This is a genomic window from Streptomyces sp. NPDC086519, assembly GCF_040686075.1.
GTDB classification, from domain to species: Bacteria; Actinomycetota; Actinomycetes; order Streptomycetales; family Streptomycetaceae; genus Streptomyces; species Streptomyces shenzhenensis.
The window spans coordinates 1-56,596 of the sequence record NZ_JBFBJL010000045.1 but is presented as its reverse complement, the minus strand read 5'-3'; the positions used below and the strand labels follow the sequence as shown (position 1 = coordinate 56,596).

General features: G+C 70.4%; 51 protein-coding genes and 2 pseudogenes (1 of these 53 cut by a window edge). 28 read left to right on the top strand and 25 right to left on the bottom strand.

Annotated features, from left to right (window positions below):
- The 6 genes from AB0P24_RS33295 to AB0P24_RS33270 all read left to right on the top strand — a co-directional run.
- Positions 1–397, top strand: partial view of a 5'-methylthioadenosine/S-adenosylhomocysteine nucleosidase gene (locus AB0P24_RS33295; RefSeq protein ID WP_365800578.1) — the 3' end only. 452 nt of this gene lie to the left of the window's left edge; 397 of the gene's 849 nt are visible here — the last part of the coding sequence; its start codon lies beyond the left edge, outside the window; the stop codon is at positions 395–397.
- Between the two features lie 169 nt (positions 398–566).
- The gene (locus AB0P24_RS33290; RefSeq protein ID WP_365800576.1) at positions 567–2,477 is read left to right on the top strand and encodes a tetratricopeptide repeat protein; all 1,911 of its coding nucleotides are present in this window, start codon (positions 567–569) and stop codon (positions 2,475–2,477) included.
- 490 nt (positions 2,478–2,967) lie between these two features.
- Positions 2,968–4,335: an extracellular solute-binding protein gene (locus tag AB0P24_RS33285; RefSeq protein ID WP_365800574.1), complete on the top strand. Its 1,368-nt coding sequence runs from the start codon at positions 2,968–2,970 to the stop codon at positions 4,333–4,335.
- 8 nt (positions 4,336–4,343) lie between these two features.
- Positions 4,344–5,240, top strand: a complete 897-nt coding sequence (locus tag AB0P24_RS33280; RefSeq protein ID WP_365800572.1) for a sugar ABC transporter permease — start codon at positions 4,344–4,346, stop codon at positions 5,238–5,240.
- An 8-nt stretch (positions 5,241–5,248) separates the two neighbouring features.
- Complete coding sequence (locus tag AB0P24_RS33275; protein ID WP_365800570.1) at positions 5,249–6,079, top strand: carbohydrate ABC transporter permease; 831 nt, start codon at positions 5,249–5,251, stop codon at positions 6,077–6,079.
- Between the two features lie 100 nt (positions 6,080–6,179).
- Positions 6,180–6,893: an XRE family transcriptional regulator gene (locus AB0P24_RS33270; RefSeq protein WP_365800568.1), complete on the top strand. Its 714-nt coding sequence runs from the start codon at positions 6,180–6,182 to the stop codon at positions 6,891–6,893.
- Positions 6,894–6,936: 43 nt separating this feature from the next.
- On the opposite strand, the gene AB0P24_RS33265 is transcribed toward AB0P24_RS33270, so the two are convergent.
- Positions 6,937–7,962: an ATP-dependent 6-phosphofructokinase gene (locus AB0P24_RS33265; RefSeq protein WP_181802717.1), complete on the bottom strand. Its 1,026-nt coding sequence runs from the start codon at positions 7,960–7,962 to the stop codon at positions 6,937–6,939.
- A 227-nt stretch (positions 7,963–8,189) separates the two neighbouring features.
- On the opposite strand from AB0P24_RS33265, the gene pta reads away from it, so the two are divergent.
- From pta to pyk, 3 genes are all read left to right on the top strand, one after another.
- Complete coding sequence (pta, locus tag AB0P24_RS33260; RefSeq protein WP_365800566.1) at positions 8,190–10,304, top strand: phosphate acetyltransferase; 2,115 nt, start codon at positions 8,190–8,192, stop codon at positions 10,302–10,304.
- The gene (locus AB0P24_RS33255; protein ID WP_365800564.1) at positions 10,301–11,542 is read left to right on the top strand and encodes an acetate kinase; all 1,242 of its coding nucleotides are present in this window, start codon (positions 10,301–10,303) and stop codon (positions 11,540–11,542) included. Before pta ends, AB0P24_RS33255 begins: the two co-directional genes overlap by 4 nt.
- Before the next feature lie 73 nt (positions 11,543–11,615).
- Positions 11,616–13,046 (top strand): pyruvate kinase, encoded by a 1,431-nt coding sequence (gene pyk / locus AB0P24_RS33250; protein ID WP_365800561.1) that lies wholly within the window; start codon positions 11,616–11,618, stop codon positions 13,044–13,046.
- Between the two features lie 77 nt (positions 13,047–13,123).
- On the opposite strand, the gene AB0P24_RS33245 is transcribed toward pyk, so the two are convergent.
- The 8 genes from AB0P24_RS33245 to AB0P24_RS33210 form a co-directional block, all read right to left on the bottom strand.
- On the bottom strand, positions 13,124–13,672 hold the full coding sequence (locus AB0P24_RS33245) for a hypothetical protein (protein ID WP_365800559.1): 549 nt from the start codon (positions 13,670–13,672) through the stop codon (positions 13,124–13,126).
- Entirely contained in the window at positions 13,669–14,286 is a 618-nt protein-coding gene (locus AB0P24_RS33240) for a hypothetical protein (RefSeq protein ID WP_365800557.1), read from the bottom strand. The genes AB0P24_RS33245 and AB0P24_RS33240 overlap by 4 nt, the downstream gene beginning before the upstream one ends.
- On the bottom strand, positions 14,243–15,409 hold the full coding sequence (locus AB0P24_RS33235; RefSeq protein ID WP_365800555.1) for a hypothetical protein: 1,167 nt from the start codon (positions 15,407–15,409) through the stop codon (positions 14,243–14,245). The genes AB0P24_RS33240 and AB0P24_RS33235 overlap by 44 nt, the downstream gene beginning before the upstream one ends.
- A 79-nt stretch (positions 15,410–15,488) precedes the next feature.
- Positions 15,489–15,662 (bottom strand): hypothetical protein, encoded by a 174-nt coding sequence (locus AB0P24_RS33230; protein ID WP_365800553.1) that lies wholly within the window; start codon positions 15,660–15,662, stop codon positions 15,489–15,491.
- Between the two features lie 373 nt (positions 15,663–16,035).
- Entirely contained in the window at positions 16,036–17,397 is a 1,362-nt protein-coding gene (locus tag AB0P24_RS33225) for a hypothetical protein (protein ID WP_365800551.1), read from the bottom strand.
- Complete coding sequence (locus AB0P24_RS33220; protein WP_181802722.1) at positions 17,387–17,941, bottom strand: DUF6114 domain-containing protein; 555 nt, start codon at positions 17,939–17,941, stop codon at positions 17,387–17,389. The genes AB0P24_RS33225 and AB0P24_RS33220 overlap by 11 nt, the downstream gene beginning before the upstream one ends.
- A gap of 149 nt (positions 17,942–18,090) precedes the next feature.
- Entirely contained in the window at positions 18,091–18,738 is a 648-nt protein-coding gene (locus AB0P24_RS33215; RefSeq protein WP_365800549.1) for a DUF6230 family protein, read from the bottom strand.
- Between the two features lie 679 nt (positions 18,739–19,417).
- The gene (locus AB0P24_RS33210) at positions 19,418–20,392 is read right to left on the bottom strand and encodes a tetratricopeptide repeat protein (RefSeq protein ID WP_365800547.1); all 975 of its coding nucleotides are present in this window, start codon (positions 20,390–20,392) and stop codon (positions 19,418–19,420) included.
- Positions 20,393–20,623: 231 nt separating this feature from the next.
- Between AB0P24_RS33210 and AB0P24_RS33205 the strand changes: the two genes are divergently transcribed.
- The gene (locus tag AB0P24_RS33205) at positions 20,624–21,334 is read left to right on the top strand and encodes a TetR/AcrR family transcriptional regulator (protein ID WP_365800545.1); all 711 of its coding nucleotides are present in this window, start codon (positions 20,624–20,626) and stop codon (positions 21,332–21,334) included.
- 40 nt (positions 21,335–21,374) lie between these two features.
- Here AB0P24_RS33205 and AB0P24_RS33200 read toward each other — a convergent pair whose 3' ends face one another.
- The 8 genes from AB0P24_RS33200 to AB0P24_RS33165 all read right to left on the bottom strand — a co-directional run bounded on the left by AB0P24_RS33200 (position 21,375) and on the right by AB0P24_RS33165 (position 27,880).
- Positions 21,375–23,075: a methylmalonyl-CoA mutase family protein gene (locus tag AB0P24_RS33200; protein ID WP_365800543.1), complete on the bottom strand. Its 1,701-nt coding sequence runs from the start codon at positions 23,073–23,075 to the stop codon at positions 21,375–21,377.
- Between the two features lie 89 nt (positions 23,076–23,164).
- Positions 23,165–23,509, bottom strand: a complete 345-nt coding sequence (locus AB0P24_RS33195; RefSeq protein WP_365800541.1) for a DUF3817 domain-containing protein — start codon at positions 23,507–23,509, stop codon at positions 23,165–23,167.
- A gap of 65 nt (positions 23,510–23,574) precedes the next feature.
- The gene (locus AB0P24_RS33190; RefSeq protein ID WP_365800539.1) at positions 23,575–24,084 is read right to left on the bottom strand and encodes a MarR family transcriptional regulator; all 510 of its coding nucleotides are present in this window, start codon (positions 24,082–24,084) and stop codon (positions 23,575–23,577) included.
- 935 nt (positions 24,085–25,019) lie between these two features.
- Positions 25,020–25,670, bottom strand: coding sequence for a TetR/AcrR family transcriptional regulator (locus AB0P24_RS33185; protein ID WP_365800537.1), 651 nt, complete (start codon positions 25,668–25,670; stop codon positions 25,020–25,022).
- A complete protein-coding gene (locus AB0P24_RS33180) occupies positions 25,667–26,347 on the bottom strand; it encodes a DUF4166 domain-containing protein (RefSeq protein ID WP_365800535.1) in 681 nt (226 codons plus the stop codon). The genes AB0P24_RS33185 and AB0P24_RS33180 overlap by 4 nt, the downstream gene beginning before the upstream one ends.
- On the bottom strand, positions 26,344–27,087 hold the full coding sequence (locus tag AB0P24_RS33175; protein ID WP_365800533.1) for a hypothetical protein: 744 nt from the start codon (positions 27,085–27,087) through the stop codon (positions 26,344–26,346). The genes AB0P24_RS33180 and AB0P24_RS33175 overlap by 4 nt, the downstream gene beginning before the upstream one ends.
- 158 nt (positions 27,088–27,245) lie before the next feature.
- Positions 27,246–27,539 carry an MTH1187 family thiamine-binding protein gene (locus AB0P24_RS33170; RefSeq protein WP_181806956.1) on the bottom strand — a complete coding sequence of 98 codons (294 nt, stop codon included), beginning with the start codon at positions 27,537–27,539 and terminating at the stop codon, positions 27,246–27,248.
- Positions 27,536–27,880 carry a DUF3817 domain-containing protein gene (locus tag AB0P24_RS33165; protein ID WP_365800531.1) on the bottom strand — a complete coding sequence of 115 codons (345 nt, stop codon included), beginning with the start codon at positions 27,878–27,880 and terminating at the stop codon, positions 27,536–27,538. The genes AB0P24_RS33170 and AB0P24_RS33165 overlap by 4 nt, the downstream gene beginning before the upstream one ends.
- A 106-nt stretch (positions 27,881–27,986) precedes the next feature.
- On the opposite strand from AB0P24_RS33165, the pseudogene AB0P24_RS33160 reads away from it, so the two are divergent.
- From AB0P24_RS33160 to AB0P24_RS33140, 5 genes and pseudogenes are all read left to right on the top strand, one after another.
- Positions 27,987–28,091: pseudogene (locus AB0P24_RS33160) on the top strand (DUF6191 domain-containing protein); the annotation flags it as partial.
- A gap of 76 nt (positions 28,092–28,167) precedes the next feature.
- Positions 28,168–28,800 (top strand): AIM24 family protein, encoded by a 633-nt coding sequence (locus AB0P24_RS33155; RefSeq protein WP_365800606.1) that lies wholly within the window; start codon positions 28,168–28,170, stop codon positions 28,798–28,800.
- A 1-nt stretch (position 28,801) separates the two neighbouring features.
- Entirely contained in the window at positions 28,802–29,452 is a 651-nt protein-coding gene (locus AB0P24_RS33150) for an AIM24 family protein (RefSeq protein ID WP_362747124.1), read from the top strand.
- A gap of 47 nt (positions 29,453–29,499) precedes the next feature.
- Complete coding sequence (locus tag AB0P24_RS33145) at positions 29,500–30,255, top strand: AIM24 family protein (RefSeq protein ID WP_365800604.1); 756 nt, start codon at positions 29,500–29,502, stop codon at positions 30,253–30,255.
- Between the two features lie 92 nt (positions 30,256–30,347).
- A complete protein-coding gene (locus tag AB0P24_RS33140; RefSeq protein WP_365800529.1) occupies positions 30,348–30,824 on the top strand; it encodes a MarR family transcriptional regulator in 477 nt (158 codons plus the stop codon).
- A 98-nt stretch (positions 30,825–30,922) separates the two neighbouring features.
- Here AB0P24_RS33140 and AB0P24_RS33135 read toward each other — a convergent pair.
- The 3 genes and pseudogenes from AB0P24_RS33135 to AB0P24_RS33125 form a co-directional block, all read right to left on the bottom strand.
- Positions 30,923–31,267 (bottom strand): annotated as a pseudogene (locus AB0P24_RS33135) (MFS transporter); the annotation flags it as partial.
- 150 nt (positions 31,268–31,417) lie between these two features.
- Positions 31,418–32,374 (bottom strand): methylmalonyl Co-A mutase-associated GTPase MeaB, encoded by a 957-nt coding sequence (gene meaB, locus AB0P24_RS33130; RefSeq protein WP_234542223.1) that lies wholly within the window; start codon positions 32,372–32,374, stop codon positions 31,418–31,420.
- Positions 32,375–32,422: 48 nt separating this feature from the next.
- Positions 32,423–33,628: an acetyl-CoA C-acetyltransferase gene (locus AB0P24_RS33125; RefSeq protein ID WP_365800527.1), complete on the bottom strand. Its 1,206-nt coding sequence runs from the start codon at positions 33,626–33,628 to the stop codon at positions 32,423–32,425.
- Between the two features lie 180 nt (positions 33,629–33,808).
- Here AB0P24_RS33125 and mce point away from each other — a divergent pair, with 180 nt between their 5' ends.
- The 8 genes from mce to AB0P24_RS33085 all read left to right on the top strand — a co-directional run bounded on the left by mce (position 33,809) and on the right by AB0P24_RS33085 (position 43,808).
- Entirely contained in the window at positions 33,809–34,249 is a 441-nt protein-coding gene (gene mce / locus AB0P24_RS33120) for a methylmalonyl-CoA epimerase (protein ID WP_089098737.1), read from the top strand.
- Between the two features lie 222 nt (positions 34,250–34,471).
- On the top strand, positions 34,472–38,317 hold the full coding sequence (scy, locus tag AB0P24_RS33115; protein ID WP_365800524.1) for a polarized growth protein Scy: 3,846 nt from the start codon (positions 34,472–34,474) through the stop codon (positions 38,315–38,317).
- A 195-nt stretch (positions 38,318–38,512) separates the two neighbouring features.
- Positions 38,513–39,448: a cellulose-binding protein gene (locus tag AB0P24_RS33110; protein WP_365712633.1), complete on the top strand. Its 936-nt coding sequence runs from the start codon at positions 38,513–38,515 to the stop codon at positions 39,446–39,448.
- Positions 39,449–39,485: 37 nt separating this feature from the next.
- Positions 39,486–39,725, top strand: a complete 240-nt coding sequence (locus AB0P24_RS33105) for a hypothetical protein (RefSeq protein WP_365800522.1) — start codon at positions 39,486–39,488, stop codon at positions 39,723–39,725.
- A gap of 97 nt (positions 39,726–39,822) precedes the next feature.
- Positions 39,823–40,779 carry an ABC transporter ATP-binding protein gene (locus tag AB0P24_RS33100; RefSeq protein WP_365800520.1) on the top strand — a complete coding sequence of 319 codons (957 nt, stop codon included), beginning with the start codon at positions 39,823–39,825 and terminating at the stop codon, positions 40,777–40,779.
- A 1-nt stretch (position 40,780) separates the two neighbouring features.
- Positions 40,781–41,557, top strand: coding sequence for an ABC transporter permease (locus AB0P24_RS33095; protein ID WP_365800518.1), 777 nt, complete (start codon positions 40,781–40,783; stop codon positions 41,555–41,557).
- Between the two features lie 122 nt (positions 41,558–41,679).
- On the top strand, positions 41,680–42,957 hold the full coding sequence (locus AB0P24_RS33090; protein ID WP_365800516.1) for an ABC transporter ATP-binding protein: 1,278 nt from the start codon (positions 41,680–41,682) through the stop codon (positions 42,955–42,957).
- A complete protein-coding gene (locus AB0P24_RS33085) occupies positions 42,954–43,808 on the top strand; it encodes an ABC transporter permease (protein WP_365800514.1) in 855 nt (284 codons plus the stop codon). Before AB0P24_RS33090 ends, AB0P24_RS33085 begins: the two co-directional genes overlap by 4 nt.
- 40 nt (positions 43,809–43,848) lie before the next feature.
- Here the strand turns inward: AB0P24_RS33085 and AB0P24_RS33080 are convergent, their stop codons facing one another.
- Complete coding sequence (locus AB0P24_RS33080; RefSeq protein ID WP_365800513.1) at positions 43,849–44,190, bottom strand: ATP/GTP-binding protein; 342 nt, start codon at positions 44,188–44,190, stop codon at positions 43,849–43,851.
- 223 nt (positions 44,191–44,413) lie between these two features.
- Between AB0P24_RS33080 and AB0P24_RS33075 the strand changes: the two genes are divergently transcribed.
- Positions 44,414–45,442 carry an LLM class flavin-dependent oxidoreductase gene (locus tag AB0P24_RS33075; RefSeq protein WP_365800511.1) on the top strand — a complete coding sequence of 343 codons (1,029 nt, stop codon included), beginning with the start codon at positions 44,414–44,416 and terminating at the stop codon, positions 45,440–45,442.
- A gap of 103 nt (positions 45,443–45,545) precedes the next feature.
- Here AB0P24_RS33075 and AB0P24_RS33070 read toward each other — a convergent pair whose 3' ends face one another.
- Positions 45,546–45,938 carry an SCO5389 family protein gene (locus AB0P24_RS33070; RefSeq protein ID WP_181807263.1) on the bottom strand — a complete coding sequence of 131 codons (393 nt, stop codon included), beginning with the start codon at positions 45,936–45,938 and terminating at the stop codon, positions 45,546–45,548.
- A 321-nt stretch (positions 45,939–46,259) separates the two neighbouring features.
- Between AB0P24_RS33070 and AB0P24_RS33065 the strand changes: the two genes are divergently transcribed.
- Positions 46,260–47,882 carry a recombinase family protein gene (locus AB0P24_RS33065; protein WP_365800509.1) on the top strand — a complete coding sequence of 541 codons (1,623 nt, stop codon included), beginning with the start codon at positions 46,260–46,262 and terminating at the stop codon, positions 47,880–47,882.
- A 183-nt stretch (positions 47,883–48,065) separates the two neighbouring features.
- The gene (gene nucS, locus AB0P24_RS33060) at positions 48,066–48,737 is read left to right on the top strand and encodes an endonuclease NucS (protein WP_365800507.1); all 672 of its coding nucleotides are present in this window, start codon (positions 48,066–48,068) and stop codon (positions 48,735–48,737) included.
- 617 nt (positions 48,738–49,354) lie between these two features.
- On the opposite strand, the gene AB0P24_RS33055 is transcribed toward nucS, so the two are convergent.
- The 3 genes from AB0P24_RS33055 to AB0P24_RS33045 all read right to left on the bottom strand — a co-directional run bounded on the left by AB0P24_RS33055 (position 49,355) and on the right by AB0P24_RS33045 (position 53,657).
- A complete protein-coding gene (locus AB0P24_RS33055; RefSeq protein WP_365800505.1) occupies positions 49,355–51,898 on the bottom strand; it encodes an ATP-binding protein in 2,544 nt (847 codons plus the stop codon).
- 402 nt (positions 51,899–52,300) lie between these two features.
- Positions 52,301–52,624 (bottom strand): STAS domain-containing protein, encoded by a 324-nt coding sequence (locus tag AB0P24_RS33050; RefSeq protein ID WP_031040714.1) that lies wholly within the window; start codon positions 52,622–52,624, stop codon positions 52,301–52,303.
- 184 nt (positions 52,625–52,808) lie between these two features.
- Complete coding sequence (locus AB0P24_RS33045) at positions 52,809–53,657, bottom strand: 3-hydroxyacyl-CoA dehydrogenase family protein (RefSeq protein ID WP_365800503.1); 849 nt, start codon at positions 53,655–53,657, stop codon at positions 52,809–52,811.
- 252 nt (positions 53,658–53,909) lie between these two features.
- Between AB0P24_RS33045 and AB0P24_RS33040 the strand changes: the two genes are divergently transcribed.
- Positions 53,910–54,482, top strand: coding sequence for a cob(I)yrinic acid a,c-diamide adenosyltransferase (locus AB0P24_RS33040; protein ID WP_365800501.1), 573 nt, complete (start codon positions 53,910–53,912; stop codon positions 54,480–54,482).
- Positions 54,483–54,637: 155 nt separating this feature from the next.
- Positions 54,638–56,464, top strand: coding sequence for a glycoside hydrolase family 18 chitinase (locus AB0P24_RS33035; RefSeq protein ID WP_365800499.1), 1,827 nt, complete (start codon positions 54,638–54,640; stop codon positions 56,462–56,464).
- The last annotated feature ends 132 nt before the right edge of the window (positions 56,465–56,596 follow it).

Below are 56,596 nucleotides of genomic sequence, written 5' to 3'. Positions count from 1 at the left end.
CCGCAAGCCGATCGCCGTCGGCGATGTCGTCCTGGCCGACGACAGATCGGCCTTCGCCGCCCACATCCGCCACCACTACAACGACGCCTGCGCGATCGAGATGGAGGGCTCCGGCGCCGCCCACGCCGCCCATCTCAACGGCCAACTGGACGCCCTGGTGATCCGCGGCATCAGCGACCTCGCCAACGCCGACAAGCACACGGCCGACGCCTCAGGCTCGCAGACACTCGCCGCCGAACGGGCCGCGTCGGTGGCGGTGGGGGTCCTGCGCAAGCACCAGCCCCGGGAGTCCTCCGACTCCGAGGAGGATCCCCAAGTACGGCACGGGGGCGACCACATCGACTTCAGGGGCGGCACCTTCTACGGTCCCGTCACCGGCAAGCAGACCGGACGCTAGCGGCAAGGGCACGGTCCACGGCCCGGTCCCCCATGCGACGGCCACCCTGCCGCCGCGCCCGCTGGGCTTCACCGGCCGGTCGGCGGAACTGGACCGCCTGCTCCCGCACCTCGCCCCGGACAGGGCCGACGGGGACGCCCTCCCGCTCCTCATCTTCGCCGTCACCGGCATGGGAGGCATCGGTAAGACCGCGCTGGCGGTGGAGACGGCACATCGGGCGCGTGCGCAGGGATGGTTCCCGGGCGGCACGCTCTTCGTCGATCTGCGCGGCTACGACGCCGACCCGGTCACCGCGGACCAGGCAGTCTTGGCTCTCCTCGACGCGCTCGGCGTCAGGGGGCAGGATCTGCCGCCGACCACGGATCGCCAGTACGACGCCTACCGCACGCTCCTCGCCGAACAGCAGGACCGGATGCTGCTGATCCTTGACAACGCCTCGGATCCGTCCCAGTACCTGCCGCTGCTGCCGGGCACGGACCACCACAGAGTGCTGATCACCTCCCGGGACCGCCCCGACGCCCTGCCGGTACGCCTCATCGACCTTGGGACACTTGATCCGGACGACTCCGCCGCCCTGGTCAGCCGCGCCCTCCACGACACCGACGAGCGCGACGACCGTCCCACCCTCGAACCGGACGCCCTACGCCAACTGGGCGACCTCTGCGGCCACTTGCCTTTGGCCCTCCAGATCGCTGCGGCGATGCTGCGCCGACGCCGGCACCGGAGCATCGCCTCGCTGGTCGCCGAGATCAAGGAGACCGGGGACCCGACCAACGTCCTCGACAACGGCAGTCGCGGTACGGATCAGTACGGTCGTTCCCTGGTCCTCCGCCCCGTGCTGGAAACCTCTTATCGTCGACTGCCCTCTGATCAGGCTCGGTTGCTACGGCTACTCGCCCTCGCACCGGGAACGGAGACCGGCACCGAGGCGGTGGGCGCACTGGCCGACCTCGATGAGGAGACCACGCTGGCCTTGCTGGAGGACTTGGCTGCCACATATCTCGTCACGCCGGTCCGGGAAGGTGAGGGGGCGGCCCCGGCGGTGCGGTGGCGGTTGCATGACTTGGTGCGGGCATATGGAGTCGGTGTGGTGGCGGGGGACATGGAATTGCGGGAGGAGGGGGAGGCGGCGCGGGCACGGGTGTTGGAGTTCTACTGCCGGTGGGCGGACGCAGCGGATGACCGGTTGCGCTGGCGGCCGGGGATGGCGAATCCCGAGCGGTTCGGTGATCGGGGGGAGGCGTTGGCTTGGTTCGACGGGGAGCGGGCGGGGCTGGTAGCGGCGGTCGGGTGGGCACGGGAGGAGCGGTTCTCGGATGCGGCGGTACGGCTGGCCGAGTGCTTGTCCGAGTATCTCGACTGGCGGCGTTACTTCGATGACTGGATCACCGTGGCCGGCGCGGCGAGGGAGGCCGCACACGGTGCCGGAGACCGCCGCAGCGAGGCCGGCACGTGGAACAACCTCGGCCTCGCCCTCCTGGAGTCGGGCCGCGCGGAGGAAGCGATCGAGGCCCACACCCGTGCCCGCAACCTGTGCCAAGACGCCGACGACCGCCGCAGCGAGGCCACTGCGTGGAACAACCTCGGCCTCGCCCTGCGACGTGCGGGCCGCGCGGAGGAAGCGATTGACGCCCACACCCGTGCCCGCGACCTGTACCAAGATGCCGACGACCGCCACAGCGAGGCCATCGCTTGGAACAACCTCGGCCTCGCCCTCCTGGAGTCGAACCGCGCGGAGGAAGCGATCGAGGCCCACACCCGTGCCCGCGACCTGTACCAAGACGCCGACGACCGCCACCGCGAAGCCACCGCTTGGAACAACCTCGGCCTCGCCCTCCTGGAGACGGGCCGCGCGGAGGAAGCGATCGAGGCCCACGCTGCGGCATTGGGCGCCTTTGAGGAATTCGAGGACTGGTACCGAGCTGGCACAGCCTTCCAAAACCTGGCCATCGCTCACGAGACCGCCCACCGCCCAGCAGACGCGCGCCTCTGCTGGCTCCAGGCCATCGACGCCTACACTCGCGCCAACGCCCCCGCCGACGCCGCCAAAGCCCGCATCTACGCCGCCCAGCTCGCCTAACCCCCTCACGACCCACCAGCCCCCCACCCCGGCAACACCGCCCACATCCGCGTCCCACCCCCGGGTTCCCGCCCCTCCCCGAACCGCCACTCCCCCTCTCACACGCCCGCAGCGCGGCCCGCCGCCGCACCTCGCAGGCCTCCGCGACCCGTGGGTGACGATGCCGAGGATGCCCGTCGTAGAGGATCAACGTAGGGCGTCCTCTCGGTACCGCAGCGACACGTACACGTCCTCCCCCGGAGTGAACCGGCAAGCGCAGGCGGCCAGTTCACTCACCACCTGCACGGCCGCATCCGTCAGCCCCTCCAGCCCGTGCACCTTCGGCACGACCCGGGTGGCCGCCCGCGCGACCCGACAACTGGCCGCCCCCGCAGGCAATGCAAACCCCCGCACACTCATTGACCTGACTAGACCACTCCACTTACCTTCACACGGCAAGAGAGACGAACCCCCAGGCCACGGTGCAGTGGCCGCCGAGGAGGTCGTGCCCGTGCGCCCCACCGCCGTCAGCATCCTTGCCCTCTCCCTCGTCACCGCCGCCGCTTCCCTCACCGCGTGCGGCAGCGGGTCCGGGAGCAGTCCCGACACCGTGAAGATCTCTTTCAAGCAGTCCACGGACAACTCCGTCAAGGTGATGGACACGTATCTCGCGGACATCAAGAAGCAGTTCGAGAAGGAGTACCCGGGGAAGAAGGTCGAGCTCGTTCCGATCAAGGCCCCGGACTCCGAGTACTACACGAAGCTGCAACAGATGCTCCGGTCGCCCCGGACCGCTCCCGACCTGGTCTACGAGGACACCTTCCTCATCAACTCGGACATCACCAGCGGGTATCTCAAGCCCCTCGACTCGTACCTCGCCAAGTGGCAGGACTGGGGGCAGTTCGTCGACACCGCCAAGGCGGCTGCCCAGGGTGAGGACGGGAAGACGTACGGCGTCCCGGACGGGACCGACACCCGTGGGCTCTGGTTCGACAAGCGGGTGTTCAAGAAGGCCGGGCTGCCCACCGACTGGCAGCCGAAGACCTGGGACGACGTGCTCGCCGCCGCCCGGACCATCAAGGAGAAGGTCCCCGGCGTCACGCCGCTGAACGTCTACACGGGCAAGCCCGTCGGCGAGGGTGCCACCATGCAGGGCTTCGAGATGCTGCTGTACGGCACCAACGACGGGACCACCGACCCGCTGTACGACAAGACGAGCAGGAAGTGGATCGCCGGGAGCCAGGGGTTCAAGGACGCGCTCTCGTTCGTCGAGACCGTGTACAAGGACAAGCTGGGGCCGGACGTCTCCGACGCCCTCGACCCCAACTTCGGCACCGCCGTCCGCGGTGAACTCCTCCCCCAGGGCAAGCTCGGCATCGACCTCGACGGGTCCTGGCTGCCACAGGACTGGCTGAAGGGCAGCGGGCACGAGTGGCCGGACTGGTCCAAGGACCTCGGCCTCGCCTACATGCCCACCCAGCACGGCCAGGCCCCCGGCAAGGTCAGCATGTCCGGTGGCTGGACCTGGGCCATCCCCAGCAAGGCGGCCAACCCCGACCTCGCCTTCGACTTCGTCAAGACCATGCAGACCAAGGCGAACGCCCAGAAGTGGTACATCGCCAACTCCGGGATCGCGGTGCGCAAGGACGTCGCGAGCGATCCGTCGTACACATCCGCCCAGCCGGGTATCAAGTTCTTCACAGACCTGGTCGCCAGCACCCACTACCGGCCCGCCTACCCGGCCTACCCGAAGGTCTCCACCGCCATCCAGGAGGCCATGGAGAGCGTGACGACCGGTGACGCGTCGGTCGACAAAGCGGCGAGTACCTACGATTCGACGCTCAAGGACGTCACCGACAACCAAGTGGTCACCCAGTGAGTCAGTCGGTGCGTCAGCCAAGGGGGCGGTCGGCCGGTCACCCTGTAATCGGCCGGCGACTGTTCCGCGCCCTCCCCCTCACCCCCGCCCTGGCCCTGCTCCTCCTCTTCCTCGGCGGGCCCATCGTCTACTGCGCCTGGATCGCCTTCACCGACCTCCAACTCACCGGCCAGGCGCACTCCTCCTTCGTCGGCTTCACGAACTTCCGCAGGGCGTTCCACGACGACGCCTTCCTGAACGCCGTCTGGCTGACCCTCGTCTTCACCGTGCTCTCCGCGCTCGTCGGGCAGAACACGCTGGGGCTGGCGCTCGCCACGCTGATGCGGCGGGCGTCGAAGCCGGTACGGACGCTCACCGGCGGGATCGTGATCACGGCGTGGGTGCTGCCGGAGGTCGTCGCCGGGTTTCTGCTGTACGCCTTCTTCCGGCGGGAAGGCACGCTCAACGCCATCCTCGGCTTCCTCCGTCTCCCGTCCCAGAACTGGCTGTTCACCCTCCCCATCCTGGCCGTGTCGTTCGCCAACGTGTGGCGCGGCACCGCCTTCTCGATGCTCGTCTACTCCGCCGCCCTCGACGAGATACCGACCGAGATCGAGGAGTCGGCGGAGGTCGACGGGGCCGGCGGCTGGCGCCGGATGTGGCACATCACGCTGCCGATGATCAGGCGCTCCATCGGGACGAACCTGATGCTCAACACCCTCCAGACGCTCTCCGTCTTCGGGTTGATCTGGGTGATGACCCGCGGCGGGCCCGGCGACCGGAGCCAGACCCTGCCCCTCTTCATGTACGAACAGGCCTTCCAGAACAGCATGATCGGGTACGGCACCGCCGTCGCACTGCTCCTGCTTCTGGTCGGCTCGCTCTTCTCCGTCGTCTACATGCGGCTGCTGCGCACGGAGGTGTGAGCCGGAAGATGCCTCGCAATCGCCGCCGCTCGCGCCGCCTCGCCGCCGACCTCGGCCTCCTCGTCGTGGCCGCCGCCTTCGTGCTCCCGCTCGCCTGGGTGCTGCTCTCCGCCGTCGACCCGCACGCCGGTCTGAGGGTGCGGATCCCGGACGGGTTCACCTTCGCCAACTTCGACGCGATCCTCACCCCCGACATCACCTACACCCCGCTCGTCAACAGCCTCGTCCTGTGCGGCGGCGCCACCGCGCTCACCGTCGGCTGCGCCGCTCTCGCCGCCTACCCGCTCTCCCGCTACCGCTCCCGGCTCAACCGGCCGTTCCTGCTCTCCATCCTCTTCGCGACGAGCCTGCCCATCACCGCGATCATGGTGCCGGTGTACGCCCTGTTCGTACGGATCAACCTCATCGACACCATGCAGGGCACGATCCTGTTCTTCGCCGCCTCCCAACTCCCGTTCGCCATCTGGCTGATGAAGAACTTCATGGACGGTGTGCCGAAGGAGCTGGAGGAGGCCGCGTGGACGGACGGCGCCAACTCCGCCCAGTCGCTGGTGCGGATCGTGCTGCCGTTGATGGGGCCCGGCCTCGCGGTCGTCACCGTCTTCGCCTTCGTGATGATGTGGGGGAATTTCTTCGTCCCGTTCATGCTGCTGCTCTCGCCGGACCAGATGCCCGCCTCCGTCAGCATCAACGACTTCTTCGGCAACCGCGGCGCCGTCGCGTACGGCCAGCTCGCCGCCTTCTCCGTCATCTACTCGACGCCGGTGATCCTGCTGTACGTGCTGGTCGCGCGCCGGCTGGGAGGGGGGTTCGCGCTGGGCGGCGCCGTCAAGGGATGAACAGCTCGGCCGTACGGTCGAATCCATACGTTCGCACCATCCGTGTTCCTGGCCGAACGGTCCGTAGTCAGTGCCCGCGGGCACCCCTACGGTGTCGGCTGTGCGCCGACCCCCAGCTCTGCCGAACCAGCCAGGTCCCCCCTTCAACGCCCCCGCCGCCCGCAGACTCCGTGCCGCTCTCGGCATGGCGCCCGAGCACGTGGCCCGCGACCTGCGGGCCTCGTACGGGCTGCCGTACGTCACACCGGATCTGGTGCGCGCCTGGGAGCAGGGGGCCATGTCCCCCACCAGTCCCGAACTCACCGCGCTCGCGGGCGCGTTGTGGTGCACCCCGGGCGACCTGATCGGCCGCCCGCGCACCCTGCGCGAACACCGGATCGCCCGGGGGCTGGCCCCGGAGGACGTGGCGCCGGCGGTCGGCCTCGACCTCCTCGCGTACCTCGCGATGGAGGAGGACGAGGAGTGGCAGGGCACGGAGCGGCAGTCCGCCGTCCTGGCCGACCTGCTGCGGCTGTCCCTGCCGGACTTCATCACCGTGACGGGAAAGGAGGAGAAGCTCGCCGAACTGCTGCGAAGCGCGGTCACCACCCGCTGGCAGGCCCACGTCCGGCACATGAGCAAACTCGTCCCGCTGGACAAGCGCCTGATCGAGGACACGCTGCGCGACCTGCACGAGGAGTACCAGAGGCAGATGACGGCAACGCTGTCATGGGGCGGCGCCACCGCCGCAGAGCACGCGCAGCAGATGGGCGAGGACTTCCTGGCCCGCATAGTGGCGCGCTTCTGGGACGAAGTGGAGCAGGGGACTGCCTGAACACAGCCCCCGCGCACCCGCGGTCCGCGGCGGACGCCAAGCCCTAGAAAACCGACTCGGCCTCGTCCATGCGGTCCTTCGGCACCGTCTTCAACTCGGTCACCGCCTCCGCCAGCGGCACCATCACGATGTCGGTCCCCCGCAGCGCCGTCATCCGCCCGAACTCCCCCTGGTGGGCGGCCTCCACCGCATGCCACCCGAACCGCGTCGCGAGGACGCGGTCGTAGGCCGTCGGCGTGCCGCCCCGCTGGACGTGCCCGAGGATGACCGGCTTGGCCTCCTTGCCGAGCCGCCGTTCCAGCTCGTACGCCAGTGCCGTACCGATGCCCTGGAAGCGCTCGTGGCCGTACTGGTCGATCTCGCCCTTGCCGTAGTCCATGGTGCCCTCGGCGGGATGGGCGCCCTCCGCCACGCACACCACGGCGAACTTCTTGCCGCGGGCGAAGCGTTCCTCGACCATCCTGACCAGGTCGGCCGGGTCGAAGGGCCGCTCGGGCAGGCAGATGCCGTGGGCGCCGGCGGCCATCCCGGACTCCAGGGCGATCCAGCCGGCGTGCCGGCCCATGACCTCGACGACCATCACCCGCTGGTGGGACTCGGCGGTGGTCTTCAGGCGGTCCATCGCCTCCGTGGCGACGCCGACCGCCGTGTCGAAGCCGAAGGTGCGGTCCGTGGACGAGATGTCGTTGTCGATGGTCTTCGGGACGCCGACGACCGGCAGGCCCGCGTCGGACAGCATGCGCGCCGCGGTCAGCGTGCCCTCGCCGCCGATGGGGATCAGCGCGTCGATGCCGAACTCCTCGACCATGTCGGTGGCGCGCTCGCACGCCTCGCGCAGCCGGTCCCGCTCCAGCCGCGACGAGCCGAGGATCGTGCCGCCGCGGGCCAGGATGCCGCCCACGGCGTCCAGGTCGAGGGGGCGGTAGTGGCCGTCGAGCAGACCCCGGAAACCGTCCTCGAAACCGATGACCTCGTCGTCGTACTGTGCGACAGCCCGGTGTACCACCGATCGGATGACGGCGTTCAGGCCGGGGCAGTCGCCGCCTGCGGTGAGAACTCCGATGCGCATGGTGGTGTGTCTCCTGCTCGCTGTCGTTGCCGGTGAGCCGATCCGATTGTTTCATGCCGTACTGGGCACCGCGGATTCCGTGACATTGGTCTCCCCTGGCAGGGACCGCGACTGATGGGCGCCTTATCCATGCCCAAGGGTATTGTCAAGGGGGTTCCGCTCACCCCGGTGGGCGATTTTTATGGCATGGCTTTTATGGCATGGCGAGGACGGAACGGAGTGCACACGTGACGCGCAGCGTGTACGTGACCGGGATCGACCGCGGCGACGGCCGCCAGGTCGTCGAGCTGGGCGTGATGGAGCTGCTGACCCGGCAGGTCGACCGGGTCGGGGTCTTCCGGCCCCTCGTCCACGACGATCCGGACCGTCTGTTCGAGCTGCTGCGGGCACGGTACCGCCTCTCCCAGGACCCGGCGACCGTCCACGGCATGGACTACCACGAGGCCTCCGCGCTCCAGGCCGAGCGCGGCGCCGACGAACTGGTCTCCACCCTCGTCGACCGCTTCCACCTGGTCGCCCGCGACTACGACGTGGTCCTCGTCCTCGGCACCGACTTCGCCGACAGCCAGTTCGCGGACGAGCTGTCCCTGAACGCCCGGCTCGCCAACGAGTTCGGCGCCTCCGTGATCCCGGTGGTCGGCGGCCGGGACCAGAGCGCGGAGTCGGTGCTCGCGGAGACGTGGAACGCCTTCAGGGCGTACGACGGCCTCGGCTGCGACGTGCTGGCGATGGTCGCCAACCGGGTCGCCCGCGAGGACCGGGACGCGATCGCCGAGCGGCTCGGCGGCCGGCTGCCGGTGCCGGTGTACGTGCTGCCGGACGAGCCCGCGCTGTCCGCGCCGACGGTCGCCCAGATCACCCACGCGCTCGGCGCGAAGGTGCTGCTCGGCGACGACTCGGGGCTCGCCCGGGACGCGCTGGACTTCGTGTTCGGCGGGGCGATGCTGCCGACCTTCCTGCCCGCCCTGACCCCGGGCTGCCTGGTGGTGACCCCCGGCGACCGCGCCGACCTGGTCGTGGGCTCGCTGGCCGCGCACAGCGCCGGCACCCCGCCGATAGCCGGCGTGCTGCTCACCCTGAACGAGTGGCCCAGCGACGAGATCCTCACCCTGGCCGCCCGCCTCGCCCCGGGCACCCCGGTCATCTCGGTGCCCGGCAACAGCTTCCCGACCGCCGCCCAGCTGTTCTCCCTGGAGGGCAAGCTGAACGCGGCCACCCCGCGCAAGGCGGAGACCGCGCTCGGCCTGTTCGAGCGGTACGTCGACACCGTGGGCCTCAACAAGCGGATCTCGGCGCCGAGCACCGGCCGGCTCACCCCGATGATGTTCGAGCACAAGCTCCTGGAGCAGGCGCGTTCCGACCGGCGCCGGGTGGTGCTGCCGGAGGGGACCGAGGCGCGGGTGCTGCGTGCGGCGGAGGTGCTGCTGCGCCGGGGGGTGTGTGACATCACACTGCTCGGTCCCGTCGACCAGATCCGCAAGAAGGCCGCCGACCTCGGCGTCGACCTCGGTGACGCCCAGCTGATCGACCCGGCCACCTCCGAGCTGCGCGAGAGCTTCGCCGAGCAGTACGCCCTGCTCCGCGCCCACCGGGGCGTGACGGTGGAGCTGGCCTACGACGTGGTCTCCGACGTCAACTACTTCGGCACCCTGATGGTGCAGGAGGGGCTCGCGGACGGCATGGTCTCCGGGTCCGTGCACTCCACGGCGGCGACCATCCGCCCGGCCTTCGAGATCATCAAGACCACGCCGGGGTCCTCGATCGTCTCGTCCGTCTTCTTCATGTGCCTCGCCGACAAGGTGCTGGTCTACGGCGACTGCGCGGTCAACCCGGACCCGAACGCCGAGCAGCTCGCCGACATCGCGGTCCAGTCGGCCGTCACCGCCGCCCGGTTCGGTGTGGAGCCGCGGATCGCGATGCTGTCGTACTCCACGGGCACGTCGGGTTCGGGGGCGGACGTGGACAAGGTGCGGGAGGCGACCGAGCTGGCCCGCTCCCGGCGGCCCGACCTGAAGATCGAGGGGCCGATCCAGTACGACGCGGCCGTCGAGCCGTCCGTGGCCGCCACCAAGCTGCCCGGCTCCGAGGTCGCCGGGCAGGCCAGCGTGCTGATCTTCCCGGACCTGAACACCGGCAACAACACCTACAAGGCCGTGCAGCGGTCGGCCGGCGCGATCGCGGTCGGGCCGGTGCTCCAGGGGCTGCGCAAGCCCGTCAACGACCTGTCCCGGGGCGCCCTCGTCCAGGACATCGTCAACACCGTCGCCATCACGGCGATCCAGGCCCAGAACTCGGCCGGGTCACCGGCCGCCTCCCCGAGCGAGAAGGCAACCGCCCAGTGAGCCCCAGTGCGACCCGTGTCCTCGTCCTCAACTCCGGCTCCTCGTCGGTGAAGTACCAGCTGCTGGACATGCGGGACAGCAGCCGGCTGGCGGTCGGGCTCGTCGAACGGATCGGCGAGCAGACCTCCCGGCTCACGCACACCTGCCTCGGCAGCGGTGACACCCGCGAGCAGGTGGGGCCGATCGCCGACCACGAGGCCGCGCTGAAGGCCGTGGCGGAGGAACTGACGAAGGACGGGCTGGGGCTGGACTCGCCGGAGCTGGCCGCGATCGGGCACCGGGTGGTGCACGGCGGGATGTTCTTCACCGAGCCGACGGTGATCGACGACGCGGTGCTCACCGAGATCGAGCGGCTGATCCCGGTCGCCCCGCTGCACAACCCGGCCAACCTGACCGGCATCCGCACGGCGCAGGCGCTGCGCCCGGACCTGCCGCAGGTCGCCGTCTTCGACACGGCGTTCCACACGACGATGCCGGAGTCGGCGGCGCGTTACGCGATCAACCCGAAGATCGCCGACCGGTACCGGATCCGCCGCTACGGCTTCCACGGCACCTCGCACGCGTACGTGTCCCGGGCGACCGCGCGGCTGCTGGGAAAGGCGCCTGAAGACGTGAACGTCATCGTGCTGCATCTCGGCAACGGCGCGTCCGCGTCGGCCGTCGAGGGCGGCCGGTGCGTGGACACCTCGATGGGGCTGACGCCTTTGGAGGGGCTGGTGATGGGAACCCGTTCCGGCGATCTGGACCCGGCCGTCATTTTCCATTTGGCGCGAGTTGGCGGATTGTCCATGGACGAGATCGACACTCTTCTCAACAAGAGGAGTGGTCTGTTCGGTCTGTGCGGTGACAACGACATGCGGGAGATCCGGCGCCGGATCGACGAGGGCGACGAAGAGGCACAGCTCGCCTTCGACATCTACATCCACCGCCTGAAGAAGTACATCGGCGCGTACTGCGCCGTCCTCGGCCGGGTCGACGCGGTGGCCTTCACGGCGGGGGTCGGCGAGAACGCGGCTTCGGTGCGCGAGGCGGCCGTGGCGGGCCTGGAGGGGCTGGGCCTCGCGGTCGACCCGGAGCTGAACGCCGTACGGACGGACGAACCGCGGCTGATATCGCCCGCCGCCGCGCGCGTCGCCGTCGCGGTGGTGCCGACGGACGAGGAACTGGAGATCGCGACCCAGACCTACGCGCTCGTCGGCACCGGATCCGGATCGGCACCGGTCGGAAATAACAGCTGAGCACATTGGCGCCCATTTGTATCTTCCACCAGACGGAATATTCCGTAGCGAAACAAACCGATAGGATCGCCCCATGCGCCGTTCGAAAATCGTCTGTACTCTCGGCCCCGCGGTCGACACCCACGAGATGCTCGTCGCCATGATCGAGGCGGGTATGAACGTGGCCCGGTTCAATTTCAGCCACGGCTCGCACGCCGAGCACCAGGGGCGGTACGACCGCGTCCGGGCCGCCGCCAAGGAGACCGGCCGTGCCATCGGCGTCCTCGCCGACCTGCAGGGCCCGAAGATCCGTCTGGAGACCTTCGCCGAGGGACCGGTGGAGCTGGAGCGCGGTGACGAGTTCGTCATCACGACCGAGGACGTCCCGGGCGACCGGACCATCTGCGGTACCACCTACAAGGGCCTGCCGGGCGACGTCTCGCGCGGCGACCAGATCCTCATCAACGACGGCAACGTCGAGCTGAAGGTCGTGGACGTCGAGGGCCCGCGGGTGCGGACGATCGTCATCGAGGGCGGTGTCGTCTCCGACCACAAGGGCATCAACCTGCCGGGGGCCGCCGTCAACGTGCCCGCGCTGAGCGACAAGGACATCGACGACCTCCGGTTCGCGCTGCGCATGGGCTGCGACCTGGTCGCGCTGTCCTTCGTCCGGGACGCCAAGGACGTCAACGACGTCCACCGGATCATGGACCAGGAGGGCCGCCGGGTCCCCGTCATCGCCAAGGTGGAGAAGCCGCAGGCGGTCCAGAACATGGAGGACGTCGTGATGGCGTTCGACGGTGTGATGGTGGCCCGTGGCGACCTCGCCGTCGAGTACCCGCTGGAGCGGGTCCCCATGGTGCAGAAGCGACTGATCGAGCTGTGCCGGCGCAACGCCAAGCCGGTGATCGTGGCGACCCAGATGATGGAGTCGATGATCACCAACTCCCGCCCGACCCGCGCCGAGGCCTCCGACGTGGCCAACGCGATCCTGGACGGCGCCGACGCGGTCATGCTGTCCGCCGAGTCCAGCGTGGGCGCGTACCCGGTGGAGACCGTCAAGACGATGTCGAAGATCGTCTCGGCGGCCGAGCAGGAGCTGCTCAGCAAGGGCCTGCAGCCGCTCGTCCCCGGCAAGAAGCCGCGCACGCAGGGCGGTTCGGTGGCCCGTGCGGCCTGCGAGATCGCCGACTTCCTCGGCGGCCGGGGCCTGGTGGCCTTCACCCAGTCCGGTGACACGGCCCGTCGCCTCTCCCGCTACCGCGCGCAGCCGCCGATCATCGCCTTCACCACCGACGAGAACACCCGCAACCAGCTCACCCTCAGCTGGGGCGTGGAGTCGCACGTGGTGCCGTTCGTGGGCACCACGGACGAGATGGTCGACATGGTCGACCAGGAGATCGCGAAGATCAGCCGCTTCAACCCGGGCGACACCGTCATCATCACGGCCGGCTCGCCCCCCGGTGTCGCCGGCACCACCAACATGCTCCGCGTCCACCACATCGGCGACTCCGGCAGCAAGTGACACCCGCATGACGGGCCTTGCAGAGCGCTGAGGGCGCCTCCTGTGGCAGGAGGCGCCCTCAGTTGTTCTTCGCCGGGCTACGGCAGGCTGTCGGCGATCCGGTCCCACGCCTCGAACTCGCCTCTGCGCGGGTGATCCGCGAGCAGCGGCGCCACGGCGCGAGCAGGGCTGAGCAGCCGGCGGACCATGCGCAAGGAGAGCACCTGGGCACGGTCCAGTTCACGCCATCGCGGGGCGAGCGCGACGGCCTTGTCCGGGTCCATCGGCATGGCGTCGAGGGTCCGGTCGAGCACCGGGCCCGGAACCAGCAGCGGAACGTCCGGCGCCGCGCCCACCTCCCTCAGCAGGTTGGCCCTGAGCCAGAGGTCGCGCAGCAGCCATTCATTGTGCCGCGGGCCGGTCGCCCGCTCCGCGGCCGCCAGCAGGGCCGACCACGCCTCGGCGACCGCCCGCCACTGCTCACCGGTCAGCCGGGCCGGGTCCCGCTGGATGCGCGCGGCGAACATCTGCGCGGCACCGATCCACTCGCTCACCGCCCCGGCGGTCCGCGTCACTTCCGGTGCCGTCCAGCGACGTACGTGCGCGTCGAGGTCCAGCCTGTCGAGGCCGTCGAAGAGACCACTCATCCGAAGTGCACCCCAGCCGCCTCGAACATCTCCTTACCCAGCTGCTCCGCTCCGCCTCCGGGGGCCCAGAACGGATACTTGAAGAAGTGACCGCTGTGGCTGTCGATGCGCAGACCGAAGTACTGGCCGTTCCCCCCGGCGATCTCGGCCTCGCCCGCGGCCCTGACCGGCGCACCACCGGCCTTGGCGGCCGCCTTCTGCGCGGTCTCCGCCTCCGCCTTGGCGGTGATCGCGTTCCACTTGGCGGCGCCGGCGGCGGCAATGGCGTCTGCCGCGGCCGAGTGCGCCTTCTTCACCGCTGCCTCGGTCACCTTGGCGTCGGCCTTGGCGCCGTCCGCGGCGGCCTGGGCGCGCTTGGCCGCGCCCTCGGCCCTGGTGGCCGCTTCGCGTGCGTCGGCGGCCGCCTCGGTGGCATCGGCGGCAGCCCGGCGCGCCTCGGTCGCGGCGCTGGTCGCGTCGTCGGCCGCCTTGCGGGCCTTGGTGGCCGCCTCGCGAGCCTCGATGGAGTCCTCGGTGCTGTCCACGGCGGCCAGCAGGGCCTCCGCGGCCTCAGCCTTCGCCACCAGGCAGTCACGGCGTTGTTCGGCCCGGTGCGCGTCGGCGCGCGCGTCCACGGCCCGGCCTTCGGCGGCCAGCGCCGCGTCCTTCTTGCCGGCGGCCGTCCTGCCCGCGGCCTGCGCGTCGGAGAGTCTGTCGGCCGCGACCGTACGCTGCGACTGGGCCCGTGCGTCGGCGTCCTTCGCCTGCGAGACCGCGGAGAGGTCGGCGTTGGCCTGGACCTCGGCGCGGAGGATGGCGTCCCGCTGGGTCTTCTGCCCGTCGGTCTCGGCGAGCCACTCGGTGTGCGGTGGCGATCTCCTCGCCGAGCACCTGGTGCGGGTCCGGCGGGCTGCTGTACGCGCAGGACGCGAACCGTGCCTTGAGGTTCTCCACGTCGATCCGGAACTCCATCGAGTCCGCGGCGGGTGCGACGGTGGGGAAGCCCCCGTACTGGAGGAAGAGGCGGGCGTCGTCGGCGTACATGCCATGCATGAACTGCATGGACGCCCACGCCTGGCGGTCCTCGTAGTCCTCGTTGCTGGTCGGGGAGTAGCGGGCGTTGTAGACGGCCGCGGCCGCGTCCACGGACTCCTTGCCGGCCAGGGGGTGCGGGTTGGCGTAGAAGTCGTCCTCCTGCTTCCAGAACTGGGCGGCGCACCAGCCCGACAGGCCGACGGCGTTGTACGGGTTGTCCTTGTCCGCCACCCACTGGAAGCCGGTGTAGGTGTAGGGCGGGGGCGGTGTGACGACGGCCAGGGACTGCTGCCACACGCTCCTGCGACCGCTCAGTTCGTCGAGCTTGGCGTCGGCGGCGGCCTTGTCCGTGTCGAACGCCGTGCTGAGGGCTGTGGTGTTCCAGTACTCGGGGTCGGCGGCCGTGTGCAGTTGCTCCTCGGTGCCGAGGAGACCGGCTCGCGCGACCTCCTTCATGGCCGGGCCGCCCTTGCGCAGGACCCCGTCGAGGAGGCACTGCTCCTGCCGGACGCGTTCGGCGGCCTTGGGGTCGAAGGTGGTGGGCAGGGTGTCGGCGGCCGCCTGGGTCCGCGTCGGCTGGGCGGGGGCGGGGAGTTGGGCGCCCGTCACCGCGAGCGCGGTCGCGGTGGCCAGGGCGGCGGGAGCCAGGAACCGGGACCAGCCGCCCCGGATCCGGAGGAGTGTCCGGCGTCTGCGTGCGGAAGGACGTGCGTGCGTACGCATCAGAAGGTGTCAACCGTTCTGTCGGCAGAGAATCGGCAGAGAAGACGGTGCAGGCGAAGAGGGGAGAGGGGGTGCCCGCTCAGAAGAGGAGGTTGTAGTGGGTCCAGCCACTGGCTCCGAGTTGCACCCGGGCGCTGAAGGGGGCGCTCGCGGATCCGGTTCCCTTGTAGAGCCACAGGGCGCCCGCGGAGTCCACGGCGAGCAGGTCCGCCTTGCTGACGCTCATGCCGTTCCAGCCGGTGGAGTTCTTCATCCGGACCCGGGGCTGGAGCGTGCCGTCGGCCTTGCCCTGGTAGAGCCAGAGCTGGCCGGAGGTGTCACGGGTGAGAGTTCAACATACGTGTGAGGTCCCCCTCGTGGGCGTCGACGGGGGAAGTCGCGGACACGCACGCCGAAGGCGCCACGAACCGGTCGTGGCCGCCTGGCACCTCCCCCTGGCCGCGGCTGGTCATGTACTCGGCAGGTACGCCGTATGAGGAAGGCGTGAAATCCGTAAACGCTTTATCAAGGCCCGGAAAGGCGCTGCCCGAAAGGAGTTCGGACAGCACTGTGGCCCGGCCGCCGCGCGAGGCGGACGGCCGGGCCACAGCTCTGTGCGCGGCTCCCGAACGGGTCTGTGGTGACGGTCAGCTGGTTCCGTCGGTCGTGTACACGTGCATCCCGGGCACGTGCAGGGTGCCGCCGAACTGGCCGGCCTGGACGACCTTCACCTTGGTGAAGTAGATCAGCGGGATGTTCAGCGGCGGCGGGTTGTTCACGTCGAAGGTGATCGGGATCAGACCGAAGAGGTTGCCCGAGATCGACTCCGTGTACATCGTGGTGTCACCGTCGCTGATCGTGGACGTCGAACCGGAGCCGGCCTGCACGTGGTAGGTCTTGCCGATCTTCGTGTCCTTGACCGTCTGGTGCAGGTCACCGATGTCGGTGCCGCCCGAGATGACGTACTTCAGCACCTTCTTCTTCGCGCCGCTGGCCGTCCTCACCTCGACGATGCCCTGGTAGTCGGCGCTCTTCAGCGTCAGCGAGCTGGCGCTGAGGTACCAGGGGTCGTCCGCCACCGCCACCTTGTTGTCGACGCCGCTCACGTCGTTGGTGGCGACGGCGCAGTTGCCGGCCGACGCGCTGGAGCTCGCGGACGGGCTCGGCGAGGCGCTGGAGGTGGCGTCCGCAGCCGCTTTGGTGGTGCCGGCCGCCGCCTTGGTCGCCGTGTCGGTGGTGTTCTTGACGGTGTCCGTGACCTTCTTGACGGTCTTGGACACGGTGCCGGAGCCGCTGTCGCCGCTCGACGAGGACGATGACGACGAGGACGACGACTTGGAGGCGGACGGCGAGGCCGACGGCGAGGGGGTGGCGCTCGCGGTGGCGTCCGACGAGGACGAGCCCGTCGTGCTGCCGCCGCTGAGGATGCTGCCGATCGCGTCCCCGATCGAGTCCAGCAGGCCGCCACCGCTGCCGCTGCTCGCGGAGGCGGACGGCGACGGGGTCGCCGTACTGCCGGAGCCCGACGAACCGGAGGACCCCGACGAGGAACCCGAACCGCCCGAGGACGAGGACGACTTGGACGCGGAGGGCGTCGGCGTGGCCGTGCCGTCGGAACCTGAATCCGACGAGGAGGACTTGCCGGACGTCGTCGCGTCCTTCGCGCCGGCCGAGGCCGTGGCGGACGGCGAGGCCGTGTCCGAGGCACCGTCGCTCGCGCTCGCCGAAGCGGAGGGCGAGGCCGTGTCCAGGGCGGCGACACAGCTCTTGTAGTCCTCGGCGAGGCTCTTCGAGGACGACGACGTGCTGTTGGTGTCGGCGATGGCCAGCGTCGACGTGAATCCGAAGCCCACGAGCACGGCCGTCGGCATCGCTACGGAGGCTATCGCCTTGCCCGCCGGCATGTGGAACCTGGTGAACAGCGGCTTCTTGGGTGCCGCATGCCGCGGCCCGGTTCTCACACGGGACTCGTCCACATCAGTCCCGTGGGTCACCTCGTCAGCCGGCACTGTGCCTCCCGTTCGCCCCGTTCACCGGGCTCGTTCCTGACAGGTCGTTCGACTCGTCCACCCCGTCCGGGCCCGGGAAGTAGGCGGCTGCCTCTTCCGGGGCGTCGTCCCCGGCCGGCGGGACGTCACCCTCCGGCTGCGGCTTCGGGGGCGCGCCCGGGGACCAGGCCACGGCCATCGCGCCGCCGATGAGGGCGAACAGGAAGCCCATGACGAAGCCACCGAAGTTGGACACGGGGAGCGACACCAGCGCGAGCAGGATCGCGGCGACTCCCGCGAACGTGCGGATGTGCTTCTGGAACCAGAGGCTGATCCCGAGGACGACGAGCAGCACACCGATGATCAGGGATCCGGCGCCCGCGGTGGTCGACATCGCCACCGTCAGGTTGCCGAGCTGGAGATGCGCGTACGGGAAGTACATGATCGGAAAGCCGGCGAGCAGGATGTACAGACCGGCCCAGAACGGCCGCGTGCCCCGCCAGGCGCGGAACTGCAGCCTCCGGCGGGTGAACTGGCCGGGTGCGGCAGGAGTCTCGGCGCTCATGGAAAACAGCTCCCTGGTGCGGCGTTGCTGTGGTGGTGGTGCTGTGGTGCGACACGGTGCGGTGGTGATGCCGTGTACCGCGCGTGAAGACCGTGGGAAGAAGGTGGAGGGCGGGGGTGCCGTGGGCTCCCCCGCCCGTCACGGAGTGCTCAGTAGCACTCCGCGCCCGACGTCGAGATCGACATGTGCAGGCCGCTGAGCTTGAAGGTTCCGGCGGTGGTGGCCCACGCCGTCTGCTTCACGTCGGTCAGCGAGGCGTGGTCGGCCTCCTGCCCGAACCCGCTCGGGTTCGCCAGGCCGGCCTTGACCTCGTCCGACTTCATGCCCGGACCCTTGGTCATGCTTCCGGCGGCGACACCGATGTTGATGTTGGTGAACGTCGCGTCGGCATTCAGGTCGTCGAGGTCGATGTAGAGCTTGCTGGCCTCGACCGGCTTGTTCGGGTCGGTGCCCGCGTGCAGGATCAGGCTGACGTTCCCGAAGATCGGGACGTTCGGCGTGACCACCGACTGGCACAGGTTGGTGATCGTCGCCGTGTTGAACGCCGAGACCGCCACCGGGTGGATCGTGCTCTTACCCGCGAGGGTGACACCCGAGTCGACGGCACCGTACTGCTCGAAGCCGTCGCCCTCGAGCGAGTCGGCCCGGACCTTGAACTGCTGGCCGGACACGCTGAACGACGCGGCGAGAGCGCCCTGCGCGAGGGCGACACCTATACACGCCGTGGCGGCAACGCTGGGCACCATGACCACAGCGAACCGCTTCCATCTGGTCCCGCCACGCACCTGGGACTCCATATTTCCTCCTTCTCGGACGTACATCTCCGGCCCGGTTATCGCCCCCAACGGCGGCTCAGCCGGGCAGGGATGGGAGAAGTGCTACGTCCTCGGAAGGGGAGCGCCCGTACTCGGAGGCACGAACGCACCTCGATCACCGGCGATCACCCCCGAGCGACAACCACTGGTCGCGCCTGACACGCATCACGCACAACCTTGCTGGACAGGCTTCGCCACAGGGCGAAGACCCCCCTGCCCAAGAGCCGGCGTCACTGCCGCCGACTCTGCTCGGTGGGGACCCAGATGAGCCCGCGGCCCGACCGGCTGTCGGGGTACGGGATTGGACCGAGCGTCGCCGATCGTGGTGCATTCTCGCCGCCCGCACAAGGGGCTTCGTTACTCGGTAGTAACGGCCGGATAACCGAAGGACGGCCCGCCGGTCTCGGAGCGCGACTCTGGGTGTCACCCAGGGGCGGAGCAAAACAGTTGATCCCTGGACAGAATCCGACAGACCAACAGCCCTGATTTACTCCAAGTAACAGCGGCCACTATTACCAAGATTTGGTAAAGAGCGGCCGCCGTTGCCCCGTGTGGGCAAATCTTTCACTTGGGCATCACAGGACGTGACGTTTAGCGACTGGTCAGCCCCGTGTTCAGATCGCGGTCCGACCGCGACCGGGGCTGCGGCCCGTGCCGCGGCTCAGAACAACGCCCGCGCCAGCGCCCGGCGCGCGCCCACCACCCGGGGGTCGTCGGTGCCCACGACCTCGAAGAGCTCAAGAAGCCGCCGGCGTACGGCGTCCCGCTGGTCCCCGGCCGTCCGCTGCACGGTCTCGATGAGCCGCCCGAAGGCGTCCTCGACGTGCCCGCCCACCAGATCCAGGTCGGCGGCCGCGATCTGCGCCTCGGCGTCGGCCGGCTTCTCGGCCGCGTCCTTGCGCACCGCCTGCGGGTCCATCCCCTGCACCCGCTGGAGCAACTCGGCCTGCGCGAGCCCCAGCTTGGCCTCGCTGTTGGCCGGGTCGTCGCTCAGCACGTTCTTGTACGCCTGGACCGCACCGCCGAAGTCACCCGCGTCCAGCGCCCGCACGGCGGCTTCGAGAAGCGCGTCGTAGGGGCCCGCCGGCATCACCGCGGGCCCGGCCTCGGCGCCCGGCTCGGCGTCGGGGTCGACGACGAGTCCGGTCAGGCCGAACCGCTGCTCGGCGACCTGCACGAGCTGATCCAGCGTCCCGCGGATCTGCTCCTCGCCGGCCGCGCCCTGGAAGAGCGGCAGCGCCTGCCCCGCGACGACGGCGAACACCGCCGGGATCCCCTGGATCCCGAACTGCTGCATCAGCATCTGGTTGGCGTCGACGTCGATCTTCGCCAGCAGGAAGCGGCCGTTGTACTCGACGGCGAGGCGCTCCAGGACCGGGCTCAGCTGCTTGCAGGGCTGACACCACTCGGCCCAGAAGTCGATGACGACAGGGACTTCGGCGGATCGCTGGAGGACATCGCGCTCGAAGCCGGCTTCGTCGACGTCGATGACCAGATCGGCCGGGGAGACGGCTCCGACCCCACCCTGGCGGGCCGCTTCGGCGCGCGCCTGCTCGGCCTTGGCCTTGGCCTCTTGGGCCGCCTTGACCGCGGCGAGGTCGACGACGCCGCTCATGGACATGTTCCGTGGCTGCATGCGTCTATCCTCCCCCGTTCCCGCGCGCAAGTGAAAAGCGATGTGAAAGCTGGCCGAACGTGTGTTTCGCAACGGCGCCGGGTCCCCACCCCACGCCATGGTCGTCGCCCGTGCGGTCACCCACGAGCTTTCGCTACGACCCGTAGCGTAATGCCATCAGGGACCCGCGCGACACCACATTCCGGTGATCTCCCTCACGGCATCACAGGAACCGCCGGTTATGGTCGTGGGATGCAGAGCCGCACCCCCGCCGGACGTACCGGCCGCCCGCGCAGTGCCGCCGCGGACGCGGCGATCCTGGCGGCGACGCGGCAGGCGCTGGTCGAACTGGGCTGGTCCAAGCTCACCCTGGGCGACGTGGCCACCCGGGCCGGGGTCGCGAAGACGACCCTCTACCGCCGCTGGGCGGGCAAGAACGAACTCGTCGTCGACGCGGTGGCGGAGCTGTTCGACGAACTCGAACTCCCCGACCGCGGCAGCCTGGCGGACGACATCGAGGGCGTGGTGCTGCAGTTCGCGGCGATCCTGGACCGCCCGGAGGCCCGCAGCGGCCTGATGGCGGCGGTCGCCGAGTCGACCCGGGACGACGCGCTGCGGGAACGCATCCGCACCTCCATCGTGGACCGCCAGAAGCGGCTGGTCCTGGAGGGCCGGGTCCGGGCGCAGTGCCGGGGCGAACTCCCTCCCGAGCCGGACCCGGAGGAGGCCGCCCGCACAGTGGACCTGATCTTCGACATGGTGGCGGGTGCGGTGGTCCACCGCACCCTGATGAGCGGCAAACCGGCCGACGAGGAGTGGGTACGGGACTTCACCCGGGTTCTGCTGCTGGGCCTCACCTCCCCGCCGCCCGCCGAGCCGCCCGGAGCAGCCACTTCCCAACCCGCCGAGCCGGCCAGGGCAACCGCTTCCCGACCGGCCGAGTCGGGTGGTGGGTGGGCATAGGCCCCGGGCGTCCGGGGGGGGCGGAGCCCCCTCTGCGTGGCTAGAACCCCGCCGGCTCCGTGTACACCCCCCACTCGTCCCGCAGCACCCCGCAGATCTCGCCCAGGGTCGCCTCGGCCCGTACGGCCTCCAGCATCGGCTCGATCATGTTGGCGCCGGACCGGGCGGCCCCGAGCATCGCGTCCAGGGCCGTGCGCACCGCGCCCTCGTCCCGCGCGGCCCTCCGCTCGCCCAGCACGCGCACCTGCTCCCGCTCGACCTCGTGCGAGACGCGGAGGATCTCCAGGTCCCCGGTGACGGACCCGGTGTGGACGTTGACGCCCACGACCCGCTTGTCGCCCTTCTCCAGCGCCTGCTGGTACTGGAAGGCTGACTCGGCGATCTCGCCGGTGAACCAGCCGTCCTCGATGCCGCGCAGGATGCCCGAGGTGACCGGCCCGATCGGGTGCCGCCCGTCCGGGTGGGCGCGCAGCCCCCGCTCCTTGATCTGGTCGAAGATCTTCTCGGCGTCGGCCTCGATGCGGTCGGTGAGCTGCTCGACGTACCAGGAACCGCCCAGCGGATCGGCCACGTTGGCGACCCCGGTCTCCTCCATGAGCACCTGCTGCGTGCGCAGCGCGATCTCGGCGGCCTGCTCGCTCGGCAGCGCGAGGGTCTCGTCGAGGGCGTTGGTGTGCAGCGAGTTGGTCCCGCCGAGCACGGCCGCCAGCGCCTCCACCGCCGTACGCACCACGTTGTTGTACGGCTGCTGCGCGGTCAGCGAGACCCCGGCGGTCTGCGTGTGGAAGCGCAGCCACTGCGCCTTGTCGGACCGGGATCCGTACACGTCCCGCATCCAGCGCGCCCAGATCCGGCGCGCGGCGCGGAACTTGGCGATCTCCTCGAAGAAGTCGACGTGCGCGTCGAAGAAGAAGGAGAGGCCGGGCGCGAAGACGTCCACGTCCAGGCCGCGGGAGAGCCCCAGTTCGACGTAGCCGAAGCCGTCCGCGAGCGTGTAGGCCAACTCCTGCGCGGCCGTCGCACCCGCCTCGCGGATGTGGTAGCCGGAGACGGACAGCGGTTTGTACGCGGGGATGCCGGCGGCGCAGTACTCCATCAGGTCGCCGATCAGCCGCAGATGGGGTTCGGGCTGGAACAGCCACTCCTTCTGGGCGATGTACTCCTTGAAGATGTCGGTCTGCAGCGTGCCGTTGAGGACCGACGGGTCGACGCCCTGCCGTTCCGCGGCGACCAGGTACATGCAGAAGACGGGCACGGCGGGCCCGCTGATCGTCATGGACGTCGTGACGTCGCCGAGCGGGATGTCCTTGAACAGGACCTCCATGTCGGCGGCGGAGTCGATGGCGACCCCGCAGTGCCCGACCTCGCCGAGCGAGCGCGCGTCGTCCGAGTCCCGCCCCATGAGGGTCGGCATGTCGAAGGCCACGGAGAGACCGCCGCCGCCGTTGGCGAGGATCATCTTGTAGCGCTCGTTGGTCTGCTCGGCGTTGCCGAACCCTGCGAACTGGCGGATGGTCCAGGTCCGCCCGCGGTAGCCGGTCGGATACAGCCCGCGGGTGAAGGGGTACTCCCCAGGCCAGCCGATCCGCTCGAATCCCTCATAGGTGTCCCCTGGTCGGGGCCCGTACACCGGCTCCACGGGATCCCCGGAGAGCGTGGTGAAGTCCGCGTCCCGCTTGCGGGCCGCGTCGTAACGGGCCTGCCAGCGTCGGCGGCCCTCCTTGATGGCGTCAGCGTCCATACCCGCAATTTACTAGGACGTCCAAGTAAATGTCGATGGAGTACCGCCGCACGGGTGTCCGTACGGCGGTACGGCCCGGGGCCTGCGGCCTAGGCCTGGACCTTCGCGGCCACCGGAGAGCCCTCGGTGACCTTGGCCTCCAGTTCGCGGGTGACCTTGCGCTCCACGAAGAAGGCGGCGGTGGGGACGGTGCCCGCCAGCAGCACCCACAGCTGCTTGCCGACCGGCCACTTCGCCTTGGAGCCCAGGTCGAAGGCGAAGACCAGGTAGACGACGTAGAGCCAGCCGTGCGCGATGGCGACGACGCGCGTGACGTCGGCCGCACCGTTGATGTCCAGCCCGTACTTGGCGATCATGCTCAGGCACAGCAGCACCAGCAGCACACCGGTGACGTAGGCCAGGACGCGGTAGCGGGTCAGCACGCTTTTTTTCATGGGGACGAGCGTAACCACCCGTTCCGGGAGATCTTGCCCCGGGGCACGGCTCGCGGGCGGCGGGTTCAGTCCTCGTCGAAGTCGTGCGCGGCCACCCGCAGCGGCCGGAGCATCGCGAAGATCTCCCCGCACTCCTCCGCGTCGTAGGCCCCGAGCCCGAAGTCCATCGCCATCAGGTCGCGGGTGGCCGCCTCCACGACCTCGCGGCCCTTCTCGGTGATCGTGGCAAGCGTGCCGCGCCCGTCGTTGGGGTTGGGCCGCTTGTCGACCAGACCCGACTTCACCAGCCGGTCGACGGTGTTCGTCACCGAGGTCGGGTGCACCATCAGCCGCTCGCCGATCTTCGACATCGGCAGCTCGCCGGCCTTGGAGAAGGTGAGCAGCACCAGCGCCTCGTAGCGCGCGAACGTCAGCCCGTACGGCTTGACCACCGCGTCGACCTCGGCCAGCAGGATCTGCTGGGCCCGCATGATCGAGGTGATCGCGGCCATCGACGGGACGTTTCCCCAGCGCTGCTTCCAGAGGTCGGCGGCACGGGCGATGGGGTCGAAGGGGAGACTGAGAGGCTTCGGCACGTCACCGACCCTACCGGCCGGTCATATAGCGGTCAGCCGTGTCTCGGCTTTCGGTCAGCTTCACCACCACACCGACGCCGGGCCCTGCCGCACGCGTCCCCCGGGCGGCCGCTACGGCAGCCGCGGTGCCCCCCGCCGGGCCACCGCCGCCCGGCCGCGGCAGCGACCTGTGCAGCGCGCACATCAGCAGGCCGAGCCCGGGAGATCCGGCGCCGAGCGGGGCGACGCGGGGGGGCGGCGAGCACGGCGGCGCAGAAGGGCGGCGAACGCCTCGGCGCAGAGGGCGGCGAGCACGGCGGCGCAGAGAACGGCAAGCACGGCAGCGCAGAGGACCGCGAGCACGGCGGCGCAGAGGGGCGGCGAACGCCTCGGCGCAGAGGGCGGCGAGCACGGCGGCGCAGAGAACGGCGAGCACCTCGGGGACGGCGGCGAACATCGCCGGGAGCCGCCGAACTGGTGGAGATCGTGCACGCGGCCCATGCCGAACCGCTGCCGCGCGCCCTGCGCCCTTCCCGAGCCACGGCGGCCCGCGCTTCCTGCGCGGGCCGCCCGGCGAGGTACGGCCGGGCGCACGCCTTCCGCACGTCCTCCACAGGCCGCCGCCGTACGAGGTCTACTCGTCCGGCCTCACCGAACCGGGCGAAGCAGCGGCGGCCGGGGAGGCCGTCGCACTGCCGGTCCGGCATCTGCCGCCCGAACCGCGGCGGCCTCGACGGCGGGCCCAGGGCCGGTTGCGAAAGTGGCGTCGTCGCCCGGAGGGCAGCCGCGCGGCGTCCGGTGCGTGCTCTGGGGGGTCCCCCCGGCCGAAGGCTGGCGGAGTGCCGCCCGGAAGCCCTCGTACCGGGCGTACTCGGGCTTTCGGGCGGTGCGGCGAGTGCGGGTACCGGGGGAGCGTGCCGGGCGTCGCGCGGCAGCCGGCACCTTCGCACCAGGCCCTAACGGCGCCCGGCCCGGCGCAGATGGTGTCGGATCGTGCGCTGGGCCACCGGGCCGAGTTCGTCCAACGCGGCCACCATCGCGCCGAGTTGCTCAAGGGCGTCCAGCGCGGCGTGGGCGCCGGCGGTGTCGACGCCCTCGTACAGCTCGATGCCGACGAAGGACGCGGCGACCGCGCGGGCGAGCCCGGCCGGGTCGGCGAAGTCACCGAACGGGGTGGTCGCGAGGACCCTGACGAGCGCCCTCTCGATCTCGGCGATCCACAGGTCGAGCCCGGCCGCCGTGGCGGGTCCGAGCGCTTCATGGGTCTGGGCGCCGGCCAGCAGCTGGCCGAGCAGGGCGACATGGCCGCCCGAGCGGGCCTCCTCGTGGATCTGCCGTCCTACCGAGAGGAGTTCGGAGAGCGAACCGACCGCGGCGAGGCGGGGGCGGAAGCGGGCGACGGCCTGCTCGGCGCCGTACCGGCAGGCGGCGGCGAGGAGTTCGTCCACTGATCCGAAGTGGTAGAAGACCAGCGCCTGGTTGACCCCGGCCGCCGCGGCCACCGTACGGGCCGACGTCTTGGCGATCCCCTGCTCGGTGAGCGTCCGCAGCGCCCCCTCCAGCAGCTTGTTCTTGGTCTCCAGGGACTTGGCGGTCTCCGGGCTCACGCGCGCGGCTCCTCACGGACCGGCCGCAGCCCCGGCCGCACCCCGCGGCCGCGGATGTCGGTGTACGACACCTCGAAGGAGCCCTGGTAGCCGAAGATCGGCCCGAAGTACCGGTTCACGACCCGCACCTGGATCCGGAACCGGCCGGCGCGGTCGTCGTAGGACTCGCGCACCTCGGCGGTGGCGCCGAGAAGTTCGGGGACCCGGACGTCCACCGGGCCCTCCCTGAACCGGTGTTCACCGGAGCGGATCAGCAGGGAGCCGTCGGCCTCCGCGTGCAGGTGCAGCTCACTGGCGAGGTGCTGATGGGTGCCGAGGTAGTCGAGGATGCGGTCGCCCTTGGGGCTGAGCACCATCTGGGCGTCGAAGCGGCGGGGGCGGCCGGGCAGGTCGAAGGTGCGCACGAAGGTCACCGTCTCACGGCCGTGGGAGTCCACGTAGGGCACATTCTCGATCTTGAAGGGCACGTTCCGGGCGGCCTTCGGGACCAGGATGTTACGGGTGGCACCCAGTGCCAGGAACGGCTTCACGAAGGCCCCGCCCTGCCAGATCCGCTCCATCACACCGTGGCCGGTGCAGGCCTCGCCGCTCTCCAGGCCGACCGAGAAGCGCCGTCGCAGCCGCGGGTGCAGCCGGTCGAAGTCCGGCCCCAGCACCGTGCGGAACATCGAGGTCACTGCTGCTCCTCCAGGGTGTGCAGGACCCGGGGGGCGGCGACCCGGGCCGGTGGGGTGCGCAGACAGCGGCGGGCGGCGGGGGTGGTCGCGAGCGGGGCCGCGACGAGGGCCAGCGAGAGGGCCACCACGAGGAGCAGCGGGACCAGGAAGGCGACGGCGGGCGTGAGCGTGCCGGGTCCCGGCCCCCGGCTCAGGCCGGTGGCGCAGCCGGCGATCGTCAGCGCGCGGGCCGTCATCTCGGCGAACCAGTTCCACCGCGCCCGTTCCGGGGTGATCCCGCGCTCCAGCCACAGCCGCAGCCGGTCGAAGGACCATGCGGTCGCCCAGCCCATCAGCGGGCGCAGGACCAGCCGGTCGGCGAGCGCGCCGAAGGCACCCCAGCGGGGCCGGTAGTCGTAGCCGGTGAGAAAACGGACGCCGTCGGCGACCGGGATGTACCGCCAGTAGCCGCTGCCCTCGGCGAGCAGCGAGAGCGGGTGCGGGGCGGCGAAGCGCAGGGCCGAGGTGCGGGTGCCGTCGGGGCGCTCCTTCTCCCCTGCCGAGACGCCGGTGCCTGCGATGGTCAGGAAGGGAAGCACGCGCGTGGCGTAGCGGAAGCGCTGCGGTTCGCCCGCCGCGCGCGGGAGGTGGTCGATCTCGGTGAACCGCAGGTCCCAGCGCTGATGCCGGGCCGGGTCCTGGGTGCGGGCCCACAGTTCGTCCAGATCGGCGCGGATGTGCGCCTCTATGTAGAGCCCCATCGGTGTCGTACCCCCGTCACCTGGTCATTCGAGTGTTTTTTGAGCGATCGCTCAAACGCTCGGAGGACGACGGTACCGATTTTTGAGCGATCGCTCAATCAGGCGGCGGAAGAAAACCCCGGCCTCGCCGAGGAGGCCGGGGCTCCGTTCGCTGTCGGCTACTGGGCGAGGTGCCGCTCGACCGTCGCCACCTTGCTGGTGAGCCCGTCGGTGACACCGGGCCGGATGTCCGCCTTGAGGACCAGGGAGACGCGCGGGACACGCTCCTCGACGACGGCGACGGCACGCCTGACGACGTCCATCACTTCGTCCCACTCCCCTTCGATCGAGGTGAACATGGCGTCGGTGCGGTTGGGCAGCCCGGACTCGCGGACCACCCGGACGGCGTCGGCGACGTACTCCCCCACGTCCTCGCCCACGCCCAGCGGCGTCACGGAGAAGGCGACGATCATGCGTTCACGGTCCCTTCCTGGCGGGCGCGGGACGCGATGACCGCGTCCTCGGCCTCACGGCGCAGCCTGCGCTCGGCGAAGAAGCCGCCGGTCGGCAGGACGGAGAGAACGAAGTAGAAGAGGCCGGTCTTCAGGGACCACTTGGTGCGGTTCCAGGCGTCGGCCCAGAAGATCACGTAGAGGATGAAGAGAACACCGTGGATCGCGCCCATCACGGGCACCGCGTTGAAGTCCGTGGTCCGCTTGAGCACCGAGCAGACAAGGAGGATCAGGAAGGAGACGGCCTCCGGGGCGGAGACCAGGCGCAGGCGGCGGATGGCGGTGGCGGTCTTGATGTCCACGGGTCACCTTCGGTGGGAGAGACGTCCACTCTTTGTGAACGTGAGCACAAACGTTCAACCATTGTGGCAAAAGAGCCTCGCGGCCCCCGCGCGGGGGTGGGAGGGTGTGCGCGGCGACGAGGAGGACGGCGCCCCGCCGAGGTCCACGGTCGACCTGACGGCCGGGACGGCGGTGATACGCCTCCCGGCCGACCAGCGATCCGCCCCCTAGGGGACGGATCGGGGGCGATGTCCACCTCCGGGACCTGTCGCCGCCGTCTGCCTGCGGCTACCTTCGCAGCGTGGCGATGTTCCGACTCCAGGGCAGCAAGGTGCTCGCCGTCGAGATGACCGGGGATGCCGTTAAGGCGAAGAACGGCTCGATGGTGGCGTACGACGGGCAGATGGCGTTCAAGAAACTGAGCGGCGGCGGCGAGGGGCTGCGCGGGATGGTGACCCGGCGGCTCACCGGCGAGCAGATGACGGTGATGGAGGTGAAGGGGCACGGGACGTGCTGGTTCGCGGACCGGGCGTCCGAGATCAACCTGGTCGGCCTGCGGGGCGACAAGCTGTACGTCGAGTCGAGCAACCTGCTCGCGACCGACGCCGGCCTGCGCACCGGCACCACGTTCACCGGCCTGCGCGGCGCCTCCCAGGGCAACGGCCTGTTCACCACCACGGTCGAGGGCCACGGCCAGGCGGCGATCATGTCGGACGGCCCGGCGGTGGTGCTCAGGGTCAGCGCGCAGTACCCGCTGACCGTCGACCCGGGCGCCTACATCGCCCACCAGGGCAACCTCCGCCAGTCCTTCCAGTCGGGTGTGACCTTCCGCACGTTCTTCGGTGAGGGCGGCGGAGAGGCCTTCCAGATCCGGTTCGAGGGAGACGGCCTGGTGTACGTACAGCCGAGCGAGCGGAACACGATCGCGGGGGACATCTGACATGGCCCTGCGCGAGGTGAACTCCAAGATGGTCGAGGCGACCGTCGTGCCCGGGCAGCGGCTGTTCAGCCAGCGCGGCGCGATGCTCGCCTACAAGGGCGAGGTGTCCTTCACCCCCAACATCCAGGGCGGCCAGGGCGGCCTGATGTCCATGATCGGCCGCCGCGTCGCCGGCGAGGCGACCCCCCTGATGACCGTCGAGGGCAGCGGCACGGTCTTCTTCGGGCACGGCGGGCACCACGTCCAGGTCATCACCCTCACCGGCGACACCCTCTACGTCGAGGCGGACCGGCTGCTCGCCTTCGAGGGCACGCTGCAGCAGGGGACGATGTTCATGGGTTCCCAGGGCGGCGTGATGGGCATGGTGCGCGGTCAGGTCACCGGCCAGGGCCTGTTCACCACCACCCTCAAGGGCCACGGCGCGGTCGCGGTGATGGCCCACGGCGGGGTCTTCGAGATCCCGATCACTCCGCAGCGCCCGGTCCATGTGGACCCGCAGGCCTACGTCGCCCACCACGGCGACGTCCGCAACAAGCTGTCGTCCGCGCTCGGCTGGCGGGACATGGTGGGCCGCGGCTCCGGTGAGGCGTTCCAGCTGGAGCTCAGCGGCAACGGCATGGTGTACGTGCAGGCGTCGGAGGAGAAGCTGTGAGCGCATACGGGGCCGCCGGAGCGGCCGGGCCGGTCGTGTACGACCCCATGACCCTCCCCGTCGACGACAACGTCAACAAGTACACCTTCTGCGTGGAGCTCAAGAGCGGCCAGTGGTTCCTTCAGAAGGGGAAGATGATCGCCTACTACGGCGCGATCGACTTCAACGGCGTGGGACACGGCCGGCTGGACCGTCTGGTCCGCACTTCCTTCCATTCGCCTCTGCACGCGAGCGACTGGGTGGTGGCGGAGGGCTCGGGCAAGATGCTCCTCGCCGACCGGGCCTTCGATGTGAACTCCTACGACCTGGACGACGGCAACCTGACCATTCGCTCGGGCAACCTGCTCGCTTTTCAGCCAAGTCTCGCGCTGAAGCAATCGATCGTTCCCGGTTTTCTGACCCTTATAGGAACCGGAAAGTTTGTGGCCGCGTCCAACGGCCCGGTGGTGTTCATGGAACCCCCCATCCGGGTGGACCCGCAGGCACTGGTGGGGTGGGCCGACTGCCCCTCCCCGTGCCACCACTACGACCATGGGTACATGACCGGTGTGATGGGCGGTCTACGTGCACTGACGGGCCTCGGCGGGGCCTCCGGAGAGGAGCACCAGTTCGAGTTCGTGGGGGCCGGCACGGTCCTGCTCCAGTCCACCGAGACCCTGATGGCCGAGCAGGCCACGGGAGCGGTTCCGCACGAGCCCGGAGTGCCCGGCGGAGGCGTCCCCGGCACAGGCCATCCACAGCAACCGGGCACACCGCGCCTTCCCGGACAGCTGGGAGACCTCCAGCGTCGCTTCGGGCTGTGAGCGGTAGTCTGCGGAGTGTGACATCGAACGCGTGCGCACAGTCACACCACCCTCACTAGTTCGCCTTTCAACATTTTAGGTAGACTTCACTCATGGAGACCGAGACGGCCACGCGCTGGCTGACCGATGCGGAGCAGTGCGCCTGGCGCACCCACCTGGAGGTCAACAGGCTGTTGACGTACCAGCTCGAAAAAGACCTGCAGCCGTTCGGCCTGACAATGAACGACTACGAGATCCTGGTGAACCTGTCCGAGTCGGAGGACTACCGGTTGCGGATGAGCGACCTCGCCGCCGCCACTCTCCAGTCCAAGAGCCGGTTGTCCCACCAGATCACCCGCATGGAGAACGCGAACCTGGTCCGCCGCGAGAACTGCGAGTCGGACCGCCGCGGACTGTACGCCGTCCTCACCGAGCACGGCATGGAGACGATGAAGAAGGTGGCGCCACATCATGTCGCCTCCGTGCGGCGGCACTTCATCGACCTGCTGTCACCGGAGGCACTCATAGAACTGGACAAGGGCCTGAAGCCGATCGCGGAACACCTGCGGGGGCAGCGCGGGCGCCCGTGACCACGGACAGCAACCGAAAGCGGCGGACGGGTGTTCAGGTCCCGTCCGCCGCTTGCTGCGTGCTGTCACCGCGTGCCCGAGGCGAGGGCCGCCGGTGGCGCGCCGGGTCGCCAGGTCAGGGCGGCCAGGAGGCAGAGCAGAGCGCTGTAGACGGCCGCCAGGGGCGGCAGGACGCGCCGTGGGCCGTAGCGGTCGACCAAGGTGGCCCGGACGGGCAGCAGGAGGACCACCGTGCCGCCGAAGAGAGCCATCACCAGGCCGGAGACGGCATAGGAGCCGGTCGCCCCGGTCACGGACAGCAGCACGGACAGCGAGACCGTGCCGTAGGAGAGACGGGCCGCGAGGGCGGCCAGGAAGGTGTGGCGCGCGTACGGGACGCGCAGGACGGCGGCGTAGGAGGGCCGCTGGGCATGCGAAGGACGCGACGAGGTCGGCGCGGACATGGGTGGGGTCCTCAGGCAGAGACGGAAGAGGGGACACCGAAGCGCACCGCGGCACAGGACAGGCGTGTGCCGCGGGCGCGGGGTGCGCTCTTACGCCAAGGAGAGGAACATCCCGTCAACTTAGCAGCGGGGACGGGAGATCGGCCGGCGTCAGCCCTCCGTCAGTCCCGCCACCAGTTCGTCGGCCGCGCGGTACGGGTCCAGTTCGCCTGCCACGATGCGCTCCGCGAGGGCGCCGAGGTGGCGGTCTCCGTGGAGGTCGCCGATGCGTTCGCGCAGGGCCGTGACCGCGATGGTCTCGACCTCGCGGGAGGCGCGGGCCAGCCGGCGCTCCGTCAGGACGCCCCGCTCCTCCATCCAGGCGCGGTGCTTCTCCAGGGCCTCCACCAACTCGTCGATGCCCTCCGCGCGGGCGGCGACCGTCTTGACGATGGGCGGGCGCCAGTCGCCGGGGCCGCGGGACTCGCCGAGGCCGAGCATGTGGTTCAGTTCGCGGGCGGTGGCGTCCGCGCCGTCCCGGTCGGCCTTGTTGACGACGTAGACGTCGCCGATCTCCAGGATTCCGGCCTTGGCCGCCTGGATGCCGTCGCCCATCCCCGGGGCCAGCAGCACCACGCTCGTGTCCGCCTGGGAGGCGATCTCGACCTCCGACTGGCCGACGCCGACCGTCTCGACGAGGATCACGTCGCAGCCCGCCGCGTCCAGGACCCGGATGGCCTGGGGTGCCGACCAGGCCAGGCCGCCGAGGTGGCCCCGGGTGGCCATCGAGCGGATGTAGACGCCGGGGTCGGAGGCGTGGTCGGACATCCGGACGCGGTCGCCCAGGAGGGCGCCGCCGGAGAAGGGGGAGGACGGGTCGACGGCCAGGACGCCGACCCGTTTGCCCTGTTTGCGATAGGCGGTCACGAGCGCCGAGGTGGAGGTCGACTTGCCGACTCCGGGGGAACCGGTCAGACCCACCACATAGGCGTTGCCGGTCAGCGGGGCGAGCGCCGCCATGACCTCCCTGAGCTGTGGGGACGCCCCCTCCACCAGGGAGATCAGGCGGGCCACCGCACGCGGTCGGCCCTCCCTGGCCTGGGCCACCAGTGAGGAGACGTCCTGCATCACAGCTCCGTTCGCTCCGTTCGCTTCCGTTCGCTCAGCGAAACGTACTCAGGCCTTCGGCACCCGCACGATCAGCGCGTCGCCCTGACCGCCGCCACCGCACAGCGCGGCCGCGCCGACCCCGCCGCCCCGGCGCTTGAGCTCAAGGGCCAGGTGCAGCACAAGGCGCGCCCCGGACATGCCGATGGGGTGGCCCAGGGCGATCGCACCACCGTTGACGTTCACCGTTTCGGTGGACACGCCGAGGTCCTTCATTGACTGGACGGCGACGGCGGCGAAGGCCTCGTTGATCTCGATGAGGTCGAGGTCGGAGACCTCCAGGCCCTCCTTCTTCAGGGCGTGCAGGATGGCGTTGGACGGCTGGGACTGGAGGGAGTTGTCCGGTCCGGCCACGTTGCCGTGGGCGCCGATCTCGGCGAGCCAGTCGAGGCCCAGTTCCTCGGCCTTGGCCTTGCTCATCACGACCACGGCCGCGGCGCCGTCCGAGATCTGGGAGGACGTGCCGGCGGTGATCGTGCCGTCCTTCGTGAACGCCGGGCGGAGCCTGCCCAGCGACTCCACCGTGGTGTCGCCGCGGATGCCCTCGTCCTTGCTGAAGACGACCGGCTCGCCCTTGCGCTGCGGGATCTCGACCGGGGTGATCTCGGCCTCGAAGACGCCGTTCTTCTGCGCGGCGGCGGCCCGCTGGTGGGACAGGGCGGCGATCTCGTCCTGCTCGGGGCGCAGGATGCCGAGGCGCGTGTTGTGCTTCTCCGTGGACTCGCCCATGGCGATGTTCTCGAAGGCGTCGGTCAGGCCGTCGTACGCCATCGCGTCGAGCATCTCGATCGCGCCGTACTTGAAGCCCTCGCGGGACTTCGGGAGCAGGTGCGGGGCGTTGGTCATGGACTCCTGGCCGCCCGCGACCACGATGTCGAACTCACCCGCGCGGATCAGCTGGTCGGCGAGCGCGATGGCGTCGAGGCCGGAGAGGCACACCTTGTTGACCGTGAGCGCCGGGACGCTCATCGGGATGCCGCCCTTCACGGCGGCCTGGCGGGCCGGGATCTGCCCGGCGCCGGCCTGGAGCACCTGCCCCATGATCACGTACTGCACCTGGTCGCCCCCGATCCCCGCACGGTCGAGGGCGGCCTTGATCGCGAAGCCGCCGAGGTCGGCTCCGGAGAAGGACTTCAGCGAGCCCAGCAGTCGTCCCATGGGCGTTCGCGCGCCCGCGACGATCACCGAGGTGGTTCCAGAGTTTCCAGAAGTCATGAGCTGCGAATCCCCTTACCGGCTGCACTGCCGAGGAGTGAACGAGTGGGGGGGTCTGGGGGATCCCCCCAGATGAGGGTGTCCTTCGAATGTATTGCGTGGCACTCCGTGCCGTCATCGGGCCGTCAGTGTGATCGCTGGCACGTTGCGTAACCATCGCCGTGGCGCTGCACTGAGTTCATGCTGACGCGAATCGACCACATCGGGATCGCCTGCCACGACCTCGACGCGACCGTCGAGTTCTACCGGGCCACGTACGGCTTCGAGGTGTTCCACACCGAGGTCAACGAGGAGCAGGGCGTGCGCGAGGCCATGCTCAAGATCAATGAGACGTCCGACGGTGGCGCCTCCTACCTGCAACTGCTCGAGCCGACCCGGGAGGACTCGGCGGTCGGCAAGTGGCTCGCGAAGAACGGCGAGGGGGTGCACCACATCGCCTTCGGTACGGCGGATGTGGACGGGGACGCGGCCGACATCCGCGCCAAGGGCGTACGCGTTCTGTACGAGGAGCCACGGATCGGCTCCATGGGGTCGCGGATCACCTTCCTGCACCCGAAGGATTGCCACGGCGTACTGACAGAACTGGTCACTTCGGCGGCTGTTGAGTCACCTGAGCACTGACCCTCGTACATATGGGCCGGTAGGGTTGGGGGCGGTCGTCCCTTCGCAGGTTCGCAGGGCCGGGGCGGCCGCATGCCGGGGTCCGGGTTTCGGGGGACGAGCGTCGGGGCAGCAGCCCGTGCTCCGCCGTTGATCTGACACCATTCCCCGGGGGCCCCGTTCGGCGGATGGACGGAGCTCGTTCGGAGAAGGTTGCGACCAGGGGACGGATGGGACCGCGCAGTGCGGGGCTACGAGAGCCAGGAGCGAGAGCCGGCGGCTGACGTCGACCACCTCACTCGGTTCGAGGCCGAGATGAAACGGCTGAAGACCGAGCGGGAAAAGGCGATCCAGCATGCCGAGGACCTCGGCTACCAGGTCGAGGTGCTGCGCGCCAAGCTGCACGAGGCGCGGCGCACCATCATGTCCCGGCCCGCGTTCGACGGCGGTGACATCGGCTACCACGCCGAGCAGCTGCTGCGTAACGCCCAGATGCAGGCCGACCAGATCCGCCAGGAGGCGGAGCGGGTGGCCGCGGAGGCCCGGGCGCAGACCCAGCGGATCCTCCAGGAGCACGCCGAGCAGGCCGCGCGGCTCCAGGCCGAGCTGCACCAGGAGGCGGTGACCCGCCGCCAGCAGCTGGACCAGGAGCTGGCCGAGCGCCGGCAGACCGTCGAGTCGCACGTCAACGAGAACGTGTCGTGGGCCGAGCAGCTGCGGGCGCGCACCGAGTCGCAGGCCCGCCGGCTGCTCGACGAGTCGCGGGCCGAGGCCGAGCAGGCCATGGCCGCCGCCCGCGCCGAGGCCCAGCGGCTGACGGACGAGGCCCGGCAGCGGCTGACCAGCGACGCCGAGGCGGCCCGCGCGGAGGCCGAGCAGATCCTGCTGCGCGCCCGCCGGGACGCCGAGCGGCTGCTGAACGCCGCGTCCACCCAGGCCCAGGAGGCCACCGACCACGCGGAGCAGCTGCGCAACTCCACCGTGACGGAGTCGGACGCGGCCCGCCGGCAGGCGAGTGAGCTGAGCCGGGCCGCCGAGGAGCGGATGACGGAGGCCGAGGAGGCACTGCGCAAGGCGCAGTCCGAGGCCGAGAAGCTGGTCGCCGAGGCCGAGGCGAACGCCGCGAAGGCCCTCTCCACCGCCGAGGCCACCAACCAGCAGCGCACCCAGACCGCCAAGGAGCAGGTCGCCAGGCTGGTCAGCGAGGCCACCAAGGAGGCGGAGGCCACCAAGGCGGACGCCGAGCAGGTCGTCGCGGACGCCAGGGCCGAGGCCGAGAAGATCATCGCCGAGGCCTCCGAGAAGGCCCGCAGCCTCACCGCCGAGGAGAGCGCCTCCCAGCTGGCCAAGGCCGCCAAGACCGCCGAGGACGTCCTCAACAAGGCCTCCGAGGAGGCCAAGCGGACCACGCGGGCCGCCGCCGAGGAGGCCGAGCGGATCCGCACCGAGGCGGAGACCGAGGCGGACCGGCTGCGCGCCGAGGCGCACGACATCGCCGAGCAGCTCAAGGGCACGGCGAAGGACGACACCAAGGAGTACCGCGCCAAGACGGTCGAGCTGCAGGAGGAGGCCCGCCGGCTGCGCGGCGAGGCCGAGCAGCTGCGGTCCGACGCGGTCGCCGAGGGCGAGTCGATCCGCGCCGAGGCCCGGCGCGAGGCCGTGCAGCAGATCGAGGAGGCCGCCAGGTCCGCCGAGGAGCTGCTCGCCAAGGCCAAGGCCGACGCCGACGAGCTGCGGCAGACCGCGACCACGGACAGCGAGAAGGTCCGCACCGAGGCCATCGAGCGCGCGACCATGCTGCGCCGGCAGGCCGAGGAGACCCTGGAGCGCACCCGGCAGGAGGCCGACCGGCTCCGCGCGGAGGCCCAGGAGCAGTCCGAGGCGGTGCGGGCGGACGCCGAGCGGGCCGCGGCCGAGCTGCGCGAGGAGACCGAGCGGGGCGTCGAGGCCCGGCGCGCGGAGGCCGCCGAGGAGCTGACCCGGCTGCACGCCGAGGCCGAGGACCGGCTGGCGGCGGCCGAGCGGTCGCTGACCGAGGCGCGCGAGGAGGCCGGCCGGATCCGCCGGGAGGCCGCCGAGGAGATCGACCGGCTGCGCGGCGAGGCCGCGGAGCGGATCCGCACCCTCCAGCAGCAGGCCGAGACCGAGGCCCAGCGGCTGCGCGACGAGGCCGCCGCCGACGCGTCGGCATCGCGCGCGGAGGGCGAGAGCATCGCCGTACGGCTGCGGTCCGAGGCCGCGGCCGAGGCGGAGCGGCTCAAGCAGGAGGCCCAGGACAGCGCCGACCGGGTGCGCGCCGAGGCGCAGGCGGCCGCCGAGCGGCTGTCCACGGAGGCGTCCGAGACGCTGGCCGCCGCCCAGGAGGAGGCCGCGCGCCGCCGCCGGGAGGCCGAGGAGCTGCTCGGTTCGGCGCGCGAGGAGGCCGGCCAGGAGCGGGAGCGGGCCCGCGAGCAGAGCGAGGACCTGCTGGCCCAGGCGCGCAACCGGGTCGAGGAGGCGCAGGCCGAGGCCGTACGCCTGGTCGAGGAGGCGGACCGGCGGGCCACCGAGATGGTGTCGGCCGCCGAACTCCACGCCCAGCAGGTACGGGACTCGGTCGCCGGGCTGCACGAGCAGGCGCAGGAGGAGATCACCGGGCTGCGCTCGGCCGCCGAGCACGCCGCCGACCGTACCCGGCGGGAGGCCGAGGAGGAGGCGGACCGGGTCCGCGCCGACGCCTACGCCGAGCGGGAGCGGGCCAGCGAGGACGCGACCCGGATCCGGCGCGAGGCGGCCGAGGCGTCCGAGGCGGCGAAGGCGCTCGCCGAGCGGACCGTCGCCGACGCGATGACCGAGTCGGAGCGGCTGCGGTCCGAGGCGGCCGCGCACGCCCAGCGGGTGCGCACCGACGCCTCCGACACCATCGCCCAGGCCGACCAGGACGCCACGCGCACGCGTGCCGAGGCGCGTGAGGACGCCAACCGGATGCGTTCGGACGCGGCGACCCAGGCGGACACCCTCATCACCGAGGCGCGCAGCGAGGCCGAGCGGCTCCAGAACGAGACGATCGCGGAGGCCGACCGGGTCCGCGCGGACGCCATCGCCAAGGCGGAGAAGCTGATCGCGGACGCCACCGGCGACGCGGAGCGGCTGCGTGCCGAGGCCGCCGAGACGGTCGGCTCCGCCCAGCTGCACGCCGACCGGACCCGTTCCGACGCCGAGCGGCTGAAGGCGGACGCGGAGGCCGAGGCCGAGCGGATGCTGGGCGCCGCCCGCGAGGAGTCCGACCGCACCCTCGACGAGGCCCGCAGGGACGCCAACAAGCGGCGTCAGGACGTGGCCGAGCAGGTCGACACGCTCATCAACGAGACCACCGCCGAGGCGGACAAGCTGCTCACCGAGGCGCAGCAGCAGGCGATGAAGACCACCGCGGACGCCGAGTCGCAGGCCGACACCATGGTGGGCGCGGCCCGCAAGGAGGCCGACCGGCTGGTGTCCGAGGCCACGGTCGAGGGCAACTCGCTGGTGGAGAAGGCCCGTACGGACGCGGACGAGCTGCTGGTCGGCGCCCGCCGGGACGCCACCGCGATCAGGGAGCGGGCCGAGGAGCTGCGCGACCGCATCACCGCCGAGATCGAGGAGCTGCACGAGCGGGCCCGCCGCGAGGCCGCCGAGACCATGAAGTCCACCGGCGACCGCTGCGACGCGCTCATCAAGGCCGCCGAGGAGCAGCTCGCCAAGGCCCAGGCCAAGGCCAAGGACCTGGTCTCGGAGGCCAGCTCCGAGGCGGGCAAGGTCCGCATCGCCGCCGTCAAGAAGGCCGAGGGGCTGCTCAAGGAGGCCGAGCTGAAGAAGGCCACGCTGATCCGGGAGGCCGAGGAGCTCAAGGCCGAGGCGATCCGCGAGGCCCGCCGCACGGTCGAGGAGGGCAGGCGCGAGCTGGAGATCCTGGAGCGCCGGCGGGAGAACATCAATGGCGAGATCTCCCGTGTCCAGGACGTCCTGGAGGCGTTGGAATCCTTCGAGGCTCCGTCCGCGAAGGAGGGCGGCGTCAAGGCGGGCAGTACGGTGGGGGCCCCTCGATCGGGTGGCAAGTCGTCAGAAAGCTAGAAACCGAGGTCCGTTCTGTACTGTTCTGGTGCTTTTGGGTGAACCTTTGGCGGAGGCTTTGGCAAGCGATCTCACAGCCGGCCACCCAAAAGTGGTGTCATTCTCCAGATCAAACACGCATACGCTCGATGACACACCGCATCGGCCCCTAGGATTCCACCTATCACCTCACCGGTCTCACTCGACAGGAAACCCATGAGCGACACTTCCCCCTACGGCTTCGAGCTTGTGCGGCGTGGGTACGACCGCGCTCAGGTGGACGAACGGATCTCCAAGCTCGTCTCCGACCGTGACAGCGCTCTCGCCCGCATCACCGCTCTGGAAAAGCGCATCGAGGAACTCCACCTCGAAACGCAGAACGCCCAGGCCGCCGTCAGCGACGCGGAGCCCTCCTACGCCGGTCTCGGCGCGCGTGTCGAGAAGATCCTCCGCCTCGCCGAGGAGGAGGCGAAGGACCTGCGCGAGGAGGCCCGGCGGGCCGCCGAGCAGCACCGGGAGCTCGCCGAGTCGGCGGCCCAGCAGGTGCGCAACGACGCGGAGTCGTTCGCGGCGGAGCGCAAGGCCAAGGCCGAGGACGAGGGCGTCCGGATCGTCGAGAAGGCCAAGAGCGACGCCTCGCAGCTGCGCGCGGAGGCCCAGAAGGACGCGCAGTCCAAGCGCGAGGAGGCCGACGCCCTCTTCGAGGAGACCCGCGCGAAGGCCGCGCAGGCCGCCGCCGACTTCGAGACGAACCTCGCCAAGCGCCGCGAGCAGTCCGAGCGTGACCTCGCTTCGCGTCAGCAGAAGGCGGAGAAGCGCCTCGCGGAGATCGAGCACCGCGCGGAGCAGCTGCGCCTGGAGGCCGAGAAGCTGCGCACCGACGCCGAGCGCCGGGCCCGCCAGACGGTCGAGACGGCTCAGCGTCAGGCCGAGGACATCGTCGCGGACGCGAACGCCAAGGCCGACCGGATCCGTTCGGAATCCGAGCGCGAGCTCGCCGCGCTGACGAACCGCCGCGACAGCATCAACGCCCAGCTGACCAACGTCCGCGAGATGCTGGCCACGCTGACCGGCGCCGCGGTGGCCGCCGCCAGCTCCCCGGCGGAGGACGAGCCGATCTCCCGCGGGGTCCCGGCTCAGCAGTCCCGGTAATCGTTAGCGACAACAAAGGCCCGCATTCCCTTCGGGGGTGCGGGCCTTCGTCGACTACCGCGCCGCCGAGGGCCGCTCCTGGCGCCTGTGGCTCTCCGCCGACGGCGCGCGGACGGCACCCCTGCCCGCCTCCGCCCCCGCGGCCGACGCCTCGCTCACGGGCCCGGCCGGCGAGCTGGTCCTCGCCCTGTACGGCCGGGTCCCGGTGGACTCCCTGAAGCTCGACGGCGACCGACGCGTCTTCGACCGGCTCCTGGCCTGGGACCCGGAGGAGTAGGCCCCCGCCCGCCCCGGCCCCGCCGTCTCCGACCCGGCCGCAGCAACTGAACCCCGCTCGGGTGGCAGCCCCCGTAAGCCGGTCTTAGCGTGGCCGCATGATCGAGCTGGCGGGCCTGACCAAGCGATACGGCGACAAGACGGCGGTCGACGACCTCACGTTCACCGTCAGACCCGGCATCGTGACCGGGTTCCTCGGGCCCAACGGTGCCGGGAAGTCCACCACCATGCGGATGGTCCTCGGGCTCGACCACCCCACGGCCGGCCGGGTGCGGATCGACGGCAAGCGGTACGAACAGCTCAAGGACCCGCTGACGTACATCGGGGCGCTGCTCGACGCCAAGGCCGTGCACGGCGGGCGCAGCGCCTTCAACCACCTGCTGTGCCTCGCCCAGAGCAACGGGATTCCGAGGGCGCGGGTGGCCGAGGTGCTGGACACCGTCGGGCTGACGGCGGTGGCGCGGAAGAAGGCCAAGGGGTTCTCGCTCGGGATGGGGCAGCGGCTCGGGATCGCGGGGGCGCTGCTCGGCGATCCGCGGATCCTGATGTTCGACGAGCCGGTGAACGGGCTCGACCCCGAGGGCATCCACTGGATCCGGAACCTGATGAAGACCCTCGCCGCCCAGGGCCGCACCGTGTTCGTCTCCTCCCACCTGATGAGCGAGATGGCACTGACCGCCGACCACCTCGTCGTCATCGGGCAGGGCCGGCTGCTCGCCGACACCTCCATGGCGGACTTCATCCGGACGAACTCACGGTCGTACGTCCGGGTCCGCTCCCCGCAGCGCGAGCGGCTGCTCGACGTGCTGCACGGGGCCGGGATCACCGTCGTCGAGACGGGGACCGGAGCCCTGGAGGCGGAGGGCGGAAAGGCCGAACCGATCGGGGAGCTGGCCGCGCAGAACGGGATCGTGCTGCACGAGCTGAGCGTTCAGCAGGCCTCTCTGGAGGAGGCGTTCATGCAGCTGACGGCCGAGTCCGTCGAGTACCACGCGCACACCGACTCGCCCCCGGTGCCACAGGCCTGGGGCACCGGCTGGGACAAGGGGGCATGACATGGCCGTCGTCACTCAGGTCGTACGGTCCGAGTGGACCAAGATCCGGTCCGTCGCCTCGACGGTGTGGACGCTGTCCCTGGCCGTGGTGGTCACCGTGGCCGTCGGGACGCTGCTCTCCGGGCTGGCGAACAGCCAGTTCTCCAAGATGCCCGCGCGGGAACGGCTCTCCTTCGACCCGACGAACATCAGCTTCGCCGGGATGACCCTCGGTCAGCTGGCGATGATCGTGTTCGGGGTGCTCGTGGTCTCCAACGAGTACAGCACCGGGATGATCAGGGTCTCGCTGGCCGCCGTGCCGGGGCGGGCCACCTTCCTGTTCAGCAAGATCGCGGTCGCGGCGGCCCTGGTGCTGGGGGTCGGCATGGTCACCAGCTTCGCCGCCTTCTTCCTGGGGCAGGCCATGCTCGGCTCCCACCGGGCCCATCTGGGCGATCCCGGGGTGCTGCGCGCGGTCCTCGGCGGCGGGCTCTACATGACGCTCATCGCGATGTTCTCCATGGGCGTGGCCGTGATGCTCCGCTCGCCGATGCTGTCGCTGGGCATCCTGATGCCGTTCTTCTTCCTGGTCTCCAACATCCTCGGCAACGTCGACGCGACCAAGAAGATCGGCCGGTTCCTGCCGGACCAGGCGGGCAGCCACATCATGCAGGTGGTGCCGAGAGTCGGCGACGACGTCCCGTACGGGCCCTGGGGCGGGCTCGGGATCATGGGGCTGTGGGTGATCGCCGCGCTGGCCGGCGGGTACGTCCTGCTGAAGCGGCGCGACGCCCAGTGACCGGCCCTGTCACCTGAAGTCTTTGCATGCTCTTGGGCGGAACCGTCAGCTCCCCGATATCCTCCTAACCCTTACGGGGGGCGACTGCCCCGCTGTCCTGATCCTTTCGATGGGTGCGGAGCATGATCGAGGCTGTAGGCCTGACCAAGCGCTACGGCGACAAGACCGCCGTGTACAACCTCTCCTTCCAGGTACGTCCCGGAGCCGTCACCGGCTTCCTCGGGCCGAACGGCTCGGGCAAGTCGACGACCATGCGGATGATCCTGGGGCTGGACAACCCGACCGCCGGCGCGGTGACGATCGGCGGCTACCCGTACCGCAAGCTCCCGAACGCCGCCCGCCAGGTCGGCGCGCTGCTCGACGCCAAGGCGGTGCACGGCGGCCGGTCCGCCCGTAACCACCTGCTCTCCCTGGCCCAGCTCTCCGCCATCCCGGCCCGCCGGGTCGACGAGGTGCTCCGGGTGGTGGGCCTCCAGGACGTGGCCGGAAAGCGCTCCAAGGGCTTCTCGCTCGGCATGGGCCAGCGCCTGGGCATCGCCGCCGCGCTTCTCGGCGACCCCCAGGTGCTGCTCTTCGACGAGCCGGTCAACGGCCTCGATCCCGAGGGCATCCTCTGGGTGCGCAACCTGATGAAGTCCCTGGCCGCCGAGGGCCGCACGGTCTTCGTCTCCTCCCATCTGATGAGCGAGATGGCGCTGACCGCCGACCACCTCATCGTCATCGGCCGGGGCCAGCTGCTCGCCGACATGAGCGTGACGGACTTCATCTCGGCCAACTCCGCCGACTTCGCGCGGGTGCGCACCCCGGACACCGAGCCGCAGTTGCGCGAGAAGCTCAGCTCGGCGCTGACCGAGGCCGGCGGCCATGTCCTGCCGGAGCAGGACGGCGCGCTCAGGGTGACCGGGCTGCCGCTGCCCCGGATCAGCGACCTCGCGCACGAGGCGGACGTACGGCTGTGGGAGCTGTCCCCGCACCAGGCCTCGCTCGAGGAGGCCTACATGCGGATGACGCAGGGCGCGGTCGACTACCGCTCCAGCATCGACCAGAAGGCCGGCCTCCAGCAGCCCCTGCCGCCCGGCGCCCAGCCGCCGATGCCGGTGCCCGGGCAGGGCCAGCCCGGCTGGTACGCCCCACCGCCGCCCCAGCAGAGCGGCCAGCCGTTCGGGGGGCTGTACGGCGCGCCGGGGGCGCCCGTCGCACCGCCGGGTGCCTTCGGTGCGCCGCAGGGCCCGTACGGGGCTCCCCAGGCCGCTCCGAACCCCTACGCGCAGCCGGTGCCCGCGCCTGCGGCCGGGCCGGCACAGCCGACGCCCGCCGCCGCGCCCGCGCCCACTCCCGCCCCTGCTCCCGCTCCCGCTCCCGCTCCCGCCGACCTGACCAAGCCCGAGGACGCCCGATGAGCACCCACCAGCCTCCGCTGCCGCAGGCGGCGCCCGGCGGTTCGTACCCCGGTTACATCTCGCCGATCCCGGTGGTGCGCACCCACCTCGGGCACGCGATCGCGTCCGAGTGGACGAAGATCAGGTCGGTGCGTTCGACGATGTGGACGCTCGGCGTCTTCGTCCTGCTGGTGGTCGGCATCGGCCTGCTGGCCGGCGCTCTGGTCAGCAACTCCTCCTCGTCCGACGACCTGTCCGGCGGCAACGCGCTGTCGCTCGGCTTCTTCGGGCTGCTGCTCGGCAGCATGTGCATCATCACGCTCGGCGTGCTGACGACCGCCTCGGAGTACGGCACGGGCATGATCCGTACGACGATGGTGGCCTGCCCCTCCCGCGCGCGCGTGCTCGCGGCGAAGGCGATCGTCTTCTTCGCGGTCGCGTTCGTGATCACCCTCGCGGCCAGCGCCTTCGTGGCCATGACGCAGGTGTCGATGCTGGACGGCGTGGCCCGGACCCCGACCAGCGGTGAATGGCTGAAGGGCACCGTCGGCGTCAGCCTCTACATCGCGCTGCTCGGGCTGCTCTCGCTGATCATCGGCTCGGTCATCCGGCACTCGGCGGGTGCCGTCACCATCATGATCGGCGCGGTGCTCGCCCCGCTGGTGATCGCGCTGTTCATGTTCTCGTCGTCGCTGGAGAAGGTGCGCACGGCCCTGTTCGAGTACTCGATCCCGAACCAGCTGAGCGTCTTCTACTCCAACTCCCTCGGCGAGTCCGGCCCTTCGGGCTGGGACCCGCTGTGGATCATCCTGGGTGTGACGGCCGTCGCGTTCGCGGGCGCGTACGCGCTGCTGGAGAAGCGGGACGTGTAGGACAAGTCAGGACGAACGGCCCGTACCGGCCGTACGGCGCTCAGAACTTCGGCGCGTTCCGGGACCGCTGCACCCGTGTGGTGCGGCGGTCCTTCGCGTTCCAGCAGGCCTTGTGCCAGTGCCGGCGCTCGTCCACACCCGAGTGCTCCGGCCAGGCCACCACGTGCGGGACGCCGGAGGGGATCACCTGGTCACAACCCGGGCAGCGGTACGTCTTGCCGACCGCGCTGGCGCCCGCCACGTGCCGCACGCTCCACTCCTCGCCCTGCCAGCTCTCGGCGGACTGCCAGCCGCCGTAGCGGTCCGCGCGGTCGTCCTCGGCGCTCCGGCCGGACGAGGCCGCTCCGTTCGGGCCCTTGGGTCGGTTGCGACGCGGGGACACGGGACACCTCTCGGGGCTATACAGGGAGCACGGGCTGTGTCCAGCCTACGACGCGCGCACGCGGGTACGCGTAGGGCACCAACCCGCACAAGTCCCCCTCCAGGGCGACCCATTCTCCAGACAATCCGTAAATCTCTCCGCCGGGCCGTGTCCTCGGCACGTGTCAGACGGTTATGCCCGGTGGGGGAGCTCCGGGTCGGAGCCAGGAAAGCAGGAAGAAACGATGCGCGTAGGTAGTTTTGTGCTGGCCGCCCAGTTCCCGGGCCAGGGCCAAGGGGAGGCCCTGCACCGGGCGGTGCGCACCGCGGAGGTGGCCGAGGAGTCCGGTCTGGACTCGGTCTGGCTGGCCGAGCACCACTTCGTGCCGTACGGCACATGTCCGTCGGCGGTCACCCTGGCGGCACTGCTGCTGGGCCGCACCCGGCGTCTGCGGGTCGGTACGGCGGTGAGCGTACTGCCCACCGTCCACCCGGTCGCCCTCGGCGAACAGGCCGCGCTGCTGCACGTGACGAGCGGCGGCCGCTTCACGCTCGGCGTGGGGCGGGGCGGCCCGTGGGTGGATCTGGAGGTCTTCGGATCCGGCCTGGAGGCGTACGAACAGGGCTTTCCCGAATCACTCGATCTGCTGATGCGCTGGCTGCGCGAACCGGCCGTGTCGGCCTCCGGACCGCGCTACTCGTTCCGTGAAGTCCCCGTCGTACCGCGCCCGTCGGAGGCGCTGACGGAGGCGCCGGGGCCGGAGGTGCTGGTCGCCTGCACCTCCGCGGCGAGCATCCGGCTGGCCGCCGAGCAGGGGTTGCCGATGCTGCTCGGGATGCACGTAGGCGACGAGGAGAAGGCCGAGATGGTCGCGTTGTGGCAGCAGTACGCGCGGGCAGCCGGGCGGCCGGGCGACGAGATCGCCGGGGCGGCCCATGTCTCGGCCGGCATCTGCCAGATCGCGGACCGCCGCGCCGACGCCGCGGAGACGCTGGCGAAGGCGATGCCGGGCTGGCTGAAGCAGGGGCTGGAGGCCCATGTGACGGTGGACGGCCGCCTCCGGCCGATGCGGGACCCGCTCGCGTACACCGAACTGCTCTGCGGACTCCACCCGGTGGGCACCCCGCGGCTGTGCGTCGACCGGCTGGCCGCGACCGCCGAGCGGACCGGCATCTCCCGTTTCGCCCTGCTGACCGAGGGCTCGGGGGATCTGACGGCCACGGAGGAGAACGTACGACGGCTGGGTGCCGAGGTACTGCCGCACCTCCGGTGACCTCACCGCCGCGGGGAGCTTGCCGCCCCAGTGACTGATGCACCTCCCACGTGTGGAGCGGCAAGCAAGCGGCTCACTGCGTCAGCAGTACCGGAGCACGGCGTCAGCAGTCCCGTAGTTCCGGGGACTGGTTCAGCAGCTGATTGCGTACAGAGGTGAAGCGGGCCAGCGTCTCGTCGACCGAGGCGTCCAGCGGGAACACCGCCACACGGTGGCAGTTCTGGAAGGCCAGCCGCACACCGAAGTGCCGCTGCAGGGCGCCGCGTATGGCGTCACTCGCGAGCGCACGCAGCAGCTGACCGCGTGCCTGCTCGTCCGGCGGGGGCGTCTGGTTGTCGGCGAACTGGCCGCCGTCCACCTTCAGCTGGGCCACCAGGGAGCTGATCATCTCCCATGCGTAGGGCAGGGAGGTCCGGACGCAGTCGACGAAATCCGCTTCGTCGACCTCGCCTCGCTCGGCCTGTTCGAGTAGGGCCGGTGAGACGTCGAGCGACATGGGTACTCCTCTCGCACCCCCGAACAGCAGGGGTTGGCGGACAGGTAAGGGAGTTCGCGATGCCAGACACGCTGAGTACACACTCCGCGACCTCCCGTTCACTACCGTAGGCAACGTACGGGGGCCCCACCAGGAGATTGCGTATATGCGACGGTCCCTTCAGGCACACAATCGGCCAGGTTGGAACAGGGACTCCAGGCGTTTCATCAGGACCAGTCGCGAACGGTCTGATCCTGGTCAAACCGGAAGACGTGACTTGCAGCTCTCCAAACGCTCGCTAGCTTCGAATCCGAACGTGCAGGGACATCAGGGGAGACGGGCATGCGCGTGTTGGCCGTCAAGCGGATCAGCCGAGACACGGAGTCGTCGGCGGCGCTGGAGCGCCAGGGACTCGAACTGTCGGAAGCGATCGTCCAGGGCGACCACACGGTTGCAGGGTGGGTGGAGGACGTGACCGTTTCCGGCACCGTGAACCTCGATCAGCGGCCGTCCCTCGGAAAGTGGTTGCGGGTTCCCCTGGTCCACGAGTGGGACGCCCTCATGGTGACCGCACAGGACCGGATCAGCCGGGATGACATGCACTGGTGGTCCTTCATTCAATGGGTGCTGAACAACAAGAAGGACATCCTGATCCTGGCCGACCCGTCCTTTGACATCTCGACGCCGAACGGTCGCATGATCGCAGGTATTAAAGCCGCACAGGCTGCCGACTATCGAAACTCCGTCAAGGAGAAGAAGCTCAACCAGACGAAGCACTATCGCGACGAAAATCTTTGGGGTGGAGGTACATGGCCGTTCGGATATCGCGCCACCTCCTTCATGCATCATGGCACATCACGGCGACGCCTCGAAATCGACCCGGTAACGGGACCTCTGGTACAGGAGGCTTATGACCGCGTTGTAAACAAAGGCGAATCCCTGGGATCCATTGCTAAAGACTGGAACGCCCGGGGAATTCTCACTGCCCTTGACCACATGCGCAACGCGAACGCACAGGAGGGCAGAACCGGCGTCAAGACCGATGTTAAGGGCACCAAGTGGACCACCAGTACAATGACGGCCGTATTCACCAAGAAGTCCATCATGGGCTACGCCACGCACAAGGGTGAGCCGATTGTCCGTAACGGCCTGCCCGTTGTCTGGGCAGATCCCCTTCTGACCGAGGACGAGTGGGAGAAGCTACAAGAGGTAATGACCAGAAGGGCTCGCGGCAAGGGGGGTCAGAAGCGTACAGCCACCCATCTGGCGGGTGTGGCGTTCTGCAAGTGCGGTGAACCGCTGTACTCCAACACTTCCAGGCGGCAACTCGCAGACGGAACGGTCAGAGAGTACAGCTATTACCTATGCCGTTCATGGGGGCGCAAAGACGGCACGCGGTGCAAGTGGGTTAGATCTTGGCAGAGGAGCATCATCGAAGAACTCCTCGCAGAGCGCTTCTTGACCGAAGCGGGAGACCTGGAGATCATGACCCGCACTTACGTGCCGGGGATCGACAAGTCTCGCGAGATCAAGCAGCTCACCGAGGCTCTCGACAACCTCACCGGAAACTTGACGAGCCTTAAGCCAGGTGGCGTTGCAGCACAGGCCGTAATCCGAAGTCTGGAGGATCACGAAAAGGCGCTTGAGACACTGAAGGCTCTGCCTATAATCCCATCCCGATGGATCGAGGAGGGTACGGGGGTTACGTACCGGCAGCAGTGGGAGCATGACGACTGGGCGGCTCGCGGTGAACTGCTCCGTAAGACTGGTGTCCTCATTCTCATCGGAGGAACGACTAAGGAACCGGCCGCCTGGCTGCACCTCCCGGACAGCTTGAATCAGCGCGTAGTCGACCTCCACGCGGGGCGGCTCACCACCGGGCCGGAGGAATGGCAGGAGGGATTGATGAAGGCGGCCAATGCATTCGGTGAGGACGATGCCGCGATCGCCCCCAGGAGCGACTGACCACAACAACAAGAGAAACCTGATAAATACGCCCTTATAAGTACGTCTTGACTCCCGGGCCACCCCGGGCGGCCTTTTCGTCGTTCAGGCCCTCGGAGGGGGCCCAGGTCGGGGACCGGGGAACCTCAGCGCGTGACAGGCCGGCGGGACCCACGGGGTCCGCAAGCCCCGTAGGCTTGCCCCATGCGTCTCGTCATCGCCCGTTGCACCGTGGACTACGTCGGCCGTCTCTCCGCTCATCTGCCCTCAGCGAAGCGTCTGCTCATCTTGAAGAATGACGGCAGTGTCTCGATCCACGCGGACGACCGGGCCTACAAGCCCCTCAACTGGATGTCGCCGCCGTGCACCCTCAAGGAGGGGGCGGGTGACGAGGAGGGGGTCTGGACCGTCATCAACAAGGCGGGCGAGAAGCTCATCATCACGATGGAGGAGGTCCTGCACGACTCCTCGCACGAGCTGGGTGTCGACCCGGGCCTGATCAAGGACGGCGTGGAAGCGCACCTGCAGGAGCTGCTGGCCGACCGCATCGAGACGCTCGGCGACGGCTACACCCTCATCCGCCGCGAGTACATGACGGCGATCGGGCCGGTGGACATCCTCTGCCGCGACGCCGAGGGCCAGACCGTGGCCATCGAGATCAAACGCCGCGGTGAGATCGACGGCGTCGAACAGCTCACCCGCTACCTGGAACTCCTGAACCGCGACCCCCACCTCGCCCCCGTCCGCGGCATCTTCGCGGCCCAGGAGATCAAGCCCCAGGCGAAGGTCCTCGCCACCGACCGCGGCATCGGCTGCACCATCCTCGACTACGACGCCCTCCGCGGCGTCGAGGACGACAAACTGCGCCTGTTCTGACCGCGTCGGGCGGGCCGCCGGGCCGGCCCTCCGCCAGGCCCGACAGGCGCGCCCGTTCCGAGCGGGACGGACGCGTTCCGGCCGAGGCGGACAAGCCACGCCCGTTTCGAGGACTGCCGCAGGCCAACCCGCCGAAGGCAGACGTTCCGACCGAGGCAGACGCGTTCCGACCGACGCGGACGCGTCACCCCCGTTTCGAGGACTGCCGCAGGCCAACCCGCCGAAGGCAGACGTTCCGACCGAGGCAGACGCGTTCCGACCGACGCGGACAAGCCACGCCCGTTTCGAGGACTGCCGCAGGCCAACCCGCCGAAGGCCCGTCCGGCGGTTGCCTGCCCTCGCGGTGTCCCGGCCCCTCCACTCCGCCGCCCACCGCGATACCGCCCCGCCCCGTTACCGCCGCCCGCCCCAATACCGCGCCCATCCCGATACCGCCGCCCACCCCAATACCGCCGCGACGGCGCTCAGCCCCCACGGCGGTGACCGGCGGTGCCGGACCGGCCTGAGCCGGGTTCGGCAGCGCCGGTTCGCGTCGTCGTGGGTGCGCGCCGTCGCGGCGGTATGTGGGGGGCGTGGCGTCCCGCACGCGGGCCGCGGGACGCCCTGGGCCCCGGGCCTCAGATCACCGTGCCGGTCGAGGCGCCGCCGCCGCCGCTCTCCGATGCGCTCGACGTCGTGACGCTCGGGGAGTTGGAGGCGGGGCCGCTCGCCGAGTTGGTGGTGCTCGGCGAGCTGCCGGACGGGGACGGCGAGGGCGACGGCGACGCGCTCGGCGACGGCGACCCCGACGACTTCGACGGACTCGGTGACGCCGGCTTCGAAGGTGATGCCGACTTCGAGGGAGATGCGGACGGCGTGTGCGTCGTACCGCCGCCGGACGACCCCTTCGTGCCCGTGGCCGAAGGCGAAGGCGTCTGCGTGTCCGTGGGTGAGGCCGGGTTGTCCGGGGTGGCGTCCGGGCCCGGATCCGTCGGCTTGCCCGTGGCCGTGCCCGTGTCCCCCGCGCCCGACGTCTGCCCGGGGTCGGCGCCGAGGCTGCCGTCGCCCGTGCCCTCGCTCGCCGACGGGTTGACGCTCACGTTGTTGGACGGGTTGTCGGCGTTGTCGTGGGAGGTCATGCCGAGCCCCACCACCGTGCCGAGGACCGCGGTGAGCAGGACGCCCGCCCCGACCGCCACCAGGTTGCGGCGAGCCATGCGCACAAGGCCGCTGCCCTGGGCCGGAGTCGGTTCGGCCGGGACCCGCTGGGTCACCATCGTGTCCAGGACCGGCGAGTGGACCGCCGGGAAGGGTGCGGTGACGCCGCCCGCCGGGAACCTGGACTCCTCGTGGCGGGCGTCGGGGATCTCGTCGCCCGCCGTCGCGGCGATGACCGGAAGGGCGTCACCCGAGCGGTCGGCCACCAGGGCGAGGGCCCGTCGGCCCGCCGTCGTGCCCCGCTTGTCGGAGAGGGCCCCGCGCAGGCCGAGCGAGGCCTCCAGCTCGGCCCGCGCCCGGTCCAGCTGGTCGCCGCAGAGCGCGAGTATGCCGAGTTCGTGGTGGAAGTAGGCCTGTTCGCCGACCTCACCGGACAGCCGGGCGGCCTCCGCCCCGGCCCGCAGTGCCCGTTCCCAGGCACTCCACCGCAGCCCGGCGGCGAACGCGGGCGCGGCCGTACGGGCCAGTCGTACCGGCGTGCTCTCCTCGTCCTCCTTCGGCGGCACCGTCTCGGGGACCACCACCGACAGGGCGGCGAGGACCGCGTCGGCCTCGGCACAGACCCGTTCGGGGGTGACCGAGGGGTGCCCGGCCCACCAGCTGTAGTGCTGGGCGGCGGTGAGGGCCTGGGCCGTCGCGTCGTCGGCGTATCCGGCGGCCTCCAGCTGCTGTAGGACGCCCGCGGCCAGCCGGTAGCGGGAGCCGACCGGGGAGACCAGTCCACAGCCCGCCAGTTCGCCGAGGGCCGCGTCCGCATGGGTGTCGCCGATGAGGGCCGGCAGATGCGCCTGGTGGGGCACCTCGCCGCCCAGGGCGACCGCGAAGCGCAGGGTGGCCCGGGCGGAGGCGCTGAGCCGCGAGGCGAGCAGCGGGGCGGCCGCGGCGGCCTCGCCGAGGGACGGCAGCGGGGACGCCTCGGTGGCCTCGGCGTCGAGGGGCGCGTCGGCCGGGAGATCGGACAGGTCGGACCGGCTGGACAGGCCGGACGCGAAGACGCCGAACTCGTCGACGGCGCCCGTGCTGGCCCGCAGCTGGTCGCGCTGGCGCAGCAGCGCGCCGGCCTGGACGAACCGCAGCGGCAGGCCCTCGGACTCGAACCAGAGGTCGCCGGCCCAGTTGGCCTCCTCCTCGGTGAGCACCCGGCCGACCGCGCGCTCCAGGATGTCGACGCCGCCGGCCCGCTCCAGGCCGCTGAGGAAGACCTCCTCGACGGCGGAGTCGGCGGACGGCGCCGGCACGTCCGGGGTGGCGCCGATCAGGAAGGCGCACTCGGGGGTGGCGTCGATCAGCTCGTCGAGCCCGGCGCCGCCGAACTCGACGTCGTCGACGACGACGACCGCGCCGATGTCCCGGACCAGTTCGAGGAGTTCGTCGTGGGCCGGGCGGTGCGCGGGCGCCTTGTAGACGGCGTGGAAGAGGTCGCGGAGCAGGTCCTCGGGCGTGCGGTGGAAGCCGTCGAGGCGGACCACGCCGTCGGGGGCGAGGTCGGAGCAGTCGTCGGCGACCAGGTCGAGGAGCGCGGTGCGGCCGGAGCCCGAGGGTCCGGTGAGGCGCACGGAGCGGCCGCGGGCGAGCAGCCGGACGAGCCGCTCGCGGTCGTCCTGGCGCTCCAGGAGCGGCAGTTCGGGCCGGGCGGGACCGGGCGGCACCGGCGGCCGGACGGCGCGCTCGTACTCGGCGCGCTCGGCGGCGGTGCGCTTCTCGGGCCTGGCCGGGCGCTCGGTCGGCGGGCAGGGCTCTATCTCGCTGCCGTCAACGGGATTGACGGTCAGCAGGAATTCGCCGCTGACCAGCCGCGTGACGCGGGCCGCCGTCGGCGCGCTCTGGCCGAAGTCGGTGGTGAGGGATTCCCTGGGCGGGCGCTGGCGCGGCGTGCTGCCTCCCCCGGTGTCGAACAGGCTCGACCGGGAGGCACCCCCGTCGTCCTGGCCGTACCTCTCGGGTCCCGGGTTGATCGGATCCATAGGTTCCTGGCCCCCCAAAAGCGTCGTGTGCCGTGCATGCCGGCCCCTCCCGGCCTTTGCACACCGCGCTGTCGCTTCTGGTCCGGGCCCGCGCTCGAAGGATGGCAAGGGCGGCGGGCGACCGAACCTTAAACCTTGGCACAGTATCTACGACAGTCCGGGGTACCGCGCCGTCCGAGACATCACAGTCTCGTGAGGATTGCGTCTGACGTGCGCTTGCGCGCCGTCCGACCGGGTGACCCCGGTCGCCCGGTTCACACCGGATCGCCGTGTCCCCATGGTCTGCCGCCTGGCGAGAGCCCCGTTCCCCGACGGACGGCCGTGTCCGGGCGGTTCGCCGGGTCCCGGCGGACCGTCCTGTCCCGGCGGTTCGCGGCCGCACAGCCGGTCACCGGGCCTCGGTCACACCCGGGGCAGCGACTCCACCCCGATCCCCCCCTCGATCGCCAGGATCCGGTGCAGCCGGGTGGCCACCAGCAGGCGCTGCATCTGCGGCGGTACGTCGCGCAGCACCAGGCGGCGGCCGCAGCGGCCGGCCCGCCGGTGGGCACCCATGATCACCCCGAGTCCGGTGGCGTCCCAGGAGTCCAGCTCGGACAGGTCCAGCACCAGATCGCCGACTCCGTCGTCGACGGCCGAGTGCAGGACCGTACGGGCGTCCGCCGCGCTGCGGACGTCGAGGCGGCCCCCGACGACCAGCTCGGCGTGGTCGCCCCTGATGTACATATGCGCTCCCCGAGAGTGCGTGTCCTACTCCGTAAAAGTGTTGTCCGGTAATGCAACGTCTGACGGCGTTCACCGGTCAGAGGTTGCCATCTGTAAGCGAACCGATACCGAATTCACCCCCGAGGGTGAACCCTCGGGGTTTGTGCGTGGTGAGAGGTGGTCAGAGGCTCTACGTACGGACGTTTCAGTACGTGTAGAACCCCTGCCCGCTCTTTCGTCCGATGTCACCGGCGTCAACCATCCGGCGCATCAGCTCCGGCGGGGCGAACTTCTCGTCCTGCGACTCGGTGTAGATGTTGCTGGTGGCGTGCAGCAGGATGTCGACGCCGGTGAGGTCGGCCGTGGCCAGCGGGCCCATGGCGTGCCCGAAGCCCAGCTTGCAGGCGAGGTCGATGTCCTCGGCGGTGGCGACGCCCGACTCGTACAGTTTGGTGGCCTCGACGACGAGCGCCGAGATCAGCCGGGTCGTCACGAAGCCGGCGACGTCGCGGTTGACGACGATGCAGGTCTTGCCGGTGGACTCGGCGAACTCCCGCGCGGTGGCGAGGGTTTCGTCACTCGTCTTGTAGCCGCGGACCAGTTCCACGAGCTGCATCATCGGCACCGGCGAGAAGAAGTGGACGCCGACGACGCGCTCGGGGTGCTCGGTGGCCGCCGCGATCTTGGTGATCGGGATGGCGGAGGTGTTGGAGGCGAGCACGGCCTCCGGGCGCACGATCTTGTCGAGCGCACGGAAGATCTCGTGCTTGACTTCCAGCTTCTCGAAGACGGCCTCGACCACGATGTCCGCGTCGGCGGCCGCGTCCAGGTCGGTGGTCGTGGTGATGCGGGCCAGGGCGGCGTCGGCGTCGTGCGCCTCCAGCCTGCCCTTGCTCACGAACTTGTCGTACGAGGCCTGGATGCCGCCGACGGCACGGTTCAGTGCCTCGTCGGTGACGTCGCGCAGGACCACGTCCCACCCGGCCTGTGCGGCGACCTGGGCGATGCCGGAACCCATCAGGCCGGCCCCGATGACGGCAAGCTTCCGTGCCACTCCGCTCCCCTTACACGCTGTTGAGGTATGCCTCTTGGGCGGGACCCTAGCGCCCGTCGGGGGCCGGGAAACCCGGTAAGTAACGCGTGTCACGGTCTCAGGACGTGAGACAACCGTCACGTCGCGTCAGCCGGACCCGGCGGCACCGTCCCTCGCGCGCCGCGTCCGGCGTGGTCCGCTCCCCTCGTACTCCCCCGACCAGGGGCAGCACCGCGGCATCCGCAGCCTTCGCGGCACCTCTACGCTGACCTCATGGTCAATCTGACGCGCATCTACACCAGGACCGGCGACCAGGGCACCACCGCCCTCGGGGACATGAGCCGGGTCGCCAAGACGGATCTGCGGATCTCGGCGTACGCGGACGCCAACGAGGCGAACGCGGTGATCGGGGCGGCGATCGCGCTGGGCGGGCTGGAGGAAGAGATCGTCAAGGTGCTCACCCGGGTGCAGAACGACCTCTTCGACGTCGGCGCGGACCTGTCCACGCCGGTGGTGGAGAACCCGCAGTTCCCGCCGCTGCGGGTCGAGCAGTTCTACATCGACAAGCTGGAGGCGGACTGCGACCGCTTCAACGAGCGGCTGGAGAACCTCCGCTCCTTCATCCTCCCGGGCGGCACCCCGGGCGCGGCCCTGCTCCACCAGGCCTGCACGGTCGTACGGCGCGCCGAGCGCTCGACGTGGGCCGCGCTGGAGGTCCACGCCGACACGATGAACCCCCTGACCGCGACCTACCTCAACAGGCTGTCGGACCTGCTGTTCATCTTGGCCCGCACGGCCAACAAGGAGGTCGGGGACGTGCTGTGGGTGCCCGGCGGGGAGCGGTGACAGACGCTGCGGCAAGGGAGTTGGGGAGCTGACGGACGTATACAGAGTGGTCCAGACCTATTGACCCGTGGTCCAGACCTTTCTATTCTCGCGGCACCATGGGCATGAAGGCTCAGTCATGCCCACGTCACCCCCGATCAAGAGGGAGGCGCAGCATGCGCTTCAGACACAGAGCCGCGGCGGGGTTCGCGACCCTGTTGCTCCCCCTGGCCGGTCTGGTCGGCCTCGCGAGCCCGGCCCAGGCCGCGACGACGGCGACCGCGACCTACACCAAGACCCAGGACTGGGGTACCGGCTTCGGCGGCCAGTGGACCGTCAAGAACACCGGTACCAGCGCCATCAGTTCCTGGACCGTCGAATGGGACTTCCCCTCCGGCACCTCGGTCACCTCCGCGTGGGACGCGGACGTCACCTCCTCCGGCACCCACTGGACCGCCAAGAACAAGTCCTACAACGGCTCCATCGCCCCCGGCGCCTCCGTCTCCTTCGGCTTCAACGGCGCCGGTTCGGGATCGCCCAGCAACTGCCTCCTCAACGGAGCCAGTTGTGACGGCGGCACCACCGTCCCCGGGGACTCGGCGCCCTCCGCGCCCGGCACCCCGACCGCGTCCGGCGTCACGGACACCTCGGTCAAGCTCTCCTGGTCCGCGGCCACCGACGACAACGGCGTCAAGAACTACGACGTCCTGCGCGACGGCAAGGTCGTCTCCACGGTGACCACCACCTCGTACACCGACTCGGGGCTCACGGCCGGCACCGACTACTCGTACACCGTCCAGGCCCGCGACACCGCGAACCAGACCGGGCCGGTCAGCGGCGCCGTCGCGGTGCACACCACCGGCGGTACGACCACTCCCCCGCCCACCGGCTCCAAGGTCAAGCTCGGCTACTTCACCGAGTGGGGCATCTACGGCCGCAACTACCAGGTCAAGAACCTGGTGACGTCCGGCTCCGCGGCGAAGATCACGCACATCAACTACGCCTTCGGCAACGTCACCAACGGCCAGTGCGCGATCGGCGACGCCTACGCGGACTACCAGAAGACGTTCACCGCCGACCAGTCGGTCAGCGGGGTCGCCGACACCTGGGACCAGCCGCTGGCCGGCAACTTCAACCAGCTGCGCGAGCTGAAGGCCAAGTACCCGAACCTCAAGATCCTGTGGTCCTTCGGCGGCTGGACCTGGTCCGGCGGCTTCGCGCAGGCGGCGGCCAATCCGACCGCGTTCGCGGACTCCTGCTACAACCTGGTCAAGGACCCGCGCTGGGCCGATGTCTTCGACGGCATCGACATCGACTGGGAGTACCCGAACGCCTGCGGGCTGAGCTGCGACACCAGCGGCTCGGCGGCCTTCAAGAACCTGATGGCCGCGCTGCGCGCCAAGTTCGGCTCCTCCGCCCTGGTCACCGCGGCCACCACGGCCGACGGCTCCTCCGGCGGCAAGATCGACGCCACCGACTACGCGGGCGCCTCCCAGTACGTCGACTGGTACAACGTGATGTCGTACGACTTCTTCGGCGCCTGGGCGACCACCGGCCCGACGGCCCCGCACTCCCCGCTCACCTCGTACTCGGGCATCCCGACCGCCGGCTTCGACACGGCCGACGCGATGGCCAAGTTCAAGGCGCAGGGCGTACCGGCGAGCAAGCTGCTGATCGGAATCGGGTTCTACGGGCGTGGCTGGACCGGTGTGACGCAGGACGCGCCGGGCGGCACGGCCACCGGGGCGGCGACCGGAACGTACGAACAGGGCATCGAGGACTACAAGGTCCTCAAGACGTCCTGCCCGGTCACCGGCACCATCGCGGGGACCGCGTACGCGCACTGCGGCACCAACTGGTGGTCGTACGACACCCCGTCGACGATCGCCGGGAAGATGAGCTGGGCCAAGTCCCAGGGGCTCGGGGGCGCGTTCTTCTGGGAGTTCAGCGGTGACACCAGCGACGGTGAGCTGGTGAGTGCCATCAACTCCGGCATGAGCTGACCCTTCGCCCCACCCACCCCCACCGCGTCGCGGGCGGCAGCAGAAGACGGGCCCGGCCGGGGCGGCCGCCGTCGTGACGCCGGTAGACGCCGTGCAGGACGGAGGGAAGCGCGGGGCTCTGCCGTACCAGGT

Excerpts from the sequence above, each read along its gene's own strand:
- AB0P24_RS33205 (WP_365800545.1), top strand. The coding sequence starts at position 20,624 with ATGCAGAGCCGCACCCCCGCCGGACGTACCGGCCGCCCGCGCAGTGCC.
- AB0P24_RS33265 (WP_181802717.1), bottom strand. The coding sequence starts at position 7,962 with ATGCGCATCGGAGTTCTCACCGCAGGCGGCGACTGCCCCGGCCTGAAC.
- AB0P24_RS33095 (WP_365800518.1), top strand. The coding sequence starts at position 40,781 with ATGGCCGTCGTCACTCAGGTCGTACGGTCCGAGTGGACCAAGATCCGG.
- AB0P24_RS33075 (WP_365800511.1), top strand. The coding sequence starts at position 44,414 with ATGCGCGTAGGTAGTTTTGTGCTGGCCGCCCAGTTCCCGGGCCAGGGC.
- AB0P24_RS33100 (WP_365800520.1), top strand. The coding sequence starts at position 39,823 with ATGATCGAGCTGGCGGGCCTGACCAAGCGATACGGCGACAAGACGGCG.
- AB0P24_RS33235 (WP_365800555.1), bottom strand. The coding sequence starts at position 15,409 with ATGCGTACGCACGCACGTCCTTCCGCACGCAGACGCCGGACACTCCTC.
- AB0P24_RS33245 (WP_365800559.1), bottom strand. The coding sequence starts at position 13,672 with ATGAGTGGTCTCTTCGACGGCCTCGACAGGCTGGACCTCGACGCGCAC.
- AB0P24_RS33210 (WP_365800547.1), bottom strand. The coding sequence starts at position 20,392 with ATGCAGCCACGGAACATGTCCATGAGCGGCGTCGTCGACCTCGCCGCG.
- AB0P24_RS33085 (WP_365800514.1), top strand. The coding sequence starts at position 42,954 with ATGAGCACCCACCAGCCTCCGCTGCCGCAGGCGGCGCCCGGCGGTTCG.
- AB0P24_RS33150 (WP_362747124.1), top strand. The coding sequence starts at position 28,802 with ATGGCCCTGCGCGAGGTGAACTCCAAGATGGTCGAGGCGACCGTCGTG.
- AB0P24_RS33145 (WP_365800604.1), top strand. The coding sequence starts at position 29,500 with ATGACCCTCCCCGTCGACGACAACGTCAACAAGTACACCTTCTGCGTG.
- AB0P24_RS33220 (WP_181802722.1), bottom strand. The coding sequence starts at position 17,941 with ATGAGCGCCGAGACTCCTGCCGCACCCGGCCAGTTCACCCGCCGGAGG.
- AB0P24_RS33215 (WP_365800549.1), bottom strand. The coding sequence starts at position 18,738 with ATGGAGTCCCAGGTGCGTGGCGGGACCAGATGGAAGCGGTTCGCTGTG.
- nucS (WP_365800507.1), top strand. The coding sequence starts at position 48,066 with ATGCGTCTCGTCATCGCCCGTTGCACCGTGGACTACGTCGGCCGTCTC.
- AB0P24_RS33090 (WP_365800516.1), top strand. The coding sequence starts at position 41,680 with ATGATCGAGGCTGTAGGCCTGACCAAGCGCTACGGCGACAAGACCGCC.
- AB0P24_RS33125 (WP_365800527.1), bottom strand. The coding sequence starts at position 33,628 with ATGACTTCTGGAAACTCTGGAACCACCTCGGTGATCGTCGCGGGCGCG.
- AB0P24_RS33050 (WP_031040714.1), bottom strand. The coding sequence starts at position 52,624 with ATGTACATCAGGGGCGACCACGCCGAGCTGGTCGTCGGGGGCCGCCTC.
- AB0P24_RS33155 (WP_365800606.1), top strand. The coding sequence starts at position 28,168 with ATGTTCCGACTCCAGGGCAGCAAGGTGCTCGCCGTCGAGATGACCGGG.
- AB0P24_RS33170 (WP_181806956.1), bottom strand. The coding sequence starts at position 27,539 with ATGATCGTCGCCTTCTCCGTGACGCCGCTGGGCGTGGGCGAGGACGTG.
- AB0P24_RS33230 (WP_365800553.1), bottom strand. The coding sequence starts at position 15,662 with ATGAAGAACTCCACCGGCTGGAACGGCATGAGCGTCAGCAAGGCGGAC.
- AB0P24_RS33275 (WP_365800570.1), top strand. The coding sequence starts at position 5,249 with ATGCCTCGCAATCGCCGCCGCTCGCGCCGCCTCGCCGCCGACCTCGGC.
- AB0P24_RS33175 (WP_365800533.1), bottom strand. The coding sequence starts at position 27,087 with ATGGGGCTCTACATAGAGGCGCACATCCGCGCCGATCTGGACGAACTG.
- AB0P24_RS33200 (WP_365800543.1), bottom strand. The coding sequence starts at position 23,075 with ATGGACGCTGACGCCATCAAGGAGGGCCGCCGACGCTGGCAGGCCCGT.
- AB0P24_RS33290 (WP_365800576.1), top strand. The coding sequence starts at position 567 with ATGGGAGGCATCGGTAAGACCGCGCTGGCGGTGGAGACGGCACATCGG.
- AB0P24_RS33070 (WP_181807263.1), bottom strand. The coding sequence starts at position 45,938 with ATGTCGCTCGACGTCTCACCGGCCCTACTCGAACAGGCCGAGCGAGGC.
- mce (WP_089098737.1), top strand. The coding sequence starts at position 33,809 with ATGCTGACGCGAATCGACCACATCGGGATCGCCTGCCACGACCTCGAC.
- AB0P24_RS33065 (WP_365800509.1), top strand. The coding sequence starts at position 46,260 with ATGCGCGTGTTGGCCGTCAAGCGGATCAGCCGAGACACGGAGTCGTCG.
- AB0P24_RS33055 (WP_365800505.1), bottom strand. The coding sequence starts at position 51,898 with ATGGATCCGATCAACCCGGGACCCGAGAGGTACGGCCAGGACGACGGG.
- AB0P24_RS33040 (WP_365800501.1), top strand. The coding sequence starts at position 53,910 with ATGGTCAATCTGACGCGCATCTACACCAGGACCGGCGACCAGGGCACC.
- AB0P24_RS33035 (WP_365800499.1), top strand. The coding sequence starts at position 54,638 with ATGCGCTTCAGACACAGAGCCGCGGCGGGGTTCGCGACCCTGTTGCTC.
- meaB (WP_234542223.1), bottom strand. The coding sequence starts at position 32,374 with ATGCAGGACGTCTCCTCACTGGTGGCCCAGGCCAGGGAGGGCCGACCG.
- pyk (WP_365800561.1), top strand. The coding sequence starts at position 11,616 with ATGCGCCGTTCGAAAATCGTCTGTACTCTCGGCCCCGCGGTCGACACC.
- AB0P24_RS33110 (WP_365712633.1), top strand. The coding sequence starts at position 38,513 with ATGAGCGACACTTCCCCCTACGGCTTCGAGCTTGTGCGGCGTGGGTAC.
- AB0P24_RS33140 (WP_365800529.1), top strand. The coding sequence starts at position 30,348 with ATGGAGACCGAGACGGCCACGCGCTGGCTGACCGATGCGGAGCAGTGC.
- AB0P24_RS33195 (WP_365800541.1), bottom strand. The coding sequence starts at position 23,509 with ATGAAAAAAAGCGTGCTGACCCGCTACCGCGTCCTGGCCTACGTCACC.